The 51037-nt window shown below is 38.3% G+C and carries 50 protein-coding genes and 1 tRNA gene; 9 read left to right on the top strand and 42 right to left on the bottom strand.

Annotation, left to right across the window (positions count from 1 at the left end):
- Positions 1 to 741 precede the first annotated feature (741 nt).
- Positions 742 to 1497 carry a DUF4111 domain-containing protein gene (locus QME45_06575; GenBank protein ID MDI6618329.1) on the top strand — a complete coding sequence of 252 codons (756 nt, stop codon included), beginning with the start codon at positions 742 to 744 and terminating at the stop codon, positions 1495 to 1497.
- Positions 1498 to 1580: 83 nt separating this feature from the next.
- Positions 1581 to 2171: a hypothetical protein gene (locus QME45_06570; protein ID MDI6618328.1), complete on the top strand. Its 591-nt coding sequence runs from the start codon at positions 1581 to 1583 to the stop codon at positions 2169 to 2171.
- Between the two features lie 345 nt (positions 2172 to 2516).
- On the opposite strand, the gene QME45_06565 is transcribed toward QME45_06570, so the two are convergent.
- The 8 genes from QME45_06565 to QME45_06530 all read right to left on the bottom strand — a co-directional run bounded on the left by QME45_06565 (position 2517) and on the right by QME45_06530 (position 9746).
- Entirely contained in the window at positions 2517 to 3827 is a 1311-nt protein-coding gene (locus QME45_06565) for a hypothetical protein (GenBank protein ID MDI6618327.1), read from the bottom strand.
- A gap of 140 nt (positions 3828 to 3967) precedes the next feature.
- The gene (locus tag QME45_06560) at positions 3968 to 4753 is read right to left on the bottom strand and encodes an AraC family transcriptional regulator (GenBank protein MDI6618326.1); all 786 of its coding nucleotides are present in this window, start codon (positions 4751 to 4753) and stop codon (positions 3968 to 3970) included.
- 62 nt (positions 4754 to 4815) lie between these two features.
- Complete coding sequence (locus QME45_06555; protein MDI6618325.1) at positions 4816 to 5109, bottom strand: DUF3021 domain-containing protein; 294 nt, start codon at positions 5107 to 5109, stop codon at positions 4816 to 4818.
- A complete protein-coding gene (locus tag QME45_06550; GenBank protein ID MDI6618324.1) occupies positions 5094 to 5336 on the bottom strand; it encodes a hypothetical protein in 243 nt (80 codons plus the stop codon). The genes QME45_06555 and QME45_06550 overlap by 16 nt, the downstream gene beginning before the upstream one ends.
- Before the next feature lie 211 nt (positions 5337 to 5547).
- Entirely contained in the window at positions 5548 to 6258 is a 711-nt protein-coding gene (locus QME45_06545; protein ID MDI6618323.1) for a MerR family transcriptional regulator, read from the bottom strand.
- On the bottom strand, positions 6255 to 6779 hold the full coding sequence (locus QME45_06540) for a hypothetical protein (protein MDI6618322.1): 525 nt from the start codon (positions 6777 to 6779) through the stop codon (positions 6255 to 6257). The genes QME45_06545 and QME45_06540 overlap by 4 nt, the downstream gene beginning before the upstream one ends.
- A gap of 373 nt (positions 6780 to 7152) precedes the next feature.
- The gene (locus QME45_06535) at positions 7153 to 8475 is read right to left on the bottom strand and encodes an APC family permease (GenBank protein MDI6618321.1); all 1323 of its coding nucleotides are present in this window, start codon (positions 8473 to 8475) and stop codon (positions 7153 to 7155) included.
- Positions 8476 to 8834: 359 nt separating this feature from the next.
- The gene (locus QME45_06530) at positions 8835 to 9746 is read right to left on the bottom strand and encodes a metal ABC transporter substrate-binding protein (GenBank protein MDI6618320.1); all 912 of its coding nucleotides are present in this window, start codon (positions 9744 to 9746) and stop codon (positions 8835 to 8837) included.
- A 147-nt stretch (positions 9747 to 9893) separates the two neighbouring features.
- Between QME45_06530 and QME45_06525 the strand changes: the two genes are divergently transcribed.
- Positions 9894 to 10571 (top strand): metal ABC transporter ATP-binding protein, encoded by a 678-nt coding sequence (locus QME45_06525; GenBank protein ID MDI6618319.1) that lies wholly within the window; start codon positions 9894 to 9896, stop codon positions 10569 to 10571.
- Entirely contained in the window at positions 10564 to 11379 is an 816-nt protein-coding gene (locus QME45_06520) for a metal ABC transporter permease (protein ID MDI6618318.1), read from the top strand. Before QME45_06525 ends, QME45_06520 begins: the two co-directional genes overlap by 8 nt.
- Before the next feature lie 107 nt (positions 11380 to 11486).
- Here QME45_06520 and QME45_06515 read toward each other — a convergent pair whose 3' ends face one another.
- From QME45_06515 to QME45_06495, 5 genes are all read right to left on the bottom strand, one after another.
- Positions 11487 to 12503 (bottom strand): alpha-L-fucosidase, encoded by a 1017-nt coding sequence (locus tag QME45_06515; GenBank protein ID MDI6618317.1) that lies wholly within the window; start codon positions 12501 to 12503, stop codon positions 11487 to 11489.
- A gap of 75 nt (positions 12504 to 12578) precedes the next feature.
- Positions 12579 to 12770 carry a hypothetical protein gene (locus QME45_06510; GenBank protein MDI6618316.1) on the bottom strand — a complete coding sequence of 64 codons (192 nt, stop codon included), beginning with the start codon at positions 12768 to 12770 and terminating at the stop codon, positions 12579 to 12581.
- Between the two features lie 174 nt (positions 12771 to 12944).
- Positions 12945 to 13541: a hypothetical protein gene (locus tag QME45_06505; protein MDI6618315.1), complete on the bottom strand. Its 597-nt coding sequence runs from the start codon at positions 13539 to 13541 to the stop codon at positions 12945 to 12947.
- Positions 13542 to 13543: 2 nt separating this feature from the next.
- Positions 13544 to 14203 carry a TetR/AcrR family transcriptional regulator gene (locus QME45_06500; GenBank protein MDI6618314.1) on the bottom strand — a complete coding sequence of 220 codons (660 nt, stop codon included), beginning with the start codon at positions 14201 to 14203 and terminating at the stop codon, positions 13544 to 13546.
- A 673-nt stretch (positions 14204 to 14876) separates the two neighbouring features.
- Complete coding sequence (locus tag QME45_06495) at positions 14877 to 15005, bottom strand: hypothetical protein (GenBank protein MDI6618313.1); 129 nt, start codon at positions 15003 to 15005, stop codon at positions 14877 to 14879.
- A 57-nt stretch (positions 15006 to 15062) separates the two neighbouring features.
- Here QME45_06495 and QME45_06490 point away from each other — a divergent pair, with 57 nt between their 5' ends.
- Positions 15063 to 16322, top strand: a complete 1260-nt coding sequence (locus tag QME45_06490; protein ID MDI6618312.1) for a hypothetical protein — start codon at positions 15063 to 15065, stop codon at positions 16320 to 16322.
- A gap of 137 nt (positions 16323 to 16459) precedes the next feature.
- Here QME45_06490 and QME45_06485 read toward each other — a convergent pair whose 3' ends face one another.
- The 9 genes from QME45_06485 to QME45_06445 all read right to left on the bottom strand — a co-directional run bounded on the left by QME45_06485 (position 16460) and on the right by QME45_06445 (position 25231).
- Positions 16460 to 17422 (bottom strand): VIT1/CCC1 transporter family protein, encoded by a 963-nt coding sequence (locus QME45_06485; protein ID MDI6618311.1) that lies wholly within the window; start codon positions 17420 to 17422, stop codon positions 16460 to 16462.
- A 57-nt stretch (positions 17423 to 17479) separates the two neighbouring features.
- The gene (locus QME45_06480; GenBank protein ID MDI6618310.1) at positions 17480 to 17725 is read right to left on the bottom strand and encodes a hypothetical protein; all 246 of its coding nucleotides are present in this window, start codon (positions 17723 to 17725) and stop codon (positions 17480 to 17482) included.
- Between the two features lie 199 nt (positions 17726 to 17924).
- On the bottom strand, positions 17925 to 18815 hold the full coding sequence (locus QME45_06475) for a 4Fe-4S double cluster binding domain-containing protein (GenBank protein ID MDI6618309.1): 891 nt from the start codon (positions 18813 to 18815) through the stop codon (positions 17925 to 17927).
- A 331-nt stretch (positions 18816 to 19146) separates the two neighbouring features.
- Positions 19147 to 20022 carry a DegV family protein gene (locus tag QME45_06470; GenBank protein MDI6618308.1) on the bottom strand — a complete coding sequence of 292 codons (876 nt, stop codon included), beginning with the start codon at positions 20020 to 20022 and terminating at the stop codon, positions 19147 to 19149.
- A gap of 228 nt (positions 20023 to 20250) precedes the next feature.
- Positions 20251 to 20327, bottom strand: a tRNA-Arg gene (locus QME45_06465).
- Positions 20328 to 20450: 123 nt separating this feature from the next.
- A complete protein-coding gene (locus QME45_06460) occupies positions 20451 to 20636 on the bottom strand; it encodes a hypothetical protein (protein ID MDI6618307.1) in 186 nt (61 codons plus the stop codon).
- A 135-nt stretch (positions 20637 to 20771) separates the two neighbouring features.
- Positions 20772 to 22487: an FAD-dependent oxidoreductase gene (locus QME45_06455; GenBank protein ID MDI6618306.1), complete on the bottom strand. Its 1716-nt coding sequence runs from the start codon at positions 22485 to 22487 to the stop codon at positions 20772 to 20774.
- A gap of 154 nt (positions 22488 to 22641) precedes the next feature.
- Positions 22642 to 24033, bottom strand: a complete 1392-nt coding sequence (locus tag QME45_06450) for a glycine--tRNA ligase (GenBank protein MDI6618305.1) — start codon at positions 24031 to 24033, stop codon at positions 22642 to 22644.
- Between the two features lie 460 nt (positions 24034 to 24493).
- On the bottom strand, positions 24494 to 25231 hold the full coding sequence (locus QME45_06445) for a PEP-utilizing enzyme (GenBank protein MDI6618304.1): 738 nt from the start codon (positions 25229 to 25231) through the stop codon (positions 24494 to 24496).
- A gap of 508 nt (positions 25232 to 25739) precedes the next feature.
- Here QME45_06445 and QME45_06440 point away from each other — a divergent pair.
- Positions 25740 to 26384 carry an SIS domain-containing protein gene (locus QME45_06440; protein MDI6618303.1) on the top strand — a complete coding sequence of 215 codons (645 nt, stop codon included), beginning with the start codon at positions 25740 to 25742 and terminating at the stop codon, positions 26382 to 26384.
- Positions 26385 to 26450: 66 nt separating this feature from the next.
- Here QME45_06440 and QME45_06435 read toward each other — a convergent pair whose 3' ends face one another.
- Positions 26451 to 27701, bottom strand: a complete 1251-nt coding sequence (locus QME45_06435) for an extracellular solute-binding protein (protein MDI6618302.1) — start codon at positions 27699 to 27701, stop codon at positions 26451 to 26453.
- Positions 27702 to 27960: 259 nt separating this feature from the next.
- On the opposite strand from QME45_06435, the gene QME45_06430 reads away from it, so the two are divergent.
- Positions 27961 to 28944, top strand: coding sequence for a hypothetical protein (locus QME45_06430; protein MDI6618301.1), 984 nt, complete (start codon positions 27961 to 27963; stop codon positions 28942 to 28944).
- 55 nt (positions 28945 to 28999) lie between these two features.
- On the opposite strand, the gene QME45_06425 is transcribed toward QME45_06430, so the two are convergent.
- The 4 genes from QME45_06425 to QME45_06410 form a co-directional block, all read right to left on the bottom strand.
- The gene (locus QME45_06425; GenBank protein MDI6618300.1) at positions 29000 to 29971 is read right to left on the bottom strand and encodes an acyl-CoA dehydratase activase; all 972 of its coding nucleotides are present in this window, start codon (positions 29969 to 29971) and stop codon (positions 29000 to 29002) included.
- Positions 29968 to 31056 (bottom strand): acyl-CoA dehydratase activase-related protein, encoded by a 1089-nt coding sequence (locus QME45_06420; GenBank protein ID MDI6618299.1) that lies wholly within the window; start codon positions 31054 to 31056, stop codon positions 29968 to 29970. Before QME45_06420 ends, QME45_06425 begins: the two co-directional genes overlap by 4 nt.
- A complete protein-coding gene (locus QME45_06415; GenBank protein ID MDI6618298.1) occupies positions 30998 to 32005 on the bottom strand; it encodes an acyl-CoA dehydratase activase-related protein in 1008 nt (335 codons plus the stop codon). Before QME45_06415 ends, QME45_06420 begins: the two co-directional genes overlap by 59 nt.
- Positions 32006 to 32097: 92 nt before the next feature.
- Positions 32098 to 32589 (bottom strand): hypothetical protein, encoded by a 492-nt coding sequence (locus QME45_06410; protein ID MDI6618297.1) that lies wholly within the window; start codon positions 32587 to 32589, stop codon positions 32098 to 32100.
- Positions 32590 to 32833: 244 nt separating this feature from the next.
- Between QME45_06410 and QME45_06405 the strand changes: the two genes are divergently transcribed.
- On the top strand, positions 32834 to 33190 hold the full coding sequence (locus QME45_06405) for a hypothetical protein (protein MDI6618296.1): 357 nt from the start codon (positions 32834 to 32836) through the stop codon (positions 33188 to 33190).
- 140 nt (positions 33191 to 33330) lie between these two features.
- The gene (locus tag QME45_06400; protein MDI6618295.1) at positions 33331 to 33804 is read left to right on the top strand and encodes a polymer-forming cytoskeletal protein; all 474 of its coding nucleotides are present in this window, start codon (positions 33331 to 33333) and stop codon (positions 33802 to 33804) included.
- Positions 33805 to 33837: 33 nt separating this feature from the next.
- Here the strand turns inward: QME45_06400 and QME45_06395 are convergent, their stop codons facing one another.
- From QME45_06395 to QME45_06325, 15 genes are all read right to left on the bottom strand, one after another.
- On the bottom strand, positions 33838 to 34182 hold the full coding sequence (locus QME45_06395) for a hypothetical protein (GenBank protein ID MDI6618294.1): 345 nt from the start codon (positions 34180 to 34182) through the stop codon (positions 33838 to 33840).
- Positions 34183 to 34261: 79 nt separating this feature from the next.
- Positions 34262 to 34618, bottom strand: a complete 357-nt coding sequence (locus tag QME45_06390) for a hypothetical protein (protein MDI6618293.1) — start codon at positions 34616 to 34618, stop codon at positions 34262 to 34264.
- A 68-nt stretch (positions 34619 to 34686) separates the two neighbouring features.
- A complete protein-coding gene (locus QME45_06385; protein MDI6618292.1) occupies positions 34687 to 35211 on the bottom strand; it encodes a hypothetical protein in 525 nt (174 codons plus the stop codon).
- A gap of 273 nt (positions 35212 to 35484) precedes the next feature.
- The gene (locus QME45_06380; protein ID MDI6618291.1) at positions 35485 to 36231 is read right to left on the bottom strand and encodes a CPBP family intramembrane metalloprotease; all 747 of its coding nucleotides are present in this window, start codon (positions 36229 to 36231) and stop codon (positions 35485 to 35487) included.
- Positions 36232 to 36259: 28 nt separating this feature from the next.
- Positions 36260 to 36862, bottom strand: coding sequence for a ribosome biogenesis GTP-binding protein YihA/YsxC (gene yihA, locus QME45_06375; GenBank protein MDI6618290.1), 603 nt, complete (start codon positions 36860 to 36862; stop codon positions 36260 to 36262).
- Positions 36843 to 39197 carry an endopeptidase La gene (lon, locus tag QME45_06370; protein MDI6618289.1) on the bottom strand — a complete coding sequence of 785 codons (2355 nt, stop codon included), beginning with the start codon at positions 39195 to 39197 and terminating at the stop codon, positions 36843 to 36845. The genes yihA and lon overlap by 20 nt, the downstream gene beginning before the upstream one ends.
- Before the next feature lie 294 nt (positions 39198 to 39491).
- On the bottom strand, positions 39492 to 41222 hold the full coding sequence (lonB, locus tag QME45_06365; protein MDI6618288.1) for an ATP-dependent protease LonB: 1731 nt from the start codon (positions 41220 to 41222) through the stop codon (positions 39492 to 39494).
- A gap of 208 nt (positions 41223 to 41430) precedes the next feature.
- A complete protein-coding gene (clpX, locus tag QME45_06360; protein ID MDI6618287.1) occupies positions 41431 to 42735 on the bottom strand; it encodes an ATP-dependent Clp protease ATP-binding subunit ClpX in 1305 nt (434 codons plus the stop codon).
- A gap of 38 nt (positions 42736 to 42773) precedes the next feature.
- Positions 42774 to 43355: an ATP-dependent Clp endopeptidase proteolytic subunit ClpP gene (clpP, locus tag QME45_06355; GenBank protein MDI6618286.1), complete on the bottom strand. Its 582-nt coding sequence runs from the start codon at positions 43353 to 43355 to the stop codon at positions 42774 to 42776.
- A 133-nt stretch (positions 43356 to 43488) separates the two neighbouring features.
- A complete protein-coding gene (gene tig / locus QME45_06350; protein ID MDI6618285.1) occupies positions 43489 to 44778 on the bottom strand; it encodes a trigger factor in 1290 nt (429 codons plus the stop codon).
- 189 nt (positions 44779 to 44967) lie between these two features.
- Positions 44968 to 45861: a hypothetical protein gene (locus QME45_06345; protein MDI6618284.1), complete on the bottom strand. Its 894-nt coding sequence runs from the start codon at positions 45859 to 45861 to the stop codon at positions 44968 to 44970.
- Between the two features lie 289 nt (positions 45862 to 46150).
- Positions 46151 to 47461 carry a hypothetical protein gene (locus QME45_06340; GenBank protein ID MDI6618283.1) on the bottom strand — a complete coding sequence of 437 codons (1311 nt, stop codon included), beginning with the start codon at positions 47459 to 47461 and terminating at the stop codon, positions 46151 to 46153.
- Between the two features lie 376 nt (positions 47462 to 47837).
- Positions 47838 to 48776: a hypothetical protein gene (locus QME45_06335; GenBank protein ID MDI6618282.1), complete on the bottom strand. Its 939-nt coding sequence runs from the start codon at positions 48774 to 48776 to the stop codon at positions 47838 to 47840.
- A gap of 154 nt (positions 48777 to 48930) precedes the next feature.
- Positions 48931 to 50016 (bottom strand): hypothetical protein, encoded by a 1086-nt coding sequence (locus QME45_06330; protein MDI6618281.1) that lies wholly within the window; start codon positions 50014 to 50016, stop codon positions 48931 to 48933.
- Positions 50017 to 50026: 10 nt separating this feature from the next.
- Positions 50027 to 50860: a hypothetical protein gene (locus QME45_06325; GenBank protein ID MDI6618280.1), complete on the bottom strand. Its 834-nt coding sequence runs from the start codon at positions 50858 to 50860 to the stop codon at positions 50027 to 50029.
- Between the last annotated feature and the right edge of the window lie 177 nt (positions 50861 to 51037).

The following is a 51037-nucleotide window of genomic DNA, read 5'->3' as shown; positions in this document are numbered from 1 at the left end:
TTGATTACCATAATATTCCTTAATACCCTAAATAATCAGTTAGCACAACAGATTAATTATGGTCTATATACTTATTAATGCAATAACAGAGGTTATAAAACAGCGATTTGATTTTTATGTGAAACATAAAATCTCAGTAATGCCTTTACCATATTTTCCCAATATTGATTTGTTGAGTAAACTTAGGATAGTCTCAATACAATCCCCAAGTTTGAAGAAAAACTGCCTCAAATACTTTATACTAAAAATAGCACAATTACCATATATATGCAATCCACAAGTATATCCATTTTGTTCTATTTAATGGATATATCACCCGGTTTTAGAATATTATATGCTAAATGCTTAAGCAGTCATATTATTACTCATGAATGCTTATAAAATGAGATGATTTTGAATAAAAGGTAATAACCATAGTCTCTGGCTTATGACAAAAGTTCACGTGAAAGATATAAAAACAAGAATATCGTATACCAAACTTGATTTTCCCCGCCGGCCATGTGTGGATGGTTTTCCGGACAGACTGGATTTTCATATTGTTTTAATCAGCCTCTTGAGGCATTTCAGCCATACAGCCGGTGGCACAGGAAAAAAGGACGTTGACTTGAATGGTTTATAATGGACTGAATTGCGGGATAGTGTTAGAATGTAAGCAATAAAAAACGACATCGGGACAAGTCGACCTGATCTACGAAGTGTTTGATTAATAAATGGCGAACATGTAAAAAGAAGGATAAGACAATGAAACCGTCTGAAATATTATCAATTACCAGCGATGAATATCAAAATGTTCTGGGGAAAAACCTTTGCGGCATTTATATTCACGGTTCCCTTGCATTCGGTTGTTTCAATTGGAATAAAAGTGATATCGACTTTTTGGTTGTAGTTTATGAAAATTTGACACAGGCACAAAAAGAAGCGTTGATACGCACACTTCTTCGGTTAAATCAGGCTGCTCCGCCAAAAGGCTTTGAAATGAGTGTGGTTCTATATGGTGATTGCAAGGATTTCAATCATCCGACTCCATTTCAACTTCACTTTTCAAATGCTCACATTAAAGAAATTGTTGGTAATTTGTCAAAATACTGCCGTACAATGAACGGTACGGATTGTGATTTGGCTGCGCATTTTACTGTTGTTAAGAAGGTTGGCATTGTTCAATATGGCAAACCTATCGAAGATGTTTTTGGAGAAGTTCCGAAAAGCGACTATTTAGCGAGTATAAGATCAGATGTTGAAAACGCAGAAAGCGAGATCGTAGGCAATCCTGTCTATATCATACTCAACCTCTGCCGAGTACTTGCCTATATGAAAGATGGCCTTGTCCTGTCAAAGATGGATGGAGGGAAATGGGGTATGACTCGTCTTTCAGGCGAATACACCGATCTTATTCAAAAGGCACTTGACTGTTATTCGACTGACAAAGAATTCGCAATCGATGCCGATATTGAACAACAATTTGCTCGCCATATGAAAAAAATTATCTTTTCCGAATGAACATTAATGACAGTCAAATGCAATTCGTATAAAATTTATATTATTTAACATGCTATGACAATAATCGAAAGGGCGTGAGATATATGCATATTGAAAAATGCAGTTATTGTAACAGCACCAATCTCGGAATAGGATACCAAATGGGCAATGGACAAATTTATCCTGATTTATATGCTTATCATAGTGCTAAATCCGGTTCTATTGTGGAATATATCATTTGCAAAGATTGTGGCCGTATCGTTTGTTCCCGTGTGCGTAATCCTGAGTTGTTTCCGCAGTACAGTTCGGCACGACAGGAGGAATTGCTCGAATACATTGAGAACCATGGGATTCTGCTTTGCAATGAAAACAAGGAATTGCCCTCTTTATGTGGATTAGGATACAATATGGAAAACATCATAGCTCTTATTGAGCAGAAGAAAGTGTTTTATTGCAAAGCATATAAAAAGCGGTCTACATATCTATCCATACAGGCGTATCAGTATTTGGATCGCTGTCTTTCAAAAAAGCAATTGACTGTGGATGCAAAAAATATTTTGAATGCTATGAAGGGCAAATCCGTTGTAGACAAAAATGAATTACGTATTGCACTGGCTATGGAGAAAAAACCGTTTGATCGTGCTTTTGATCTCCTACTTGAGAATTTGTATATTAATTACTGCTATCGGCGGTAAGAAACTCAATACGAACTGGTACAGTTACCTTTATTGTACCACTGAGACATGGAAGCATGGTGTAGAAGGTTTGCATTTTAGCGGTGACAGTAGGAACGCCCTGTGGAAAATTGTTGGTAAAGAAATGAGTAAAAATGATTTTGATTCCTTCGCCAAATAAGCATGACGCGAAGACGGCAAGTTTTAATTTCTCTTTGTAAGTGCCCTTGTAAACTTCAGCAAATAATAATAAACTACAGGAATAATTTACTCCCTGCAGTTTATTATTAAATCCAAATTGATATTTAAAAGAATACTCCTATTTTCCCTTGATAGAATTATAAGCTTCATTTACATTATCGAATATTAGTTTATAAGCCCCGCTATGGCAGCCCCCACTAATGTTGCGTTTTCCGCTTTGACAAACTCACAGTATAATCCTTTTTTATCATTCAAAAATTCCTTTATATAGTAATCAAGCTTGTATCTGAACAATTTAAGCTTATAGAATGTTGAACCTTCTGCGGCTATGCATACGGGCTTGCACGGATTTTTCCCTCTTCCTGTCTTTAGCATTATAGACGCAAGATTTATAGCAACCAGCTTTGCCGCTCTTTCAATCATTGCATCGCATATATGATAAAGTAAAATGCGATCATCCGTACCGTCCCCGCAGCACATCGAAAGGCTATTTTTAGAATAAGGATAATATAAAAAGTTGCTTATTTCCTCGCAAGTAAGTTCATCAACGGATTTTATTGAATCTGCAAATTTATGAGAGAATAGTCCTTCCTCTGCTGCCTTTTTTAAAACTGCAAGTACAACTCCCCCCTGGTATCTTCCGGAAATCATCTTTTCGAAAGAATATTCTCCCGGATTTACAGTACCATTGTCAAATTCGCAATCGATTATACCCCTTTTAGCCTTCCCATATCCGCCGGACTCAACATTTATAAGCATAGAGCCCTCACTTTTGGCAAGAGCCGATACTTTTAGTATATTCTTGTTTTCCTCACTATAGCAGGTATTTGTTCCGGTTCCAAGTATAAAACCTATGAATCCGTCAAATTCCCTGTCGGGATAAGCCGCCATTCCTCCAAGCAGCGTAGCCACCGTATCGTTTAAAAGCACGATCCTTTTATCGCCATTGACTCCCATGCTCTTAAGTTTTTTCAAAAGCCCCTCGCCTATAGCTTCCCCTATTAAATCTTTTACACGTACTTCCTTGCTGAATTGCAGAAGCCTCCCATCCTTGTTCGGAAGTATTTCAGTCGCATAAGAGAAGCAGAAACCAATCTTATTGCTTTTCCCTATTACCGGCAGGATATAATTGGCAATATCTGAGAAAAACTCATCCTTTGATATTTCACCATTAGTACCCGGCATACGATACAATTTATAATCCTCTATGGCAGGCTTTTTATCTTTATCGAATGTCACGACGGCCACTCTGAAATTTGTACCCCCGGCATCCATGACGATAACCGGTTCTCCTGTCGGTATTTCCTTATCCGTCGCTATGTACGTAGGAATCATCTTAAGAGAACTCTGGTTACCCTTAAGGCCTTCATCCATTTCTTTTATAAATTCATTGCAGCTTTGTTCCATATCGATATTTTCATAATTCATTTCATACTTGTTTAAAAATTGTTTTACCTCATTTTTCAATTCATACATAAGCAACATCCCCCTCCTGCATTTTTAGTTTTATTATACCATAACTTCAAATAATCTTCTTATCAAGCAATTGCAAATTCGGCAAATAAGCAATACTATTCGGGTACATATTTTATATTCAAAGAATATATACTCCTATGCTATTTTAAAAATGCAGACGGAGGCACTCCTGTCATTTCCTTAAATATTTTGCTGAAATAAAATATGTCTTTAAAACCGCATTCCAAAGCTGCTTCCGAAACAGTGTAACCTCCAGCCGATAATAAATCCCTTGCTTTATTTATGCGTACTGTATTTATATAATGTTTAACGGAAAATCCCGTAGATTTTTTAAAATAACCGCCAAGATAAATGGGATTCAGATCCGCTATTTTTGCCAGCGTGCTCATTTTTATTTTTTCAGGATAATTTTTTAATATGAATTCCTTTATTTTTTTTATCCGCTTATCGCTAAACGATTGCTCGGTACCATGAATACCGTATAAAATATATTTGTAAATTATCATCATGAATATAGCTCTTGCCTTTAGCATATAAAAATCTCTTTTATCGAGCCAGATGTTGTTAAATTCATTGTATAATTTCATCAAATCACAATCTGTTTTAGGAATCTTGCTTGTAAAAGGCAGCGGAAGGTTGACTTGCTCTCCTGAATGCAGGCTGCATTGAAAGTTGAAAGTAAAACAGCACATCGGGTCTTTCCCTTCGGCATAGGCTCCTCTGGTGCAGCCTGCGGGTATGTATATAAGGTCGCCATCTTTGACATGGTATGGTACGCCGTTTATTACGTATGTAGCCCTACCTGAATAGATATAAGTAAGGTCATGGAATAATATACGGCTTTCATGTATTGCCCATGTGCTTAGACATTTTCTATCCACAAAACAGATGATCTCAGGCTCAAGCTTTCCGTAGTCCGGCTGCATATTTTCACCGCCTTATCTTTTGTATATTTATTTTTTACATATATTGTTTAATTATTCTACTATTAAGTTTCACTTGCAATATAAATATGACATAAAAGAACTCGAGCAGGCTGCTCGAATGTCATAATGATTTCTTTAATGTCGTAGCTCATCCAGCGGCTAAAATATGCAATCGGGAACGTCGCCAGAGAACAGATGACAAGGTGGACGATTGTTTCCTTTAAAATACTCCAATTATCCTTTTTCCAGATCACTGATGCTCCTCCCCATACAGCTCCATAGGCTAAAGATAGAATAATCTGCAAAATTACAGCGTTCAATTCACTGCCACAGTCATTAATCAATTCCGGTACCACAGCGTAATAGGTACCATCGCATAAACCTTGCCTGCCGAGGCATAGATATGAGATATCTGTGACTGTTCTAAAATTTTAAACTTATCACCGCAAAAACTCACAAGCATTTGCGAAGCCGTTTCGGATAGTTTCTTGACAATATCTTTTATCACATCAGTCATTCTGCCAGTCAAAATTACAATTTTAGGCTCTTTGCAATTTCCATCAATTTTGATTTCGATTTGCATCTCATTACCTCCTTATTACACTTACAGCATAGTAAATATGAGCTTTGATTTCCACTGATTTTCAATATGTGGTTTATTTTGAATGATATGTGGTAGATTATATAGGCAATTTGGATTAAGTATACCATAGGAACTGCATGAACAAAATAATCTGAAACAAAAAAGGTGCATATTTTATGATGCACCCAATCCCAGCATTTATAATCCAACTTTAAATTACGCTATCCTGATTCATACATAATCTTGCTTTGGGATATTTTTTTAACATTATTTCATTTGCCGCTTCTAATTTTTTAAGGTATTCAGCATAAGATTTACTGAGTATCTTCATATTTGCTATTAAAATGCCTTTATAGCCGCTTTGTCTCTGAAAATTCAATATAGACTTCTGAAGTTTTCCCGCCACAGAATTTTTAAACTCATCAGAGTTCTTAATTTCGATGTATTGCTCTATCTCTTTATGGTTACGTTCTAAATAATTTTCCGTGTCAGCCAGCATTTCCATTATTTTATCATTTGATTCTTTTTCTAACTTTTCCATATCGATTTTTTCATTTGCAATAAAGAACGTTTCCAGAAATTCAGAAAGCTCAGATGACAAATATAAATTCACATTATCAAGATAGCGGATAATAGCATCGTAAGCCTTTCGTTTTTCATCTGTGTCAATTGTTTCATTAAGAAATCTACCAAAATGTAAAGCTATAAACAGCCCATAATTTCCGGGAAATGCAAACACAAGTTTCTCTTTTATGGTATATAAATCTTCATCATGATCTTGGAGATAATCAAATTCTCGATCGATATCATAATCTTTAATCAAGTTATCCATGCGTTTTTGCATAGCATTAAGACGCTGTATCCTTAGTTCTGTAACATACCTGCATTTTGCTAAGGCTGCCGGTTTATTTGAGCTGCTCAATATTTTTTTCCCAGCTTCAGCACCTCGTCAACATCTGTAAGCTCTACTTCCCCTTTAAGCTGATATGCTCTCGGAACTGACCAGTAAGGGATGAATGATGGATTTACATTGATAGTTATGCTCTTTGCATTTTCTTTTGAACTGCCTGTATATACGAAACTCCAAGTGTTATAAAAATCAACACGCCTGTCATTCTGAAAAGAAATGTTCCTTGTATCATTCTTGATCAGATTAAGTCCTTCAGGAATCGATACCGGCAAAGGATCAAACCCTAACAAGGTACAATACCGTTTAAATGTCCATTTTTCAATCATGTTAATTGCCGGACCGCCTATTATGGGCTTTTCATTGATCATATCACCAAGCTGATTTATATAAATGACGGAATTTACATTTGCTACAGCAGACTGTTGTCCATGCAAATTGGGGGATGACGGAGCAATATTTGAATTCTTGCCATTTGAAGGCATCCTGTTTATCAGCTTCGGAAATACAACCGTACGAAACGATTTAGGATTCATAGTTCTCCTCCTTCTTACTACTAATACTCCATATCAGAATAAAATGCTGCACTAAAAATAAAAAATATTATAGATTTTAACGATATAAAATAATTCCTATTGAATGGAATGTATAGTATCTTGTTAAAATAGTACTACTAATGCTGATCTACTTCCAGCAATCAGCTTATATAAAATGTATAAAAATTATCTAATGCACAATTTCTCTTATAGGAAACGACAAGGAAAACATAAACTTATAGCCCTGGAGAATATGCCGAAAGGCTTTGTAAATTTTAGAAGAGTAAAGTAAATAAAGCAGAAAATAATTAAGCACTTACTAAGTATATATAGTAAGTGCTTTTGTTTGGGAATTTATCTTTTTAACATCCTGTTATCGGCTGCTAAGCGGCGACAGTCCGCCACTTTTCTGAAAAAACGATCCGATAACGATAATCACTGCGAACACAATGAGATAGTAAACTACAGACATGCCATGTGCAAGGCACGCCGCAACAATCATGAACAGACATCCCAAAATGGCGAGTGTCGGCATGACAAAACGTTTAATGGTTCCCAGATCCCTTTCTTTTTTCATCATCATGATGAATATAGGAATGTATCCGGCATAAAGCGTAATAATCGGCAACTCGGATGTATCAAAGCAGAAAACACCAAACCATGGAGTTGTAAGGTTGGCTCCATAGAAATAAAGAAGCCAGAAAGCGCATAACAAAAGTCCGATAATGGATGAATTTCCAGGCATATTCGTGACCTTGTCCACTTGTTTGAATGTCTCAGGCGCAGGTCCCAAGTTCCTTACGGCCAGCGAATACATTCCACGGGTACAACCCAGCATCAGACCGTTTAGCGTACCAAGGCAAGAAATTATGACAAACACAAAGATCAAAGATCCGCCGACCGAACCAAAAAGGTTCTGAAATGCCATCTTCGCGCCTACCTGTCCGCTTTTCATAAGCACGTCGGCCGGAACAGCGCCGGCCAAGCCGATATAATAGAAGACATATACTGCAACCACAATAAGAGAACCAATAATCAGCGCTTTCGGAAGATTTCTCTTTGAATCTTTCAGTTCCGCATTTATGGACGTTGCAATAATCCATCCCTCATAAGCGAAGGCAACAGCTACAACTGCGGCAAAAAGTCCTCCGCCGAGACCAACGCTGGAATGCGCCGCATAAGAAAAATTTCGTACCGTCATGCCGTTGAACAGGCCGACGATAGTTCCGACCACTGCCATAACCACCAGTGGAATGAGTTTAATAACCGTCGTCGCGACCTGAAACTTGCCGGCAATTATGGGAGACAGAGCATTGACCGCATAACTTACCACCAGATAAAAGCAGGCGATTGTCATGGAGGAACCACCTGTTATATCCCAGCCGAGGAGCACGCATGTATATCGGGCTGAAACCCATGCCAGCACGGATGTTAGCGTTGGATTGTAAATCGTCGCCATAAACCAGCCCACATAATAGCCATATTTTTTGCCAACCGTCATCTCCGCATAGTCCACCACGCCGTTCACCCTTTCATACCTGGTAGCCATGGTGGCAAACGTGTAAGAACAAATGATCATAATAAATCCAACAATCACCCATGCCGCAATCCCAAGTGGCAAGTTACCACCGGTGACTTTCAAGACTGCTTCTGCCTTAAAGAATACGCCGCTTCCGATAACAATGCCGACAACCATGGCGATTGCGGTACACAAGCCATACTTTTTTTTTCAGTTCATTTTCCATCATTTCAACTTCCTTCTTTTGTATCCCCCTGTATTCTTAAAACAAAACCGTTTATGCCAAAAACTCCTCAGACATGAGTAAGTTCTCAGCCGAAACGGAAGGATATTAATTTTAGTTATTTTATATTATATATTTTGTATTATACAATATGAGCACATACTATACAACTGAACTATTCATTTTTTGCGCATTTCTGTCACTAATTATGTAAAACAGAAAAGAAGCGTCCTACTACAATGTACGACACTTCTTTTCTGATTAAACCGGCTGTTATTCTTTCACATTCTAAAATTTAACTTTTGAATTCTTCCTACTTGGATAGGCTATCATAAATTTTGGACAGATTGCTCTTTACGCGTTCTAAATATGTTTTATTATCCTCGGCACCTTCAACCGTATAGATTGTTTCTACCTTTGCCCCAACTTCGCTAGCCAGCGTCTTAGAAACAGCAGGGCTTACCATTTCTTCAGCAAAAATTGTAGTAACCTTGTTTTTCTTGCAATAATCAACAAGCTCGGTCAATTTCTGTGCGCTGGGTTCGCCCTCTGCGAAAACATCTTCTACACTGTTCTGCGTTAAGCCAAAATCTCTGCATAAATAGGCAAAAGCGGCATGTCCCGTTACAAAACTCTTTTTCTCCAATGACCGGAATTTCTCATTATATTCGTTATAAAGATTCTCAAGTTGGGAGACAAAATCGCTACAATTTTTTTCATAATAATCTTTGCTGGATGGATCAGCCTTTATCAGAGCATCTTTGATATTTTTAGCTTCAACTTCTGCACCCTTAAGGCTAAGCCAGATATGTGGGTCATATTTACCGTGTTCTTTAATTTCTTCAGCATCCTCGTTCATAATGGGGCTGGCACCTTTTGATGCTTCCACTGCAATCAGATTTGGATTATCGGCAGCTTTAATCGCGTCATCCGCCCAAGGCTCCATTCCAAATCCACTGTATACAAAAACATTCGCATCCCTAAGACCGGCCAGGTCCTTTGCCTTTGGTTCAAATTCGTGCGGCTCCGTGCCATCAGGGATAATCGTTGAGATTTCCACCTTATCCTTTCCTACAGATGCAACAAATTCTTTCATAGCATTAAATGTTACGGAAACTTTTATCTTATCATCTTCCGTCTTATTTGCCTGATAGTTCTTGCCGCATGCTGAGAAGCTTACAAGAATAACCAGACATAATAGCAAAGCATACCATTTTTTAAACATTTTTAACAACCTCCAAAATTATACTTGCAAATGGTTCCTATCTGCAACTATAATAAGAATAGTATACGAGGATAAATTTGTCAAGTGCAAATGATATGCATTTACTGATAAAAATTAATAATTTTAAATTGGAAAGGATGTTTTATTATGATCAAAGCTCAAAATTTGTTTTTTTCCTATACAGGTTCGCCACCCTATGTACTGGATGGCATCAATCTAGAAATACATGATGGGGAGTATGTATCGGTAGTAGGTGAAAACGGTTGTGGGAAAAGCACGCTTATGCGGCTGATATTAAAATTTTTAAAACCGACAAGCGGAATAATCGTGTCATATGCTAAAAGAACCGGATATGTACCGCAAAAAAAAGATTTTTCTAATTCTAATTTCCCCATTACGGTTTATGAAGTACTGAATTCTTATCGAAAACTTTTAAAAATCAAAGATAAAAGCATTATTGCTGAAATTCTTGATCGGGTTGGGATGTATAAGTTTATGAATGCATTAATGGGTACCCTTTCCGGTGGCCAAAGCCAGAAAATATTGATTGCGAGAGCATTAATTGGAAACCCTGATTTGCTGATTCTCGACGAGCCGTCCACTGGCGTGGACATTAACAGCCAAAGAGATATTTATGGATTCCTGAAAAAAATAAACAAAGAAAACGGTATTACCATTGTGTCAGTCGAACATAATCTCGATGCTGCCGTTTCAAACTCAACATTGATTTACCATATGGTAGGTGGCCACGGACATCTCTGCACCCCTCAAAAATATGCAGATGAATATCTAAAAAATAGAAGAAAGGATGATAGTATTGTTTAGTTATGGTTTTATGCAAAATGCAATTTTCGTTTCAATATTTATTTCAATTTTATGCCCATGCATCGGCATCTTCCTGGTCCTTCGGCGTTACTCCATGATAGGAGACACCCTATCTCATGCCTCGCTTGCCGGTATCACAATCGGGCTTCTATGTAACCAGAGCCCTGTACTTGGCGCATTTATTTTTACATCTGTCTGCGGGGCACTGATTGAATTTCTACGCAGTTATTTTAAAAAATACACTGATCTGATTCTTACTATCGTTCTCTCTTTGAGCGTTGGTACCGCCATTACAATCATCAGCTCCGGAAAGCTCCACGCAAATGCAGATTCCTTTATGTTCGGCAGTATACTTACTGTAACCAAATTCGACATGCTCATGGTACTAATCCTCAGCACAATTTCCGTATTGACACTTATTCTTTTATACCATCAGCTGGTATATATTGCATACGACGAAGAGGCCGCTAAAGTAGCAGGCGTCAAAGTCAAGCTGATCAATTATGTTTTTTCTATCCTTGTTGCCTCCGCAATATCCGTATCAATAAGAATAGTCGGTGTGCTGGTACTTAGCTCAATGATTGCCCTTCCTGTTGCCACGGCGCTACAACTTGAGAAGGGATTTAAACATACATTGATATTCTCTATTATTTTTAGTGTAATAGATATCATGCTGGGGCTGTTTATTTCATATTATCTCAATGTAGCGCCCGGCGGATTTACCGCTCTTGTTTCAGTCATCGTTCTTGTCCTTGTCTTAATAATAAAAAAGGTACATTCAAGCATCAGAATAATCTTTAATAAATAACATCCCTGTATGTTGTTGCATATGACTCGTTTAAATAAAATAAAACAGCTCAGCCATCAGAAATCCACAAACCGGTGAATACCAGTCTGTGGATTTCTGATGATATTTTATATTTTTTTGCCGACCATACGCAAAATATCCTGTGCCGGAGCAGGAATCCGCCCCAAATAATCGGGACCTATGTTCAGCAGATAGTTGATCCCCCGCTCATTTAGATGATTTTTCAGGAAAACTACCTTGCCGGCATCCTTCCAATTATTGTCGAAACTTTTATAACCCCATGTGTCGTTGAGAGTGGCAGGACATTCAAACAGACCTTCGGGCATGTGGTTTTCGGGAATTTGGTTGTCGCCCAGGGACTTATAATCGCCCATACCGTTACCGATTCGCGAATTTACCAGACAGTTGGGTTGATAATGCTTCACCAGATCGTAAAGCTCCCGGCTTTGCTCCGGACTGATTGTAAGCGGCGTATCAAACCAAATAAGGCACAGGTCTTTAAAATTCGTCAGCAGCTCCTGAACCTGGGGCTTGATTTTATTTTCAAAGCAAAGTGTATAATTCTTTTTATCATTTTCGGGAAAATCCCAATCGTTTGTCCAGCTCATTACTTTGCTGCTGGTATGCCCCCTCGTATAACCGCCGCCATTGGGATCGCTCCAGTCCAAATCCTGCGAATAATATAATCCAAGCTTCAGGCCGTACTTATAGCAAGCCTCAGCAATCTCCGCGATAGCATCCCGTTTAAAAGGGGTAGCGTCAAACAAATTGAATCTGTTCGCCCGGGACCGATACATGGCAAATCCTTCATGATGCTTGGCGGTTACCACCATATATTGCATTCCTGCCTCTTTGGCTAAAAGAACCCATTCCTCCGGATTAAACAAAATAGGATTGAAAATACCCGCCAGCTTGTGGTACTCTCTGTTGGGAATTCTAAAATATGACTGCGCCCATTCTCCGATATAAGGCGTCCGTTTACCGTTCCACTCCCCTGCAGGAAGAGAATAAAGTCCCCAGTGAATCATCAGACCGAATTTTGCGGATTTAAACCATTCTTTATTGTTCATAATAAACTTCCTCTCCCAGCGAATATTTTTTAGCCCCCTTATGCTCGCCGACATAAGGTTCTACAAGACCTAAGTCATTTGCTCAATTTAGATATCCACGCCAGCTATGTAACCATTTGTTTAAGCAGTTTATAACTCTTTTATATTAATATCAAGTTGCTTTTTGACCGTCTCGTAATTTGCATAAAACAAAGACGCCTCAACATGGTTACTTTTTCCGTAATCGTAAACATTCCTGCATACGTATAACAAATCGTCGATATTGCTGTGAAGCATCATAATGCGCCGAGTCAGTTCATTATTTTTAAACATTTTTTTCATAATTTGCTCCTCTAAATTCTGATTTATCTCTTTATAAGCAGAATCATATTTCATGCGCAAGTGAGTTTTGATTCTGTCCTGAACAAGCATACAGATTCTATATACTTCAAGCTTGGCAATTGAAATAATATTCTTCGAATATAAAATATGCACCCGTCACGTCATGCTAAAATCTTATTCTCTGACAATCAAATCCATTACATCGCGCCGCATGCTTTGCGGCACTTTTTTTGTGGGCTTTCCCAAACGTATAAGCATTTGGATCGTTTCTCCCTCAGGAGCATAGTCTCGATGGATGCCGCTATAGAGTTTTTTCATTTCAGGGTATTCTTCCAGGACCTGACTTAGAGGTTGCATAACAAATCCCTGCCGCTGAGCCTCCAATATCAGCATGCTATACAGCATGCCGCTTTTAACCTGACTTAAGCGGGTATTGTCCTTCGTAACAATCATCTGCCGTGCAAAATGGTCTACTTCGTCTGTTAAACGGTCGCTGTCTGCATATAAGTAAAATACCATCGAATCGTCCTTATCAAGACGTATTTTCCACGGCTGCATATTATGACCGTTCGCCGCCAGCAGTCCATACGCCGTAAGCTGGATTCTGGGGTCGTCAAATTTTTGTGCATAATCCTTCTTCCATGGCTTAAGATATGCAGATTTTTCAAAAACGCCGCTTATGATCAATAAAGCTATAACGGCAATTCCGACAAAAACAATTATACCGACAATTATAACACCCATTTTTTTTATCAATCCCTTCTCTCCCATTTTCATTCCTCCGTTTCTGTTCGTATCGACCTAATCATCATATTAAAAGCTTCGGAAACCAGATTTTCCGGTTTGATTCCGTGATAGTTCTCAATATAGTATTTTTTCCGCTTTGCTGTATTAAATACGCCGATTATGCAGGCCCATAAAGCAAGAGCCGTAATTTCAACATTCAAATTGCTGCGAATGGAACCTTCTGCGATACCCTTTTTTAACGCATTCGTCAAATAACCCAGGATTTGTTCTCCAAGAGCATAGCATTCTTCTTTTGAATGATCCGGAACGTTTTTTTGAAAATCAAGCGCATTGTTTTCATATTCCATGATTGCGTCAAAGTATTCCGGGTAATTATTGCTAAATTGATATAGCGTTAAAGCCATTTGCCTTATTTCCTCAATGGCAGTGTGAGCTTTATTCTTTTGCAGACTATCTTCTATCATCTCCATCAGAAACCTGTATCCCCTAATCATAATCTCAAAATAAATCTGTTCTTTGCTGTTAAAATATACATACACTGTTCTTTTACTATACTCGGCTTCTTTCGCCACATCATCCATTGTAGAATTATTATATCCCTTTCTAAAAAAAACTCTTTCAGCCGCATCGATAATATCCTTTCTCCGGATTTCTTTCTCTTTTTCCTTGCGTTCACTGCTTCCCAACTGTTAAACCTCCATATTGCACATAAATGTTATGTTGTAAACTAATAGTTTACTTTGATTATGAAATACTATTTTTATTTTGTCAATATCCTGATGCAATAATTCTTTGATTATCCTATCTGAGCTAGGTTGACAAATTGTAATCTTCAAAAACTTTTTTCATGTATCTATAATCATCTAAATTACCAATAAAGCACAAGGGCAAAATGATTTGTCAGTTTAGTCTTCCTGCTTTTAAAATTTTATGATATATTTAATATAGGAATTAATATGGAAACAGAATACGAAATCAAATCAATCCCTTTATTAAAATCACTTCAATTCGCAATATGAAATATGGCATAAATGGGATTATGTTATTTTAAGCGACGAATGAGTATTATGAAAGTTTTGATAAGTTCTTGGCTTTGCTGCTGCAAAAAATCCTTAGAGCTTTTGATTGTCTGAGTGAAACGAGTTTCAAAAGCTCTTGGATTCTTAAGGCTGTTGGCCTTAGAACTTACAAAACTTGAATCTGCCGAATGAGTGTTCAAAATAACATAAGTTCAAATTACGGATTGAAGTTAAAATCATTTAACATATTTATGAATCAGCCAAAGTCTATTTGATTTTACCGAAAAGGAGGCAGCATATGCCAAAATCGATTATTATTATAGGTGCCGGTATGGGTGGGCTATCCGCAGGCATTTACGGTCAGATGAACGGGTTTGACACCCGCATCTATGAGATGAATTACCGTCCGGGAGGACAATGTGCATCGTGGAAACGCGGCGGCTATACTTTTGACGCTTGCATCCACCATCTTATGGGCTGTTCCCCAAGCTCAAAGATTCACCGGCTCTGGCTGGAGGTCGGCGCCATGCCCACGGAACTGGTATGCCCAAAGGAATGCGTAAGCGTGGCATCCCCTGACGGCAGGATGCTCAATGACTACTATGATCCGGATGCACTTGAAAAGCATCTGTGTGAATTGTCGCCGCAAGACGCGAATGTCATCCGCTCATATGTAAAAGGAATTCGCGATGTCGCAAAATATGATATGATGGGTGACATGATGACAGGGAATATCCTGAACATGCTCTGGCACGCACCAATTGTCTTCCAGAACATGAAATGGTTTAAAATTTCCATGCATGATTTTGCAAAACGTTTTACCGATCCATTTTTGCAGAAGGCATTTCCTCTTCTGGTATATTCTAATCCTTCCATTCCCATGTTTCTGCATCTGATGCGCCATGCCTCCGGTTTAAATCGGGATATAGCATGGCCTGTTGGTGCGAGTATGTCTTTTGTCGACGGTATCGTCAAACGATACAATGCACTGGGCGGCAAGCTTTACTGCTGTAAGAAGGCCACAAAAATCATCACGGACAATGGCAGGGCTGTGGGCGTAAAGCTGGATGATGGTACAGAGGAATTTGCCGATATCATCATTTCCAACGCTGACGGGCGAAAGACACTTTTAAAACTGCTTGACGGGAAATATATGGATGAACGGCTCAAAGCATACTGTGCTGAGCCTGACGACACAACCGATTTTGCGGTAAGTATTTTTCTTGGTGTCGACCGAGATCTTTCTAAAGAGCCGTCCAGTCTGGTCATGCTTTTAGATAAACCGATCACCATTGCGGGGCACGAGTTCACCTCGCTGGAAATGCAGATCTACGGTTTCGACAAAACCATGGCTCCCAATGGAAAAGGCGTAATCAAAGTTGAGCTTACTTCAGCCTACTCCTACTGGAAAAAACTGTCTGCCGACAGAAAAGAATATGAAGCAGAAAAGCAGAGAGTGGCCGCAAAAGTGATCGATCTTTTGGAAAGCCATTTTCACGGCATTGCAAATCAAGTTGAAGCTATCGATGTTTCCACTTTGCTCACATGGGAGCGTTTCATGGGCGGAACACACGGTTTTGCCAATCCGCCTAAAAAGAAACCGGATATTCTGAACAGTTTGTTTAGCAGTAAGGATATGACCATTACCGGCCTTGACAATTTTTATTTCGTCGGGGTATGGGCCACTTCTGCAGGAGCACTGTTCTTAAACGCTCTCTCCGGCAAGAAGGCGATCAAAAGGCTTTGTAAAAATGAACGGCGGAAGTTTAACTCAAACCCGCTCTGACAAGCCGATGCAAACCATACAGAATGAGCATAATCATTAATACGCAAAATTCTTATGGCATACATCAACTATTGTTTCAAGAGAGCAAAATGAATCTGCCGTTCAATTGGATAAAGTGGATTTTCGGATCGGTATGCTCATAAGCTCACATTCATCACATTTTTCATGAAGAGGCCGGCAAGGAACGAAAGCGCAGCTACCCCGAGGCTTATAAAAGCCATCTGCCCGAAACGCTTTCCAAATGACATGTCCTTGGCTACTGCAATATAATAATTGAATACCACCAAAATCAAAATGACGATCGCCAGCATCAGACCCAGTGCAGGCAGATAATGCTGCTTAGAAAGTAGAAGATACGGCAGGATCAACAGCGCGACTGCGACAAGATATGTAACACCGGTGTAAACGCTCGATTTTGCCGCATCAGTCCGGCCTTCGCTTTTCGCGGAGAGAAATTCGGAAGCCGCCATCGAAAGCGTCGCCGAAATGCCCGTAATCAAGCCGGAAAGTGCAATTAGGCGCGTATTCTGCATGGCAAGCGTCAGTCCGGCAAGAGTGCCGGTCATTTCCACCAGTGCATCGTTTAGCCCCAGCACCATGGAGCCGACGTATCTCAGCCGCTCCTCATCCAGAAGTCCGATCAGCTCACTTTCATGCTCTTTTTCCTGTGATTGGATTTCTTCTGCCTCCGGTACTTCACGTGACAGCCATTCGTATTTTTCCTGGGCGTTTTTTTCACCATTCTCCATCTGCTTGACCGCAAATGTAAACCCAAACAGCTTTACCACAAGCATTCTCCTAAATACTCTGCCGATGCGCGGTCGCAGTTCTTCCCCAGTATACTCATTCCATTTCATGGCATGAGCATGTTCTTCATTGGAAAGCCTTAAAAGCACTTTTCTGTTCTTTTCATCTTTCGCGTATGCCGCAATGCGACGGTAAATCTCAGATTCGTCGACTTCGTTTTGCTGCATTGTACGAAGGAGATTAAGTGTCTCTCTGGAAATTGATTTTTGATTTTTTGAATCCATGAAAATCCCCCTTTTTTTATCATTATAACATATCGATATAATCCATTGATTCGAACTAATTGATAACAATCTGTAAGTTTACAGACTTTTATAAAAAAGCAAAACTCCAGCATTATGCAAACTGCATTATTCTGTTTTCTCTGTAAAATTCTGTATTACCTTATTGACCTCATCACCATGTCCGGAAATGATATGACCGCCTGTTTCAAAAATAGCGGTTTCGGCTTTAACACTGGTAAACATTTTCTCTATATTTTCATATTTTGCCAAAGGTGACAAATCCCTTCTCTCTGAAAAAGAGCAGACCAATCGACGAACCTGCCGTTTCAGATTCTCTGGGTCATATGTGCTGTTATCATATCTGCTTAGCATCAGGAAAATCGGCGAATAAAAATGCAAAGCCACGATAAAACGATAGCATTGAACGTAAAAATGGCCCTACGCTATTCGCGCCCATCCTTTGCGCAACTAAAGCTGTGCCCCAAATAAAATTGCAATGGTTAGCATCACTTCGCCGGTTGTTTTATTTTTCAAGAGATTCCACTCCCTTAATTGTACTCGCATCTTTATATCAGATTCCCTGCCCAAATAAAATTGCGATATTACGCTTGAACGTTTTATAAGGCAATTTATATCCGATCATCAATGGGGCCAATTCCATTTCATAAGTTTCCTCATCCATATGCTTGAGATGGTCCACTTTCATAATATGATTCAACTTATCGCCTCGAAAAAGTCTTCCGTATGGAGTATCTAACGGGGTTGGGATATGCTTCTGATTCCATGGACAGATATTTTGACAAATGTCACATTCAAAAAAATAACCATCTGTGTTAATTTTTTGAATGATGTCCAAATTACTATTATAATCTTCAAGTAAGTTTGAAAGGCATTTTGCCCTGTTAAGCCGTTGTGGAACATCTATTGCCTTTACAGGGCATCCTTCTATACATTTTGAACAATTGCCGCACATATTTTTAGCAATAGGATATTTCTCGCTTATGTTTGCGTTTGTCAAAATTGCTCCAAGAGCCAGAAAAGACCCATATTTGTTATTGACTAATAAAGAGTTCTTCCCAATCCATCCAAGACCGGCTTTCACAGCCGCACCTTTCAGAGGTATTGACTTTATATCGCTTTCACTATCCATAATGATAGCTTTATAACCGCATGACATCAAATATTCTTTTATTGGGATCAGCGGTTTTACAATATTAGAATAATACCCAGAGAGGACTAGCCTGCTCATCCTCCCATACTCGGGATAATTTGCTGTTACAAATCCTCCAATATATATAGCAGCAATTACGATTGTTTCTGCATCAGGCATAATATTGGTCGGCTGTCTTCCTATAAATTTTCGCTCATCACCAATATAATCATCCGTCAACTTGTCAGAATCAATAAATCTTATCTCATCTATATAGCTGATCTTGGATAATCCTATAATTTCATCTCTCATGATTGCCTCCATGCCCGCGAATAAGACTGAACTTGCCTGATATTTGCCATAACAACACTTTCAACTGTTTATACTCATATTTTATCAAAATATTTATATGGTGCCAAGATTAATATTCGCCGTTTTGTGATCATCTTAAGCTTATCACCAATAAAAATGTGACTTTTAACTTGCGTCATTTGCTTAATTTAGATGCAAGACCGCTACTACAAATCAACACATTATTTTTAATTTGAATTTGAAATACATCCTCTGCCATTTATAATACTGTCATAATTTCTTTAACTATTTGCTAATGCGACTTTTTTAACGCAAAATCGAAAATTATTCATTATGAATAACGTTTGTCGCCAAGATAAAATATGGTGAGCAGCCCCGGCCCGCAATGTGCGCCGACGACAGCGCCAAGACTCATGATCGTCACTTTCGATACAGTCGGGAATGCTTCAAGTATCTTTTTTCGCATAAATTCCGCATCCCTCATGCAGTCAGCATGAAGAATGAATACCTCTTTGCCGTCCGGCTCGGTAAAATCCTCTTTCATTCTGGCAATGATATAGAGCAAGGCAGTTTTTCTGCTGCGGACTTTAGAGGCTACAACGAGTTTGCCTTCATCTGATACATAGAGGACAGGCTTTATGGAAAGGAGCGATCCCACCAAAGCTGCAGCGTTGGAAACACGCCCCCCGCGTTTGAGGTAGTTGAGATTATCTACCGTAAACCAGTGAATGATTCTGAGTTTGTTGGCTTCCGCCCATTTGATCGTCTCGTCAAAACTCCGGCCGGCTTCCCGAAGCTTGACCATGTAGTACACCAGCATCCCAAGGCCCCCGGACACACAGAGTGTATCCATCAGGTAAAAGCGCTGATTCGGATATTCTTTATGGATCTGATCGGCCGCTTCCCCGGCACTAATGAAGGAATGTGATATCTGACGGGTCATGTCTAAAAAAATTACATTTTTCCCCGTATCCATGAGTTTTTTGAAAAATTCATAGTATGCATAACTATTGATCATAGAAGTTGCTGCCATCGCACCTTTCCGCATCGCTGTATAGGTGGCTGCTCTTGTCTCTTCTCGGCAGTCGTCAACATACGGCTTATTATCAACAGTATAAGTGTAGCTGATATACGGGATATCATGTTCTTTAAAATATTCCGCAGGAAGATCTGCGGTTGAAGCAGTTGCAATTATGTAATCTGTCATTTTCTACCTCCTTACATAACTGAATGGAATTACAAAGATATTCTTTGATATCAAGATCAGGATAAATTTATTCATACAACATAGCCATATCCATCGCACCAATGATATATCTTTATCTCAGTATATACCACAATATATAAAAACGGATAAAAATAGGGAATCCTTTCAAATTGGAATTTATCAGTTATAAAAATCCCCAACACCGAAAATTCAGATATTGGGATAATTTGGTGCGTCCGACAGGATTCGAACCTGCCACCCTCTGATTCGGAATCAGATACTCTATCCAAATGAGCTACGGACGCATTATATCAATCATCTTTTATATTCTATTACAGTTGTGCTTCCATTTCAAGTGCTTGGACTATTTAACAGTTGTTGTGAAAATGCTTGCTATTATAATATAGAGGCAAATTTGAAGAATACTATTATGGATATAATGTATTGTTTTTCTGCTTTCTTATCCATTGTATCTTTTTGCCGCATTCAGAAGGATCACCAGGACAGGCAAATGTGCATTCGCTTGCTATCATGCAAAATTTACAGCAGTAACCGACACATCCCTTTAAAGGATTAATATCACACTTAAGCGGTCCCTTAATCTCTTTATACAATTAGGATGTCCCCCATATTTTACTAACTTATCTATTATTTATTTATGACCATTATCTTCAAATTATTATCGACTTTGGCCCGCAATATGAAATTTTAGCAAGGTATAGTTGATTTAGATAAAACTGTTAGATATATTATCTTTGGTATTTATGGATCATCGAATAGTAGGCTACATCGTTGGCAGCCGCCATACCGCTTTGCAAAGCGCCCTGCATCCATGCATTTTTTACCGAGGTATGTTCACCCGCAAAGAATACTCTGTTATCATATTCGGGTTTAAATGTAGAATATAAAAAATCCTTTTTCTGTCCCGGCAAAAACATTTGGAAAGCTCCGAAAAACCACGGCTCTCTGACCCAGTCGATTGTCTTTGAATCTATGACAATATTATCTAAATAGCCTTCTGTCAGGCCATGCACCTTTTCTATTTCCCTCTTGATAATCTCGCGCTGTATAAAAGGAGATATATTTCCAAGGGCGTATGCGTCTTCACCTATATTATATGAAGCTAAAAGCACGCCCCTTTTATCATGCAAAGCGTTTCCCTTTCCCTTGGTAATGCTCCGGTTATAATCCTGCGGATATGATACGACTTCTATAACTCCATCAGTAAAAGATGAACCACCTCTTATACCCTGCTTTTCCCAGAAACGCTCCTTGCATAGAAAAAGAGTCTTCTGTGCATTTTCATAATATACTTCCCTTATCACCTGACTTTTCTTCCCTGCAAATGATGGCTGAATAGCCATCGATTTTAACACCGGTATCGGTACTGCACATATAACATAATCGAATTTTTCAAAGTCATTTTTGTTATTCTGCAGTATTTTATAGCTCAATATTATCTTCCCGTCATTACCCGATTTGTAGATACCCGTCACCAACTGCCCTCCCCTCCAGTTTACATTTCCGATATCGCTCTGAGGTATATCGGGATATTCTTTGGGGCGAGGCGAAGTAAGGGAATTGTAAAAGGCAAGGGGAAGTTTTACCATCCCGCCGCATATCTGATAAAGATTTGAAAAGTCAAGGGTATAGTCAGTGCATAAGCTCGATTCATAGCTATGATAAATAAGTGCCCCGAAATTAGGCATAATGCTCGAGATCAAGTTGACAGCCTCATTGCTTAATCCATACTGCTGCAATGCCTGCCTCGAGCTCAAGTTTTCTATGGATTGATACCTGTGATCATATGCCGGCAATATCATAAGAAACTGCTTCCTTATATCCGGAGGCATTGTTGAGAGGTAATAACTGTTTACCTTGCCTAAAAGAGCCGGCCATGGAGTATTCATTTCCTGAACAGTCAATTCGAACTGCGGATAGATCTTGTGGAATATATTTTTCCCCTCGGAATCGTTTTTAACCCTGATGCCCCTTATATAAAAAAAAGTTTCTGGATCCGACTGGAGCAGCGGTTCCGTGTCGAGTTTGAATAAATCGATATAGTGCCAGACTGTCTCATGGGATACAGGAAATCTCATGGCTCCAAGCTCACCATACAATGTCTTGTTATCATTAAAATAATAAGTATATATTCTTCCTCCCATGTGAGTCGTCGTAGGTTCAAAAACAGTTATGTCAAATCCTAATTTTCTAAGCTCAAATGCTGCAGCCATGCCTGAAAGACCTCCGCCTATAATACCAACCTTCACATTTTTAAATTCTCCCGACGATGCATAGCGTATTATATCAGGCAGCGGCGATAAAAGATTTATTATATTCTGGTAATCTTCAGCCCTTCCGGCTTTTACAAGAGATTTATACAGCATATCGTGCCTTTGGGAATCCGTAGGATTTTTAGGATTTGCTGACTGCATTTTCTCCTTAAATTTAGCAGATGCATCCATAAATAAAGCCTCATAAAACAAGTTATATAATATTATTATGCTATCAGACAATATTTGGATACATCTGCTATGCTTAAATACTGAACTAAATGTCATACCTAAATTATTTTAAAACGCACAGCCTAAAGCATTGTTTTTTAGTTGTAACAATAGTTTAGAATTTAATCTTTTCTTCTAAAAATTTAAAAACGCCGTCCGTATTTACTCTTATCTGCTGCATTGTGTCCCTATCCCGTATTGTGACCGAATTATCATTTAAAGAATCAAAATCATAGGTGATACAATACGGCGTCCCTATTTCATCCTGTCTTCTATATCTTTTGCCTATGCTCCCGGTTTCATCATAATCCACATTATACTTTTCCTGAAGTTTTTTATATAGATTAAAAGCCTCTTTACCTAATTTTTTAGAAAGAGGAAGAACCGCTGCATTCATAGGAGCCAGAGCCGGGTGAAGCTTAAGGACAACCCTTGAGTCGCCTTTGCCCAAGTCTTCCTCATTGTATGCATCTATTAAAAATGCTAATGCAACTCTGTCGGCACCTACCGATGGTTCTATGCAATATGGCACGAATTTTTCATTTGTAAACGGGTCGGTATAAGCCATTTCCTCCCCTGAATATTTCTCATGCTGTTTTAAATCAAAATCCGTCCTGTCGGCTATGCCCCACAGTTCTCCCCATCCAAACGGGAAAAGGTACTCGATGTCCGTCGTTGCCTTGCTATAATGGGAAAGTTCCTCCTTGCTGTGATTCCTCAGTCTTATATTTTCTTCCTTTAGCCCCAAACTTAAGAGCCAGTTTTTGCAAAAATCCTTCCAGTATTTAAACCATTCCAAATCCTCACCGGGTTTGCAGAAAAACTCAAGCTCCATCTGCTCAAATTCTCTTGTCCTGAATGTGAAATTTCCCGGTGTTATCTCATTTCTAAAAGATTTGCCTATCTGCCCTACGCCAAAAGGTATTTTTTTTCTTGTTGTCCTCAGTACATTTTTAAAATTCACGAATATACCCTGGGCAGTTTCAGGCCTTAAATATATCTCAGCCTTTGAATCCTCGGTTACTCCCTGGTATGTTTTAAACATGAGATTAAACTTTCTTATTTCAGTAAAATTATGCGCACCGCATTCTGGACATTTTATATTTTTTTCATCGATGAAATGCATCATCTTTTCATTGCTCCATCCATCGACAACCGCTTCGGCATCGCCATTCTGTTTCAGATAATCCTCGATTAGCTTGTCGGCTCTGAATCTTGCCTTGCATTCCCTGCAGTCCATAAGAGGATCGCTGAAGCCGCCCACATGTCCTGAGGCAACCCATGTTTGGGGATTCATCAATATCGCACAGTCCAACCCTACATTAAACTCCGACTCATGTATGAACTTTTTCCACCAAGCCTTCTTTATATTGTTCTTGAACTCCACTCCAAGGGGACCGTAATCCCATGTGTTTGCAAGCCCTCCATATATCTCCGACCCGGGGTATACATATCCTCTTGCCCTGCACATGTTTACTATTTTATCCATGTTCTTTTTAGTTTCCATAAAAGCCACTCCTTCTATAAAATAAATAAAAAAAGCCTTCCATCCCTCAAGGGACGAAAGGTAACTTCCGCGGTTCCACCCTTATTGACTCAAAGTCCTCTTTAAAGTCGCATGCTCCGGGTTCCCTTCGCAAATACATCCTCCGGACTTTCACCATTTCCGGATCGCTGAAATCCAAACATTTGCTACTCTTTCCCATCATGGCATTATAAAAACATCTCAATAGGTATTATTGCAAAAACTCATACTTTTGTCAAGCTTGTAAAATACATTCGCACAGGGTATATATTTTATATTTGAGGTATAATCTTTATATACTTTTCTTCAATTCATAATTTGAAATAAGGCATAAATAGAATTATGTTATTTTGAGCAGCGAATGAGTGTTCAAAATAACATAAACTCATATTACGAATCGAAGCTTTTTTATAAAATATATAAGCGAAAAAATCCATAGGCTTTATTGCAGCACAGAACTATTATGCTCTTTATTGTACTGTTTCAACTGGCGATCATCCGGATTTACTATTACTTTCCCTCTGCCGCCGTCTACAATTAAAAGGTCGCCGTCCTTTATAGACATGCCTTCCAACCCGACACCTGTCACAACCGGTATATTCATATGGCGGGCTATTATACTGCTGCTGGAAGTCGGCCCTCCATATATAGTCACGATTCCCTTTACATAATACGGATCTATATTCAATACATCATATGGCGTAATATCATTTGCAACGAGTATGCATTCCTTTGCAATGCACTGTTTATGCTTGCAGTTAACATTTCCCAGCTTATTTAAAAGCCTCCATTTTATCTCCTCGATGTCTTCCGCCTTTTCAAACAAATATTCATCATCAAGACTTTCAAGCTGTTTTTTTGCGTTGTTTAAAATATATGCAACCGCATATTCGGCGCTCACATGTTTTCCCTTTATGGTATCCTTTATATCGCCTATAAGCTGTCTGTTATTTATTATGTTGATATATTTATATATCGTTTTTTTTATATCTTCATTAATGTCTGGAAGATCATCGTAAAATTTCTTAAGTTCTTTTTTAGCAGCATTTATGCAATAATCGAGTTTATCTGCTTCAGCTCCGGCATCATCTACATTTTTAACGGGATTTATCAAATCCCTTTTAAATAACTTTGCGCGTGAAATGCCTATGCCGTTAGAAACTCCTGCGGCAACAATCATAATGAATCACCTTTCAATTAATTTTTATACAATATTTATTATATATCAAGCTATGTGCTTATCTATATATCAATTATATTATATCATAATATTTTATATAAATGAAGGTGTTAAAGGATTATATTATTTGTTTCTCATTCAATCGATATATAATTTTGCAATAAAATATAATGCATAAATATTAATTATTATATTCTATTGCTGTGCATCCGGGATTATTTTATGTATAAATATTTTTTCCACTTTCTTTAAATAAATTCATAAATACTTATTATATGAGAGAAAATAAATATCAAAGTTTATTTTATTAAAATTATGTACAAATATTATAATTTTTTTAATTTTACAACTTATTTAGTATAACATTTTATCTATATCACTTTTGCTTTAATTGTGATAATATAAAATTACAAATAGATTACACAGGTTAGAAGCACCTGTAAACAATTAGGGGTTATATATTATGTAACTTGTGATTTTTCCCCTAATATTATAAGGAGGGAGAAAAGTGAAAGACAAAGCACGATATTATCTTGAAGACCTAATAAATAGATACCCCTCGCTAAAGGGTTGTGAGCAAGATATTGAAAGAGCTTTTAATGTTATGGTAGAAGTATTTAGCTCAGGCGGTAAAATGCTTGTTTGTGGAAATGGTGGGTCTGCAGCAGATTCAGAACACTTTATAGGAGAGCTTATAAAGAGCTTTATTAAGAGGAGGGAAATTAGTCCGGAGGAAAAAGCCAAATTTGATAAATTTGGTGAAGACGGAAAATATATAGCATCCAGGCTTCAGGGTGCGCTACCGGCTATTTCAATTGCTTTTCTGACTGCATACGGCACAGCTTATATTAACAAGTTCGATCCTGATCTCGTATTTGCACAACAAGTATACGGTTTAGGCAAGGAAAATGATCTATTATTTACATTCAGTGCATCAGGTAACTCCAAGAACATATTTAATGCTATATTAACCGCAAAGGCAAAGGGAATGCACGTAATTTCCATAACAGGAGAGTCCAGCGGCAGGATAACTGATTATTGCGATGTGATAATGAAGATGCCTGCATTTCTCTCACCTGCTGTTCAGGAATATTATCTTCCTGTTTATCATACCCTTGCATATATGCTTGAGGAACACTTTTTTGAGAAATAAGAAAACGCATGGTTTCTGCCATGCGTTTTCTTTATGGTAAAATAGTTTAATCCAATATGGATTAAACTATTTTACAGATGATTCCTGAGCGATTATATTCCATGTGTCCTCGATCTTAATTTTTCCCGACATCATCTGGCTCAATCTGTCTGCCGTAACGTTCATCATCGCATCCGATATATTATCTATATACATAGTCGAATTCTCATCTGTCTGATTTAGATGATCTATTATATTTTTCTTTACAGGTGTATCAGCCTTATTAACAGTTTTCAATCCCGAAATTCCATTTTTTTCTGCGAATATGCTCTGCGATTCTTCGCTGAATAGAAAATCCATAAACTTCATAACTTCATTTATGTGTTTTGTTTTCTGATTTACTGTGATAACCTGAACTGCTGTTGCAGCTACCTTCGAAATGGGATTTTGTGCAAAGTTTATTGCATTTTCAAATACATCATATTTAAATTCCTGAGATTTTACTTTTTCTATTTTATCGATGGCCCAGGAGCCCATGGGAAATATAGCCGCTTTTCCGTTTACAAAATTGTCAACAGAGGTCGAATAATCATAATTATTTGCCTTGTAATTTGCAGAACCTGCCTTTTTTAAGTCATAGTAAGTATTTACGGCATCTTGAGCGCCACTCAATGATAAAAAAGCCTCCCTGTCGTTGTCGGCAAATGCATTTGAAAGTTCATCTGTATTTACGGTTTGAACTGATATCATCCCGAATAATATATTTGCAACCCAGGGGTCCTTTGTCCCCGCGGCTATTGGATCTTTAACATATTTTTTTAATGTTTTGCATGTATCAATAAACTCATCGAGAGTCCCAGGCTGACCTATGCCATATTTTTCAAACAGGTCAACATTGTAAAACCATTCATTAGTATATGGAAGATCTCCTATTCCATAATATTTAGCATTTAGCTTCCCGTATCCTAAATTGACACCATAATATTTGTCTTTAAAATCATTTTTATCTACCCATTGGGTTAAATCTTTAATATATCCCATCTTGGCATATTCTATCATTTTATTCCTTTTAAGCCCGACAATATCAACCTTTTTATTGTTTACAAAAGCATCGCTTATCTTCTGGTAATAGCCTGTCCCGCCAAACACCAAATCAACTTTTATGTCTTTATTCTTATCCTCAAAATTTTTTATTATATCCCTGTATGCTTCAACCTGCTCTCCATCATCTAAAAATGTTGCAAATACCAGTGTGACAGGGCTTGCAGTTTTTTGATCCGTATCTTTTTTAATTTTCTTAGCGCATGACGAAAAAACAAGGGCCATTAAAATCAGCAATATAAATATCCTCTTCCTTACCACATTATCACCCTTTTCTATTAAATTCCCGAATACAGTCATAAATTTTTAAATATTCCAAATAGGTATCTTTTATAATTATAGTATTTCCAGCATTCTTTTAAAAGCTAAAACTGATACTGGGTTATATATTTTATATACCCTGATATTGATAAATTGACATGTTTGATATTATTTACAAAATAGCGACATATATTTATTACCAGGGAAATTTTTTATCAGTGAAGGTATCAGCAGTATGAAAATGATCTTTTTATCATACAGAAAGATAAGCTATGCAATCATATCCACATTTTTTATAATCATAAACATTCTTTTATTTTATTCGATTATAAGGCTGCCGGAGCTTAAAGAAAGCTCAATTACTGCTTTAAGCAGTACAGTCAAAAGTTACCGGACCTTATATGCTGACACTGATGGAAACGGCAAAAAAGATACCATAGATATAAGTATAGATGAAGGGAAAAAGGAATACCTGCTCGAGATAACAAACGATAATCATAAAAAATTTTCACTTCCATACGGCTCAAAGTATAAAACAGTAGGCCCGTATTTGACCTGGTGGCCCCTTTTGATCACTATTGCCGATATAAATACGGATAATATTCCTGAAATAATAACCCAGGCATCAAAATCTGCAAACTCTCTGCCCCTCTATATATTCAGATGGAACGGTAAAACATATGAGACGGTATTTGCAGGAACTTACAATGGCATATACATATCGGATATAGGTGATGACATGATACCCGAAATAACAGCAGAAGACGGCAGTGTTGGGAAAAAGCTTTTGACATTTTCATGGCTTGGAAATTCATACAAGAAAGCTGATATAACATTGAAAACTGGATTAAAAGGGTATGATAAAATAGAAAATGTCATTAAGTATATGAGCAATCCATTCGGGCAAAAGAATTCATACGGGGATATTATAAATTCATCCTTCACAAAAGAATGGATACAAAATAGCAAAAACATGGACTATATTAAAACATTCAGTAGCAATATAGTCAGCATGCAGCTTCAAGACTATATCGGCCAGAGTTTGATGACGGATAAAAAAGATAAGGTTTCGGAGCTGTGGAAGATAAGGTACATGATATTCAGAAGATATGACTCTCAATTAAAAGTGGAAAACTGTATCGCCGAAATTGAAACAAAAATTGAAGATAGCAAAACCGGTGATTTTAAAATCAACAGCATTAAGTTTTCAAAGGAGTAAATAGCCTGTGGCATGGATTTGTTAAAATTGCCGTGATTTAATGGCGGCTTTACAGTTACGCTTGTTTTGCCGCATATTCGTTTAGCTGCCATTTTCCGCACCTTCCACCCCATATCGCACCTACTTTTCCGTTTATAAGTATCTCGGCTATTTCGCACATGTTGGGGCATCCGCTGCATTCAAAGCTTTTAGTATCGTAAGTATAATCAGTAAGGTCAAATCCATAGAATCTTGTTGTTTTGTTATTCTTTACCGCTGATTTTGCGATAATCGCAGCACCTATGGCTCCCATCACATCATAATATTCAGGTATGTATATTTCAAATCCCAGTTCCTTTTCAAATGCCTTTTTCATGCCTATATTGGCGGCAACGCCTCCCTGGAAAACAACAGGTTCAAGTATTTCCTTGCCTTTTCCCACATTACTTAAATAATTCCTGACAAGGGCATCACACAATCCGCTTATTATGTCCTCTTCACTATAGCCAAGCTGTTGCTTATGTATCATATCTGATTCGGCAAATACGGCACACCTTCCGGCAATCCTGACAGGGTTTACAGATTCTACAGCCTTGCCTCCAAAGTCCTCGATGGGTATATTAAGCCTTGAAGCCTGCCTGTCGAGAAACGATCCTGTTCCTGCGGCGCAGACGGTATTCATCGCAAAGTCGACTACGATTCCATCTCTCAATATTATAATTTTGGAATCCTGACCGCCTATTTCAAATACCGTTTTAGCATCCGGATAATATTTTAGAGCCGCTATCGCATGGGAAGTTATCTCATTTTTAACAATATCGGAACCTATCATCACATCGGCCAACTGCCTTCCGCTTCCGGTCGTGCCTACTCCGCATATAGTTATATTCCCCAATTTACCCTTTAACATCGACATGCCTTCCTTTATGGCGTCGATAGGTCGGCCTGCTGTCTTTAAGTATAGCTTTTCGACTATATTTTCATTCTCGTCTATAACGGCCAGATCCGTACTGACAGATCCTACATCTACTCCAAGATAATAATTCATAAGTTCAAAACCTCTTTTCTTCTTTTAAGCATGTCTACAAAAGCTTCGAGCCTTGTGAGATATCCTGATTCACCTGTCAATTCATCTACCACCAGTGTCATATAAGGTATCTTTTCATTTTTGGATACGGCAGGCAATATGCTGCTTGCGACTATTTCAGGCATGCATGAAAACGGCAGAAGCTGTATTACGCCATCGTAGCCGTCTTTTGCATATAAAACGGTATTCCCTATACACTGCCTTGCATGACCTCCTATCAGCATTTTAAGGTATGGCTTGGCAGCGGCATTTATCCTCCATTCCTTATTGATCCCTGCCAACTTTGAAAATATATGCGTTTCGATCCATTTGCTTACAGTCATGGACCTATCAACCTGCACACCCATATTGCCCAGTTTTTCTTCTATATAAAGGTTGACAAATGGTTCTATAACGGTATATATCTCTCCAACTATGCCTATTTTTAACGGCTTAATCTTTTCATTTATATGGACTTCTTTAAGTTTTCCCTGTGTTTGCCTGATCAGATCTATTATTTCCCTTGTTCCATAGGCTTCCGATGTTTTTGAGATATACTCATTGTATATCATCTTTACATCTCCCCTTTTAATTTCCCTCGGCCTTATGGCAAACATCATCTTATCCATTCTGTCCAGCTCTTTCGCTGCGATATAAGCCCTGTACAGAGAATTTAAAACTTTAACGGCCGATTTGCCGTTAGTTATTTTTTTTACCTTCCCCAAAAATCCGTTGATGTCTTCCGCAGGAGGATCGAGGACTATTATATCCACATCGTAGCCCATATCCTTTAATATTTCCTTTTCGATTATGCCATAGTATCCAAACCTGCATGGCCCGCAGCTGCCTGTTATTATTATCGTATCGGCACCTTCCTCTATGCTTTGGGCATAGTTCCCTATGTTTATTTTCAAAGGTAAACAAGCTGTTTCAGGCGAATATTTCGTACCGATTTCAAGCGTTTTTTTATTGCAAAGGGGAGGTATTACTACATCGACTCCCAGATCTTCAAGAAAGCCTTTCGCAGCTACATATGTGCCTCCCATGTGCGGAAATGTTGCTTTCATCTTTTTTCCTCCATTTTATCATATCGAGAAACGCCTCTAATCTTGTGACCATACCGGCCTCTCCCGTATGTTCATCCAGTACGAGTTTTATATATGGAAGTCTTCCATCCCTTTTTATATATCTTGAGATGTAATCTTCAACAAGTGAATCTATACCGCATCCAAAAGAAGAAAGGTATATGACACCTGCAACATCCATATATTCTATGAAGCTCAAACCTGCTCCGAGTATTTTTCTTCCAAGGGTCCAGAAATGCCTTTTGGGAATAGTTCCAGCAAATTTATTTATTCTATCTTCATCGAGCATATCCGTTGTTACAACCCCATAACCTTCGCTGTTTATTTTTTTTATTATATCCATGTTGATAAAGCTGTCGTATATATTATAGGGATGCCCGAGCACTGCTATATAGTCCCTGTCGATATCCTGTACCCTAGTTTTACCTTTAACGGCATCCTCAAAGCTGCAGCCCTGCTCAAGCCTTTTCATAAATATGTGCTGCTTATTAAGCGCATTTTCATATGCGTCATATATTTTGCCTTTATTCCCTGTAAATATCAGTCCCGTTTCGATAGCTGCCTTTATGCCGCCTTTTTCAGAACTTCTCAAATTGACGGTCGTATCGATAATATTTTCAATCCCCGGAACCGAATATTTTATCATCTCCGGAAGTCCGCAGAATTTCGGACATATATATTCATTTTTACATATGCTCATAATCCTAGGTACAAATATATAATCCACTTTTTCAATTAGAGACTGAACATGCCCATGATATATTTTTACAGGGACACATGCCTCATCGACGCAGCTTTTAACACCCATATCCAGTATCTTTTTATTTGTATTCCCGCTTGTTACCACTTCGCAGCCCAGTTCCTCAAAAAAAGACTTCCATAATGGATAGTACCAATAATATAAAAGTCCCTGAGGTATGCCTACTCTCATATGATTCCACCCTATCCTGAAGTTAGCAAAGCAATTGATATTATTATCAATTCTCACTTCATTTATTCATGTCTTTTATATTGCATATTGCCTTATCTTTCAACTCCATCTATCTTCCATGAATCATCAATCTGTTTTATATATATTTTCTCCGAGTACTTTCCGCTATTTGTAGTATAAGTCACTTCTATTTTCACATATTTCCGCTCTATCTTTAAGAAATTTATTTTATCTATTGTCACAGCAGCCTTCTTAATATTTGCAATATCCGCCATCAGAGCAGGATAATAATTAGGTGAAGTGATGTTGGCAAGCTTTTCCGTGCTTTTCAGGTGTTCCGCCGATATGAATTCATCTGCAAACACTACGAGAAATGCCAAATCATCGTCAGGCAAAATTATATCGTCTCCGGCAATTCCGCTGCTTTTCATATTTGAAAGCAGATTGTCATTTTCATTTATAGGCTTTATGATTCTATGTGCGAAAAAACCTCCGAGCATTATGCTCGCAAAAAAAATAAATAATACAGCACACAAAAAAAATAAAACCCGTATGTGCTTATGCCGTTTTACACGCCGTCTCATATATCAAGCTCCATTCAAGTACAATTACTGCTAAAAATACCAACTTAAAAAAATTGGGATGCCGTTTGGCATCCTGGGGATGGGGGGTTTAAACTATTAAAAATAGTTTATTTCTATTATCTACCTATAAGATAAATTTTATACATATTTTAAAAAAATTTTGAAATAAATATATTTACATATTGAAAACATGCACAGATTATCCGTATAATGTTTATGGACAAATAATATGGAGGAATTCATTTTGAAATATTTCCTGGATTTTAAAAAATACGGATTAACATTGAGTTTGACGCCAAGTATACTTTATCTTACAGGCGGACTTTTAGGCATCTATTTCAAAAATGACAGCACTATGCTTTTTGAATCGGTTGCTGTAATTGGAGGGCTGCCTATTCTATTCTCACTCATAGCTTTGAAGTTCAACCTTTTGGGGGCATTATTGCTTATAATCGACTCTCTTTTGGTTCTTTATGCCATATATGCCGAAGGAGTGAATTATGTACTTCTGGCATTGCTGTTCTTGTCATATAACCTTCCGCTTATTATATCGGGTGTTTTGTTCTCGATATACTGGTATAAAAATAAGACAAGGTTATAAATTCCGTCTGTCGTTATAATTTGCACTGCTTCGTAATATATTCATATGGAAGGATGCGTATAAAAAATATGCGACCTTGAGTAACTCATGCATCAGTCAATTATGCTGAGTACAATATATTAATCGGAGGTGTGGTTTTTATGTTCACAAGCAGGAAGAATGCACAGTCAGCTTCTGAAATGGATAACATAAAAAACTCGGAGACGACTATAATAGGTCCCTGTTCAAAATTCGAGGGAAAACTGAAGGCAGAAGGTATTGTCAGAATAGATGGCACCATAGGCGGTGAGCTTTCTGTAAATGGCAATGTTATTGTAGGAGAAGAAGGTTATATAAAGGGAAGCATAAACTCTGAAAAAGTTGTTATAGCCGGAAAGGTAGAGGGCAATATTCACTGCAGCGGCTCCCTTGAACTGACTTCAAGCGGAAAATTATACGGCGATATCGAAGCAAAAAACATTATAATACAGGATGGGGCAGAATTTCAGGGCAAATGCATAATGATTAAAGATTCATACAGCCAGGATGAAAATACCGATGAACTTGTCGACGAACCTGTTGATAATAACGACGCCATAACTTCTGAGCCTGAAGATGTCCCTGAAGAAAAATAAATAATAAGCTTCAGCGATGCTGAAGCTTATTATTTATTTTATAGTACCCCTTATTATTTTCGCTATCGAGTAAAGCTGGCTTATTCCATCTATCATCGCACCCCTTCTTCTGTTTAAAAATGGTTTCATAGCTTGGAGTATCTGAAGTCTCGGATCTCTTGGTGGTGCCGGTCTATAGGGTGCCTGAGGACCGCCTTGGAAACCACCAGGTGGAGGGCCTCCCATCATTTGCGACAATTGACCCATAATTTGGCCCAGATTCATGTTATTGAATAACTGGCCAAAATTATTCATGTTAGGCTGCTGCCCGTTAGGATTTCCGGAATTGTAATTGCCATCTGCCTGTGCCATCGGACGCATATTCCTGTATCTATTCATACATTCCCCCCTCCCTGCATATGAAAATATGTACAGGATGGATATGGAGGCACGTTATATCCATCCTGCAAGTTTATTATTAGTAGCCGTAGCCTCCTCTGCAGCTATAGCTGCCACTCCCCAAGCACCCTGAACAAATTACGAGCAGGAATACTATGATGATGAATAATATACTGTTATCGATCAACTGAGGCCTTTTTAATCCATCTACAACGGCTGCTGTCCCATCGTCTTCACATAGTTTTGTTACTGGATTGACAAGCGAGCTCCTGTCTTTACCGAATTGGAGAACTATTACTATAAGAATGAGCAGCGCATATATCCACTGGATTCCGGTATTTGTTCCTGTACATGCCTTGTAGCTTCCTACAGGATATCCTCCGTAACCATAGGCCATCGGATAGCAGCATTCTTTATGGCGATGATGCTTTGACATAAATCTCCCCCCTCCTTTACTGGGCATTGGAAATATTTTTTATTTTGTTATGTTGAATAAGGATTCTTTTATATATTTATATCATTATTAGCAGTCTCAGTCTTGGTATTGTCTTCACCAAGGAGGAACAGCAATGCTATCACAGCTATTATAAAAAACCAATCGTTCCCAAAAAGTCCGCCGCGGCCTCTGCCATATCCCGGATACAGCCCATATCCTCCATAGCCGCCATATCCCGGAGTTCCATACCCATAGCCGTAACCGTATTCAAGACCTAATCCGCTACCGCCGAATTTTCCATACCTGCTGTGGCCGTGTTTATGTTTTCTTCTCTTTGAACCTCTTTCAGGATCATAAAGCCCATATTCGGACAGTCCTCCAAATGGCATTGCATTCGGGGGATATGTTCCATAGCCCTGGTAACCTCCGGCAAAACCACCGCCGGTTCTTCCTATCCCAAATATCCCTCTTCCAAATCCAAAACCAAATATAACAATAATTATTATAAGTATTATAATTAAAGTTCTGCTGTTCTTACCGAATATTCCATCAGTGCTATTGCCAAAACCAGAGAACAACCCTCCTAAGTTCATGCTTGCTACCTCCTATTCAAGGCGCTATGTATCTTTCTAATTTTATACTATGTAGCCGTCTCTATTATGTTACAAACGGCATCCGATTTATTATTTTCTATGTTACCTGATTATACTATATACTATTTACTGAATCTCGAATAAGTTACTCAATGGGTACATATCCTTCAAATAATCTATATAAACCCTTACTCAATTATAAATAAGCAAAAAAAATAATCGGTCCGAATTTGGATCGATTGAATTTCATCCTATGTCAGACATGGCATGTTATCACGATAGCGGGATACCGAATATCTTTACGGCTACCAACATGGCGGCGCTTGTAAAATTAAACATAAAATGGTTGGCAACCGCTGCCCAGTAGCCATATTTTTCATACAAATAGCAATTGATCATTCCGATAAGGAAAAATGCAATTGAACCTTGCAAATTATAGTGTGCCGCCATAAAGAGTATGCTTGTTATAACGGCGGATATAATTCTTCCTGTCCATCTTTTTAGCACACTGTCATACAGCCAGTATCTGAATACGAACTCTTCAACTATTGGAGCGCAGAATACGATCATTATAAAATAAAGTATGCTGGATACGACACTGGATTTCAGGAACTCATTTATCACTTCCTGATTTTTAAGGGCAACACCATATTTTTGCAAAACCAATATGAACAAATAATTGACAACGGTTACGGCATATTTTATAAATATTCCGCAAATAGCAGCCTTGGCAAAAGAGGACCATGAAAACCTCCATTTATCTCCTGCGAAAAACCGCATCGATCCTTCCTCAATGCCTCTGTCGGCGCGTCTTTGGGAATCCCGTAATATAAATAAAACTGCCAGAGCCGGCATGACATTTGATAAAAGCAGCGTACCCGCCCAGTATACCGCATAAATTGCTATCTTTACAAACAAGTTATCTATATTGTCAAGGGTATACTTATATAAGTACAAAAAAGGAGGCAAAGCGACTATCGCAATAATTAGAAACTCGCCTATATATTTAATTAAATTCATAATTTATACCTGCCTCTGATACAAATTTTCAAGAATGTTCCACCTTCATGCTTATCAATTCATCAAAATTCCGCCATAACTCATCTCTGCCATAGCGCGTAAGCGATGAAAACAAGATAAGTGCGTCATCATCAGATACATTCAATGTATCTTTTATCATCGATACCTGTTTTAAGTACTTGCTTTTAGCAATTTTATCTATTTTGGTAATTACAAGCGTAACACGGCGGTTATATGTTTTAATCCAGTTGTACATAATCTTATCGTCATCTGTGGGTATACGCCTTATATCCAGCAGCAGCACTACGTCGATCAGATTTTTACTTTTATATAGATATTCCTCGATCATCCTGCCCCATTTTTGCCTTTCGCTCCTTGATACCTTTGCGAAGCCGTAACCCGGCAAATCTACAAAGTACAAGGAGTCATTTATATTGTAAAAGTTTATAACCCGCGTCTTGCCAGGTTCGGAGCTGATCCTCGCGAGCTTTTTCCTGCTAGCCATCGTATTTATAAGCGACGATTTTCCGACATTAGAACGTCCGACAAACGCTATTTCGGGCATATTCCCAAGCGGATACTGTTTGGCAGACACAGCCGTTATTTCATGCTCAGCTTTCTTTATTAGCATCTGTACTATTCCCCTTTATAAGAGCATTTTGCAAATACACATTTATATTGTCCGCAGTTATAAATTCTATTTTTTTTCTTATGTTTTTAGGTATTTCTTTTATATCGCTTTCATTATCCTGTGGTATTATTATCGTCGTGATGCCGGAACGTCTTGCGGCAAGCGATTTCTCCCTCAGGCCTCCGATTGGGAGTACCCTGCCTGTTAATGTAATTTCTCCCGTCATTGCAATGTCGCCCCGTACATAAGTATTCGACAATGCCGATACCATTGCCGTAACCATAGTGACTCCTGCTGAAGGTCCATCTTTTGGCACAGCCCCCTCAGGTACATGTATATGAACATCCTTGTTTTTATAGAATTCTTTATCTATGCCATATTTTTCGGCATGCGCCCTTACATAACTGTAACCTGTTTTTGCAGATTCTTTCATTACATCTCCAAGCTGCCCCGTCAATTCAAGCTTTCCGGTTCCGGGCATAGCTACTACCTCGACCGGGAGGGTATCCCCGCCGTATGCTGTCCATGCCAAACCCGTTACCACCCCTATATGATTTTTCCTATCTGAAATTTCATATCTGAATTTAGGCTGTCCTAAAAATTTAGCTAAATTTCTTGGATTTATTTTTATCTCTCGCTTCTTCTCTTCGGCAATCATGGTAGCGGCTTTACGGCATACTGCTGCCAGATTCCTCTCCAGGCTTCTTACTCCTGATTCCCTAGTATATTCATTTATGATATTCCTTAAAGCCTGTTCTGTTATCTCAAAACTCTCTTCACTTATCCCATGTTCTTTAAGGATCCTTGGAAGTAAATGCTTTTGTGCAATCTTTAATTTTTCCTCTTCCGTGTATCCTTGGACATATATGACTTCCATCCTGTCATACAAAGGCCTCGGTATAGTATCCGCGCTGTTTGCAGTTGTAATGAACATTACTTTTGAAAGATCGAAAGGAAGCTCTAAATAATTATCCCTGAAGGTATTGTTCTGTTCAGGATCGAGCACTTCAAGCATCGCATCTGCAGGGTCTCCTCTGAAATCATTGCTCATTTTATCTATTTCATCGAAAAGGAAAACGGGATTTTTCGATCCTGCCTGCCTCATGCCGTATATTATTCTGCCGGGAATGGCACCCACATATGTTTTTCTATGTCCCCTTATCTCTGATTCATCTTTTATGCCGCCAAGAGACATCCTTACGAAATTCCTGTTTAACGCTTTTGCTATGGATCTTACAATAGATGTTTTCCCGACACCTGGAGGTCCGATAAGGCAAAGTATTGGTCCCTTCATGTTTTTATTCAGCTTTCTTATCGCAAGGTATTCTATTATCCTTTCCTTAACATCCTTTAACCCATAATGCTCGGATTCCAAAACTTTTCTGGCATTTTTTATGTCTAAATTATCTTTTGTCTCCTTGTTCCATGGCAAGCTGAGCACCCAGTCGAGATATGTCCTTATAACTCCGCTTTCTGCAGACATAAGGCCCATCTTTTCTAGTCTGTCAAGCTCTAATGACATCTTATTTTTTACTTCCTTGGGTAGTTTCGCCTTCTCCATTTTTTTCTTATAACGGCTTATCTCCGCCTGGATCCCATCCTTATCGCCTAATTCTTCCTGTATCGCTTTAAGCTGCTCTCTAAGATAGTATTCCTTCTGTACCTTGTCTATCTGTTTTTTTACCTTTATTCCTATCTTTCTTTCAATGTTTAATATATCAAGTTCATTTATAAGCATTCCATAAAGTTTAGCAAGCCTTTCCTTGGGTTCAAAAGCATTAAGAAGTTCCTGCTTTTGAGAAGGCTTCAAATATATATATGAGCTTATCACATCTGCAAGCATACCCGGCGATTCGATATCTGAAATTGTCGTTAAGACCTCAGGCGATATCTGGTTGCTAAGTTTAACATATTCCTCAAAGGATTCCATTATTTTTCTCATATATGCTTCGTCTTCTTTATCCTTGACGGCACTATCATGCTTTTCTTCGACTTCTGCCTCAAAATATGGATCCTCTTTGGTAATCTTTATAAGTTGTGCCCTGCTCATACCTTCGACCAGCACCCTTATTGAATCTCCCGGCAGTTTCAGTATCTGCTTTATCCGTGAAATAGTACCCACATTATATATATCATCTGCAGTCGGACTATCGACATTTGCATCTTTCTGAGCCACTAAGAAAATCAACTGCTCATTTACCATCGCCTGTTCTAATGACAGTATCGACTTTTCCCTTCCCACATCAAAATGCAGAATCATATGCGGAAATATGGATAATCCTCTCAGAGGGAGAAGCGGCATAATTTTAGTCTTGATGTCTTCTTTATCGTCCATTTATATTCAATCTCCTCCTTCATAATGCTTCGATTCGCAATATGAGCTCATGTTATTTGAACACTCATTCGTTGCTCGAAATAACATTAGTTCTATTTATTCCCGATTTCAAATTGCAAATCGAAGTTCACAATAATCTTTTGGAACTCATGCAGGATAGCCTTTATGCATTTCCTGCGCTGAAAATTTTAAGCTTTTTATATTATAACCTTTAATAAACAACTTTTCAATTAACTAAAATGGGAAGATAAAATCTTCCCATTTTGCAAGGTGTATTTAGATTTTTAAAATACACTATACTTTGCACTTTATTTCTTTTGCGGACAGGATATCAAAATCCGGCGCAGGTATCTTGATATTCTTTGCAGCAGGCTTTTCCTTTATCAGCGCCAGTTCTATCACTTCATTTATATTCTCAACGCCGACAATTTTGATATCCATATATTTAAAATTATCCTGATAATTATCCTCTGGAATGATAACCATTTTTATTCCCGCTTTGCGTGCGGCTTCGATTTTACTTGAAATGCCTCCTACGGGTTTTACCTTACCCCTTATGGATATTTCACCCGTCATGGCCACTTCGTTGTTCACAGGCCTTCCGGTTATGGCGCTGTATACCGCAGTCGTTATCGTTATTCCCGCTGAAGGCCCATCGACCGGCATCCCTCCCGGAAAATTTACGTGTATGTCATAATCTTCAGGATCAGCATCGAGATATTTTCTAATAACGGTTATGACGTTTTCAACTGACCCTTTGGCAGTGCTCTTTCTTTTAAACTTTTTTTCGTATGTTCCGCTCTCTTCCTCTTCAATTATACCTGTTACATTCATTTTCCCCTTTTTGCCGCCCACCTTTATAGCCGCAGCCTCTACTTCAATGAGCATCCCCATGCTGGGTCCATATACGGCGAGGCCGTTCACATATCCTACAAGCGGAACCGGCTCTATTTTTTTATCCGGCCTCGGGCTAAACTGCCCGCTGTCTATAACCCATTCTATATCTTCAGACGTTATATTCGTCCTTTTTTCATTTATAGCGATACCCCCGGCAATCTGTATGATATTCACCGCTTCTCTGCCGTTCGAAGCGTATCTGGCTATGGTTTTTATGCCTTCCTCTTCAATATTCAGGCATCCCTTTTTTGCAGCATTTCTCGCTATTTTCTCTATTTCATCGGGCATGAGTGCTCTGAAAAATATTTCCACGCAGCGGGATCTTATGGCTGGAGAAATATCCTCAGGATTGCGTGTGGTCGCACCTATCAATCTGAAATCGGCAGGAAGGCCATTTTCAAATATATCTTTAATATGTACAGGCATATTCGGATCTTCCGTATTATAATAAACGCTGTCCAGGAATACTTTCCTATCTTCCATAACTTTGAGGAGCTTATTCATCTCTATGGGATGAAGCTCTCCAATTTCGTCTATAAATAAAATGCCTCCGTGAGCCCTAGTAACAGCACCCGGTTTAGGCTGAGGTATACCTGCAACCCCCATGGGACCAGCCCCTTGGTAGATAGGGTCATGAACAGAACCTATCAGTGGATCTGCAATCCCCCTGTCGTCGAATCTTACGGTAGTTGCATCTATTTCTACAAATTTAGAATATGACTTAAAAGGTGAATAAGGTATCTTTTGGGCTTCTTCAAGTACAAGCCGTGCGGCCGCGGTTTTACCGACACCTGGAGGGCCATATATTATGACATGCTGTGGATTTGGCCCGCACAAGGCGGCTTTCAATGCCTTTATTCCCCTTTCCTGTCCTATGATTTCGTCAAACGATGATGGCCTTGTTTTTTCAGATAGAGGTTCGGTCAATGATATTTCGCGCATTCTTCTTAACTTCTCTATTTCCTTTTTACTTTCTTTTTCAATAGTTATCTTGTTTGACTGCTGGGTCTTCAACAAATTTAAAAAGTACAAACCTATTACGACAGCGAAAAAAAAGTTTACTAATAAATATATGTTATTCAAGTGCAGCCCCTCCTTCAATTTTATTCGCAGAATGACGCCTTTCATCTATCCGAACAATTGGATAAGATTTCTGAAATTACCTACACATATTATGTGCATGATAGGTTTAATTATCCTGCATAATAATCTTTTTTATTGAAGGAGTATGTATTTAAATTATTTGAAAAATTTGCACCCATTGGGGGAGAAACTTTTACAATCTGCACATATAATTATTAAAAGCAGCAAATCAATGCTGCTTTTAATAATTATATCATGATACTGACGATTCTGTACCTTTTTTAAGTTTTCCAGCCTTTTTAAGGGGCCTTTTTAACGGTTTTCTTTCACCTTCGCATTGCTTGAGCTCAGGAGGCGTGATCCTCAAAACCGTATCTTTTGTGATTTTACATTCTTCAATATTCTCTCTCGATGGTATGTCGTACATGACATCGACCATCAATTCCTCGATTATCGCCCTTAACCCTCTTGCACCGGTCTTTCTCTGTATCGCCTGCTCGGCAATAGCCTCAAGTGCGTCCTGGGTAAACGTAAGCTTTACATTGTCGAGTTCGAATAATCTTTGATACTGCTTGACGAGGGCATTTTTAGGCTCCGTCAATATGTTCATCAAAGCCTGCTTGTCAAGGGAACCTAAAGTCACGACAACAGGCAGCCTACCCACGAATTCAGGAATCAAACCGTATTTGAGCAAATCTTCCGGAAGAATATCTTTTAAAATATCGCCTATATCCTTTTCGGTTTTACTCAATATCCTCGCGCCAAATCCCATTGAACTTTGCCTGGTTCTCTTCTCAATTATCTTTTCAATCCCATCAAATGCTCCACCACAAATAAAAAGTATATTTGTAGTATCTATTTGAATAAACTCCTGGTGCGGATGCTTTCTTCCGCCTTGAGGCGGCACACTGGCTACCGTGCCTTCGAGTATCTTTAAAAGCGCCTGTTGTACGCCTTCTCCCGATACATCCCTTGTTATAGATGGATTTTCGGATTTTCTGGCGATTTTATCTATTTCATCTATATATACAATACCCTTTTCCGCTCTTTCTATATCATAATCAGCATTTTGAATCAATTTAAGCAGTATATTCTCAACATCTTCACCAACATAACCTGCCTCTGTAAGAGAAGTAGCATCAGCAATTGCAAAAGGTACATTCAACATCTTTGCAAGGGTCTGGGCAAGCAATGTTTTGCCTGATCCTGTTGGGCCAAGAAGAAGTATATTGCTTTTCTGAAGTTCTACGTCTTCATCTTTTCCGCATAAATTAATTCTTTTATAATGATTATAAACTGCAACAGCAAGTGCGATCTTTGCCCTGTCCTGGCCTATTACATACTGGTCAAGGTATTCTTTTATCTGTCTGGGTTTTGGTATATCTGTAAGATCCAATTCAGTATCTTCTTCAAACTCTTCAGCGATTATCTCAGAACATAACTCTATGCACTCGTCGCAGATATATACTCCAGGTCCTGCTATAAGCCTTCTGACTTGATCCTGGCTTTTGCCGCAAAATGAGCATTTAAGCTGTTTCTTGTCATCAAATTTGGACATTTTTTCACCTCTCTTGGCTTATTTAATAGGCTGATAAACTAATGACTGGTTATAACTTTATCTACCAGGCCATACGCTGTGGCTTCCTCAGCTGACATGAAATGATCCCTTTCGGTATCCTTTTCTATTTTTTCAAGAGGCTGGCCGGTCTTTTCACTTAATATCTTGTTTAATTTCTTCTTCATCTTTATAATCCTATCGGCCTGTATCGCCATGTCGGTCGCCTGACCTTGCATACCGCCTAATGGCTGATGGATCATTATTTCAGCATTGGGAAGAGCAAGCCTTTTCCCCTTTGCACCCGCAGCAAGCAAAAACGCACCCATAGAAGCAGCCATTCCTACACAAATGGTGGAAACATCGGGTTTAATATACTGCATGGTGTCATATATGGCAAACCCTGAAGAAATCGAACCTCCCGGACTATTGATGTACAACGAAATATCCTTGTCAGGATCTTCCGCTTCAAGAAATAAAAGCTGCGCGACTACAAGGCTTGCAGTCACATCATTTACCTCTTCTCCAAGAAAAACGATCCTGTCCTTCAGTAACCTCGAATATATATCATATGATCTTTCGCCATGATTTGTTTGTTCAACTACAACCGGAACTAAACTCATAAAAATTACCTCCCCAACATGAGCAAAAACTCCAATAATAATTTATATTTTAATTCAGGTTAAAGCACAATTACAAATTTATTGTATCATTTTTTAATAAATACTTAAATATTATTTTCTTATACAAAGCAAATTATTCAGCCTTTTTTACATTTTGAACCAAATAATTGATCGTCTTTCTTGTTATTATATCATCTTTTATGATATTTCTCTCCCTATCTTTTATTGTGCCCTTAAATTTTTCTAAATCCTGATTATAATCTTTTGCAAGATGTTCTATCTCCTTGCCGATTTCCTCATCGGATACATCTATGGATTCAGCCTTGCCTATTTTTTCGAGCACCAGAGCTGTCTTGACTTTATTATGCGCTATATCCTTGTATTCTTCTTTCATCTTGTCAACTGTGGTATTTAAATAGGACGCGTATTGCTCAAGAGTAATCCCCTGATAGCTCAGCCTGTATTTTATATCGTCCATTATATAATTTATTTCCCTGTCAACCATTACAGATGGTATATCCACCTTTGCATTTTCCACAACCTTTTTTACGACTGCGTCCTCAAATTCTTTATTTGCTCTTAAATCATTTCTTTCCTTTGTCTTTTTTCTAAGATCAGCCTTAAGCTCATCCAGGGTTTCAAACTCTGAAACATCCTTTGCGAATTCATCATCAAGCTGCGGAAGTTCTTTATATTTTACCTCATTTATTTTCACTTTAAAAAGGGCTTCCTTGCCTGCAAGTTTTTTTGATTGATAATCGTCCGGAAACTTGACATGCACATCTACCTTTTCATCGGCTTTTTTACCGATCAATTGGTCTTCAAAGCCTTCTATAAATGATCCGCTGCCTATCTCCAACTGGTAATTGGTGCCCTTTCCACCTTCAAAAGGTTCATCATCTATAGATCCTTCAAAATCTATTACGGCAATATCACCCTTGGCAATTGTTCCGTCGGTTTTCGTTATGAGCCTTGCATTCTTCTGCCTCATGCTTTCAATCTGCTTGTCGATATCATCATCTGTGACGGGGTACTCTTTCTTTGAAACTTCTATGCCCTTATATTCTCCAAGCTCAACTTCGGGTTTTACAGTAACCTTTGCCGTATAAACAAGATCCTTGTCTTTGCCGATATCCTTTATGTCAATATTTGGCCTGTCTACAGGCTCAACATTGTTTTCATCTATAGCTTTGGGATATGTCTCATCGATGGCAAAATTTACAGCATCCTCATAGAATACCCCTTCGCCGTACATTTTCTCAACTAATTCCTTTGGTGCTTTACCCTTTCTGAAACCCGGTATATTGAATTTACCAATATTTTTACGATATGATTTATTTATGCCCTTCTTAAATTCTTCAGCCGGAACGGTTATTTCGAGTTCAACAACATTGTTGTCCTTTTTTTCTATTTTTACATCCATCATATTATCCTCCCTTATGTATACATGTGAAACTTAGCCCAGGTTTGCAACCATTTAATTATATCATAATTATTGATAGTTGCCAATTTTATTTAATATTGCAATTTATAATCAGACCGTATCAAAATTATTTGAAAAATATTATATCCCTGCTAAAAAAAATTTTGCCGGCACAGCCGGCTAATTTAATCATGGTCCATACTCCATAAATGAAACATCATCTCCCTTTTCCTTTGCAGCTATCAGCAGCAAAACTTTATCGGATACAGCAGGTATCACTAAATTCCTGTAATCAGAGAGTATTTTTGATGCTTCATCATCTTTTAAATTATATATCCATAAATCGAATAAATATTCCTCCCCAAATTGCTTCCTCACTGTAAAGATGATTTTATCATCCTTGCCTTCATATAGTTCAATCCATCCGGACTTCTCAAAAATGCTTTCCAGTCTCCCATTTCCGATATCATATTTATATATTACGCATTTATTGTTGAAGCAGCTCTGGTATACTATATACCTGCCTACAGCGCATATTCTATTTATGAACCCGGGAGAGGACAGAACAAGGATTTTATTCTTTAAAATATCATAGAATATGATACAGCTCTTTTCCTTATATAATTGAAGCCATGCACATGTCCCATATCCCACGGCCGGAGGCCCCAAGACATTGTGACAGTATGCAAGGGCGTCTTTGCTTTTATTTTCCATGTGAAGCAAAAAAATATTGTGGGCATCCCTGTATATAAGGCATTTGTTCCATATTCCTCCAAATAATATATCCTGTTCTGCATTGGTATATTCAAAGGTTTCAAGCGTATCCAAAAAAATTACCCCGATTCCATGTCTTATACCTGCGAACTCAAACGCTATACAATTATTTTCGGAATGGAGATTAAAGCACAATTTATTCTCCATCACAACTGTTTCCATCTTACCTGAAACTATATTATATATTACAATCCTTGTTCCATTATAGATATTCTGTACAAATACAATAAAATCACCGCAGATAACGGGTTCATCGGCATCCTTGAAAAATCCCATGGGAAAATATTTAACAGGGCGGTAATCCCCCATGATACCACCTTCCCATAATCAAATTGGCCTTATCGAATATAGTTATCTAATCCGGCCCCTGATGTTGAAATAAAATTCGGAACTGTTATAAAATCCTCTTCTCACTGCAATATATTCAATAAAATATTTACATGTGTGCAATTACTTTCTGACAAAAATCCAAAAGAGACGCTTTTTATATTCAAAAAACGTCTCTTTTGGATTAATTTCCGGTTGTATTAAAAAATGATGCTGATTTTATTTTGATTTGTCGCATACATATTTTATAACGGCGCATTGCCTGACTTTTTTATTGCTTTTTCACATGCTGAAATGTATCTTCTTCATTTCCGAAAACCATACTGTTGATTGTACTGTCATTCATGCACTGGTAAGCTAATCCAAACCATGCGGAGGATGAAATGCTTTCTGTCTTGTTTATTTTTTTGTCCTTATCCAGCATGGAATTTAAAGGGATTCCCTTTATAGTATCGCCGCTGTCCGAGAAAAGTTTTTTTATGTATGATGCACTATCAATCGATTTCTTTGAGTCCCCATACTTTGTGAGGGCAAGAGGCACCTTGCACGTACCCTCCCACCATATATAAAGGCTGTTCTTGGCTTCTTCATTAATCTTGTATCCCTCGAGCGTATCCTGCTTTTTATATAGTTTTGCCAGGTTGCTTTCATATTCCTTGGATGTATATTTTAATCTGGCATCCTGATGAGACGCCTTGAGCACCAATGCCCCAAGTGTCTGTGAATCCAGATCGATAAGGTTTACGGTATTCTTGCCATCATAGCTTGTTATAAATGTATCCTTTTTAAGGGAGCTTCCTATCCACGAGGCTATTTCCCCCGCAAGGTACATTTTATCCTTATATTCGCTGTAATCCTCCAATATAGCTGAAAGCGCATATTCGGAAAGCCCGAAATATGAATATGCATTGCTTTTAACAGTATAAACGCCCTTCTGCGTATTCTTATTCTCAGGCAGCATATTGGATTTGCCATCCCATGTCGATTTTATAAATCCAGCGGATTTTTTCATAACGTCCATAAACTGATTATCCTTGGCAGCGATGCTATAGTATGAATAAGCATATAATAAAAGCGCATTGTTTCCCGTACTCGATTGTTTATATTCTTTGCCTGACACCACCGCGACCTTGCCTGATGTATCATAAAAGTCATACCATGAGCCATCGCTGTTTTGTATCTTGGAAATATTTTTAAGTATGTCCAATGCCGCATCCTTACAAGCTTGATCCTTTTCGTTTGTAAGCAGTATTGCAGATAGGGCATTATCGGTTATGTAAGATCTTCCATTCAAGCTCTGGTCCCCGTTTTTAAAGCTCTCAACAAGGCTCTTATCTTTTTTCTGGTTTATAATAAACTTTAAGAGTATATCATATACTTTCTTTATATCATTCAGGCTGGTGTTTATAGCCGGCATATTCACTGTCGAGTTATTGACGACTTCTGTTTTGTCTGCATTCCCCGTAGATGAATTATTGCCGGGTTTAAGCCCGCTTAATACCTTGTTAAAATCAATACCGAAATAATAGATAACACATACGATGAAAATAATTACAACAAGTACATTTATTATTTTTCTCACATGATTCTCCTCCACATGAAAATATTCCTTTGATATCTATTATTCAAGGCAATTTAAATTATACCAACAAGGGCGAAAAAAATATACAGAAATAGCGAAATGCCATTATAAGTTTATCATGTCTGACAGAATTTTATACGGAAGTCCATGTTTTTTATATGAAGAATATTATTTCAATCGCTAAGCTCGAAGTATATAGAGTCTGTAAACTTGTTCGGGGCAGAATCAAAACCCAACTAAGTTCAAACATTGATTTTGCTTATCCTGAAACTAAAGTCAACAGACTCTGAAGCCTTTCCGTTAATTGCTCTTTCCATAATATTCTTCAAATGGAAAGCATATACGTGCTTTATAACGACCGGCGGATAATTTTATTCTATAAAAGTTCAGCCTTAACAGGCAATGGAATATATTTTGAACATGCTTTATGCTGCTCTGAAGAAATATTGTTTCTCCTGCACATGCCATCGGCGCCGTTTTGCGTCTCGAAAAATGCGCAGCTTTTACAGGTGCCATAGATAAGGGTGCCGCCGAAACACTGTGCCCTGTTTGTAAGATAAAACTTCAGATAATAAGTATACGCACTCATAAGATCTCCCTTTCTCTCCGATATCTTGCCAGATAGGTAATTATTGTCCATCGGTATTTTCCCCAAATATCTAAGCGCCGTCTTTATAAATATAACCGCACCCTTTAAATCCTCCATGTTCCTGCACATATAGCTCGAGTATTCAAAACAATCAAGAAGGCAATGGTCCTGTATCGGCACTTCGCCCGTAACTTCATAAGCTCTGTTATACAATTCGTATCTTGAAAGCATAACCCTGTCTATTATGCTTTCAAAATCGCCCTTTCTTCCCTGTATCATGTATGCGAAAGCACGCCTGAGCCACAAATCTTCTTTATCTCTTACCTGATTCATCCCCGTAATATCGACAAGTATCAGATCCCTCGACCAGTACTTTTCCGCTGCGTCAAGAGCCCTGTAAGCCTTATCGAATCTCTCCTGCTCTATATATATCTTTGATAATATATATAAATTCCACACTGCAATGCTTATTTCCTTAAGATTATTTTCATTCAAATCCGCTTTATTTACTATCTCCTCGCTTATCTTGACTCCCCTGTCAAAATCACCGCAGGATCTAAAAAGCCCTGCAAGAAATGATAACAGTTCTATATTTTGAGGATCGTCCAAATAGTTATTGATGAATATCGATGGTACCTTCCCCCGAAGAGGTGATATATCATATTGCTTAAATCTTTTTGCGCCGCTCGTATTTACCCCCTCCTTTTTCGCCCATTGAAACAACAATAATATGTTCTTTATATAATATTCAATATCATCAAAAAATGCTAAAGCCCACCCTAAAATAACTTTATTTTGTAATACCGCATCCGACATTACAAAATGAAATTAAAACAAGGTGGACTTTTTAATAACTCTATTATCATGCATATCCGTTCTGTTACTGAAGATCAACCGTAAAAACATCACTGCCGGTATCTATCGATATGGTCTCATCGTTTAGCCATTCTATCTGGCTTTTATCCGGCAATGCACTTCTTTCTTTAAGGCTGTATCCATTCATATCAACATCGTCGGAATCATCATCGAAACTTATAACTACAATTTCAGCATTGATTCCCCCGGATTGCTTGGCAACAAGGGCATATTTCAAACCGTCGCCGTTCCATGCGCCCATATCCGTTGCGGTGTAATTTTTTATATCCGGAAGCTTTGTTATGTTCTTCCCGTATCCATTCATGACATACAGACTGCCAAAATCCGGCTTGTCCTGAAACATTTTAGCAAATAATATCTTGTTGCCTCCATCTGAAAAACTGATTATATGTTTTTGAGATACATCTACATTTTCAACGGAAACGCTGTCAGTATCAACGGCCGCTATTTGCTCCCCGTCGAGTACCAGCATTTTCCCGTCATCTCTTATTCCTAAATATCTAAAGGAAGCAGAATTCGGGGTATATACTTTTTTTATGCTGTCGTTCTGCAAACTTGCCTCCCATAATGACTTTTTAGGATTTGCAGACGTATCTGGAAGGTCTGAAATAAAACTCAATCTGTCTTCAGATATGAATTCCGGGCTTTCAGCCCATATGTATGAAGGATATTTTTTTCTGACATCCGATAATTTTATTCGGCCATAACTATCGGCTAATATCTTTTTAAATGTTCCATCATTAAACAATAGCCAGATAGCTCCATCATCGGTCTTGTAGGCTGCCGCACTGCCTCCCTGCGATATATCGTATTTCTTCTTATCGGCAACAGGGCTTATAGAAAAAATCTTTATACCCTGCCCGGATTTCATGTAATTTACAATTATTTTTTCTTTACCGGACAGCTCGTATTTATATTCTCCAAAAAATGTCTTGCTGCCTCCCTGGCTGGAAACTGTTTCTTTACCATCATCCTTGTAACCGCCTGCCTGACCTTTTTCCCTATCCGCGGCAGATTTGCCTATATATAAAGCGCCAAGCAGCAGCACGATTACCATTGTAAATGCAAAAGCGATATTTGTCTTCTTCATTATATGCCCCCTAGTCTATCTTTACCTTCCTCCTGCTATCTGCATCCAGTGCATATTTTGTTCCCTTTATTTCGATGATCAGCTTACCATCATCTGTAAACCCGGAATATGTAACAGGATCGGTCTGCTTCGTATCCAGGATCATCCTGTTTGATGTCCCATCGGCACTTACAGCCCATAGTATGCAGTTGTTTGTTTTACGAAACCATGGAACATATGACTGGTATAATATGCGCCCGTCCTTTAAAAACTTCGGCTTTGCAGCCCACATATAATTGCTGTATCTTTCAAGGATGTCAGACTTTTTGAATATCTTGCCGTTTCCTCCCGTCGACTTATAGAAGTCCGGGTTTAATTTCTTACTTGAACCATCGATATTGAATATCCAGATATCGCTGGTCTTTGGATAGTCAAATGTTATGGCTTTTCCATCATCTCTTATGTCATAGGTTATCCCGTTATTATTTTGGCTTATGCCGGTAAACTTTTTTTCATCGTTTTCCTGCGTATATTCTATAGAAACTGACGTATTATCGGGAAATGCAAATGTAAAGCTGCCATTATTCTTTGCCGGTTCTGCAGGTTTTTGCTCAGCAGGCTTTGGCTTCGCGCTGTCCTGTTTGTTTTTTCCCGTATTGTTCTTGCTGCCTTCTATTTGTTTTGCATTTCTTTTAACCGGAGTATTTACACTCGCCTTAAACTTGTTGAAATATGTTATAGTCTGCTTATTAAATACTATCATACCGATTACGAGTAACGATAAAAGTATAAGCAGCGTGTTTATTATCCTTCTCCTGCGTATTTCCCTGTGATAATTACTGCTGAACATACTTGGCTTTCCCATCTTACAACGACCTCCTAGCGTGTACTGAATATATTATACCTCTATACTGCGAATATTAGAATAGCCATATATCCAAGTGGATGCATATTTTATATTTGAAAAATATTACTCAATTATCAAATTAAGTTCCACCCCTTATCCTCTTAAAGTGGAAGTTACCCTGAAAAATATCAAGAG

The organism is Clostridiales bacterium (genome assembly GCA_030016385.1).
Lineage (GTDB): Bacteria > Bacillota > Clostridia > Clostridiales > Oxobacteraceae > JASEJN01.
Note: the sequence above shows the minus strand (reverse complement) of the source record. Positions and strands in the feature narration are given on the sequence as shown.

Excerpts from the sequence above, each read along its gene's own strand:
- QME45_06410 (MDI6618297.1), bottom strand. The coding sequence starts at position 32,589 with ATGAGACGGCGTGTAAAACGGCATAAGCACATACGGGTTTTATTTTTT.
- QME45_06505 (MDI6618315.1), bottom strand. The coding sequence starts at position 13,541 with ATGGGAGAGAAGGGATTGATAAAAAAAATGGGTGTTATAATTGTCGGT.
- QME45_06530 (MDI6618320.1), bottom strand. The coding sequence starts at position 9,746 with ATGTTTAAAAAATGGTATGCTTTGCTATTATGTCTGGTTATTCTTGTA.
- lonB (MDI6618288.1), bottom strand. The coding sequence starts at position 41,222 with ATGAAAGGCGTCATTCTGCGAATAAAATTGAAGGAGGGGCTGCACTTG.
- QME45_06515 (MDI6618317.1), bottom strand. The coding sequence starts at position 12,503 with ATGTCGGCGAGCATAAGGGGGCTAAAAAATATTCGCTGGGAGAGGAAG.
- QME45_06490 (MDI6618312.1), top strand. The coding sequence starts at position 15,063 with ATGCCCACGGAACTGGTATGCCCAAAGGAATGCGTAAGCGTGGCATCC.
- QME45_06445 (MDI6618304.1), bottom strand. The coding sequence starts at position 25,231 with ATGATTGTTGCCGCAGGAGTTTCTAACGGCATAGGCATTTCACGCGCA.
- QME45_06570 (MDI6618328.1), top strand. The coding sequence starts at position 1,581 with ATGCATATTGAAAAATGCAGTTATTGTAACAGCACCAATCTCGGAATA.
- QME45_06470 (MDI6618308.1), bottom strand. The coding sequence starts at position 20,022 with ATGACAGATTACATAATTGCAACTGCTTCAACCGCAGATCTTCCTGCG.
- QME45_06325 (MDI6618280.1), bottom strand. The coding sequence starts at position 50,860 with ATGGGAAAGCCAAGTATGTTCAGCAGTAATTATCACAGGGAAATACGC.
- QME45_06565 (MDI6618327.1), bottom strand. The coding sequence starts at position 3,827 with ATGTATGAATTGAAAAATGAGGTAAAACAATTTTTAAACAAGTATGAA.
- tig (MDI6618285.1), bottom strand. The coding sequence starts at position 44,778 with ATGGATGTAAAAATAGAAAAAAAGGACAACAATGTTGTTGAACTCGAA.
- QME45_06380 (MDI6618291.1), bottom strand. The coding sequence starts at position 36,231 with ATGAATTTAATTAAATATATAGGCGAGTTTCTAATTATTGCGATAGTC.
- QME45_06430 (MDI6618301.1), top strand. The coding sequence starts at position 27,961 with ATGAAAATGATCTTTTTATCATACAGAAAGATAAGCTATGCAATCATA.
- QME45_06495 (MDI6618313.1), bottom strand. The coding sequence starts at position 15,005 with ATGGTGGATGCAAGCGTCAAAAGTATAGCCGCCGCGTTTCCACGATGC.
- QME45_06420 (MDI6618299.1), bottom strand. The coding sequence starts at position 31,056 with ATGAAAGCAACATTTCCGCACATGGGAGGCACATATGTAGCTGCGAAA.
- QME45_06540 (MDI6618322.1), bottom strand. The coding sequence starts at position 6,779 with ATGAATCCTAAATCGTTTCGTACGGTTGTATTTCCGAAGCTGATAAAC.
- QME45_06475 (MDI6618309.1), bottom strand. The coding sequence starts at position 18,815 with ATGAGAGATGAAATTATAGGATTATCCAAGATCAGCTATATAGATGAG.
- QME45_06400 (MDI6618295.1), top strand. The coding sequence starts at position 33,331 with ATGTTCACAAGCAGGAAGAATGCACAGTCAGCTTCTGAAATGGATAAC.
- QME45_06510 (MDI6618316.1), bottom strand. The coding sequence starts at position 12,770 with ATGAAAAAAATGTTTAAAAATAATGAACTGACTCGGCGCATTATGATG.
- QME45_06390 (MDI6618293.1), bottom strand. The coding sequence starts at position 34,618 with ATGTCAAAGCATCATCGCCATAAAGAATGCTGCTATCCGATGGCCTAT.
- QME45_06455 (MDI6618306.1), bottom strand. The coding sequence starts at position 22,487 with ATGGATGCATCTGCTAAATTTAAGGAGAAAATGCAGTCAGCAAATCCT.
- QME45_06535 (MDI6618321.1), bottom strand. The coding sequence starts at position 8,475 with ATGGTTGTCGGCATTGTTATCGGAAGCGGCGTATTCTTTAAGGCAGAA.
- QME45_06395 (MDI6618294.1), bottom strand. The coding sequence starts at position 34,182 with ATGAATAGATACAGGAATATGCGTCCGATGGCACAGGCAGATGGCAAT.
- QME45_06385 (MDI6618292.1), bottom strand. The coding sequence starts at position 35,211 with ATGAACTTAGGAGGGTTGTTCTCTGGTTTTGGCAATAGCACTGATGGA.
- QME45_06425 (MDI6618300.1), bottom strand. The coding sequence starts at position 29,971 with ATGAATTATTATCTTGGAGTAGATGTAGGATCTGTCAGTACGGATCTG.
- clpX (MDI6618287.1), bottom strand. The coding sequence starts at position 42,735 with ATGTCCAAATTTGATGACAAGAAACAGCTTAAATGCTCATTTTGCGGC.
- QME45_06450 (MDI6618305.1), bottom strand. The coding sequence starts at position 24,033 with ATGGAAACTAAAAAGAACATGGATAAAATAGTAAACATGTGCAGGGCA.
- yihA (MDI6618290.1), bottom strand. The coding sequence starts at position 36,862 with ATGCTAATAAAGAAAGCTGAGCATGAAATAACGGCTGTGTCTGCCAAA.
- QME45_06345 (MDI6618284.1), bottom strand. The coding sequence starts at position 45,861 with ATGGGGGATTACCGCCCTGTTAAATATTTTCCCATGGGATTTTTCAAG.
- QME45_06415 (MDI6618298.1), bottom strand. The coding sequence starts at position 32,005 with ATGAGAGTAGGCATACCTCAGGGACTTTTATATTATTGGTACTATCCA.
- QME45_06480 (MDI6618310.1), bottom strand. The coding sequence starts at position 17,725 with ATGCTAAGCAGATATGATAACAGCACATATGACCCAGAGAATCTGAAA.
- lon (MDI6618289.1), bottom strand. The coding sequence starts at position 39,197 with ATGGACGATAAAGAAGACATCAAGACTAAAATTATGCCGCTTCTCCCT.
- QME45_06330 (MDI6618281.1), bottom strand. The coding sequence starts at position 50,016 with ATGAAGAAGACAAATATCGCTTTTGCATTTACAATGGTAATCGTGCTG.
- clpP (MDI6618286.1), bottom strand. The coding sequence starts at position 43,355 with ATGAGTTTAGTTCCGGTTGTAGTTGAACAAACAAATCATGGCGAAAGA.
- QME45_06525 (MDI6618319.1), top strand. The coding sequence starts at position 9,894 with ATGATCAAAGCTCAAAATTTGTTTTTTTCCTATACAGGTTCGCCACCC.
- QME45_06550 (MDI6618324.1), bottom strand. The coding sequence starts at position 5,336 with ATGCAAATCGAAATCAAAATTGATGGAAATTGCAAAGAGCCTAAAATT.
- QME45_06575 (MDI6618329.1), top strand. The coding sequence starts at position 742 with ATGAAACCGTCTGAAATATTATCAATTACCAGCGATGAATATCAAAAT.
- QME45_06560 (MDI6618326.1), bottom strand. The coding sequence starts at position 4,753 with ATGCAGCCGGACTACGGAAAGCTTGAGCCTGAGATCATCTGTTTTGTG.